This is a genomic window from Empedobacter sp. UBA6305 (assembly GCF_002440405.1).
Lineage (GTDB): Bacteria > Bacteroidota > Bacteroidia > Flavobacteriales > Weeksellaceae > Empedobacter > Empedobacter falsenii_B.
This window is the reverse complement of record NZ_DJTP01000028.1, coordinates 1-57,671: the sequence shown is the minus strand read 5'-3', so window position 1 is coordinate 57,671 and position 57,671 is coordinate 1. Positions and strand designations below refer to the sequence as shown.

Below are 57,671 nucleotides of genomic sequence, written 5' to 3'. Positions count from 1 at the left end.
GAATTTGAGAAAGTTCGAAACGAAATTATTGCCGAAACGCAAGGAAGTCGAAATCCATTTATTGATAATCCGTATTTAGCAACGTTGATTTGGGGAGGAGATAAAGCCGAAAATACTTGGGCTGAATTATCTGCGAACGATTATAATTATCAACAAACGCTTGTAGAAGTTTTTCCTAATCCAACAACAGACAAAGTAAAGATTAATGCTAAGAATTTTGATTATGTCAATTTATATGATTTTAACGGTCGTTTACTTGGAATTGAATTAGGTTCGGAAGTTAATTTGAAAAATTATCCAGCTGGAATGTATATTTTATCTATTCATCTGAAAGATGGAAACATCATCACGAAAAAAGTGATTAAGAAATAATTTTAAACAAAAAATTCCAACTCTAAGAGTTGGAATTTTTTGTTTATTCATTTTAACAACCTTCATTATACATTACATCGAAAGAAACTACTTTATCATTCACTAAATAGAATTGTAGAATCGATCCATTATCATAATCTTCAACATTAAAATAACGAAAAGCTTTTGTTCTTTTATCCGTTTTATCATCATAACCATCGAAAATAGAAATATTCAGATTTTTATATTTATTAATTAACTCATCCAAAGATGAGCCAATTTTAATACCAGATAATGTTTTAAGACTAGAATCCGAAGACTTTACACTATATACAGTTAAAGTAGAAGAACCTGCTGTCTCCTCACCATTTGTTGTCAATCCAACTTTATATGTTACTCCTTTAGAGACAATTGTTACATCACCATCAGGATAACCATATTCATTCAATTTTATTTTGAATTTTTGTCCTGTTAATTTCTCTAATTCAGACAATTTCATTCCAAGTTTTACGTCATTAATACGAGTTGTAGAAACTTGCGCTTGCAAAGCTATTCCAGCTACAAAAGCAGCTATAAAAAATATTTTTTTCATTTTTATGTATTTAGGTTTTAATCATTATTTTAAAGTGTACATTCTTCTGGGTTATAAGAACTCAATCTTATTGTTGTTACAATTTCATTTTTCAAAGAAAAAGTCAATATAACACCATTTTCTCTATCATCAATTCTAAATTCTCTGTTATTATTATTCGATTTATCCAACAAAACATTATATTTTGACGAATAAGCTTTCCAAAAATCCTCCAACGTACTGCAAATACCAATTCCAGATAAGGTTTTGATGTTTTTACTTGTTGTCGAAATAGAACTTAAATAGGTATCATTTTCTGTTTTGCTCAAATAACCACTTCTTATTTCAATTGCGAAATAAATTCCATTTAAAGTGATATTCGTTTCTCCTTCATCAACAATTGCAGCAGGTTTTTTACATAATAATTTTAATACTTCGGACGGACGCATTCCAATTTTCAACTCATTCATTCTTGTTGTAGAAATCTAACCAAATCCTACTATTGAAAGTAAGAAAAATCCTACTAAAGCTATTTTAGTTTTCATAAATATTGTTATTTAAAAAACCCGATTCATTTGACAAAACCAATTTTATGACTTTATTATTTTTCAAATAAAAATCTAATGTACATCCATTATCAAGATCATTTATTGCAAAAGCTCTGACCGATTTTGTCTCATCATCTTCAAAAATATCTTGCACAGAAATATCATATTTTTTGTACGCTTTCCATAAATCATCCAACGAACTTCCAATTTTTATTCCTGATAAAGTCGAAAGTTGAGCGCTAACAGACGAAACTGTATACACTTAAAACTGTTTTGTTTTCAAATTTTTATAATACGAAATATGATATTTAATTCCATTCAACTCAATGTTCTGTTCATGCATTTCAGGATTATTTACATCATAAAGCGCTAATTGATTTGGCGTTAAAGCTGCAACTTGTTTTTGTGTCATTTCATCCGAAATATCTCCAAATTTGGAAGTCGTTACTTTTTGAGCAAATATTATCGAAGTAAATAGCAAAAAGCATCCTAAAATTGATAAAATTCGACTAAGCATAAGCATTAATTTGAGCAATATGTTTTACAATTTTTCCATTATCCAACACCCAAAGTGCATCATAAACTCCAGCTCCATCGCTATATGTTCCGAATAAATAATATTGATTTAACTCTTTATTGTAAGTAAGTTTTGTAGCAGATAAATTTGCGTTATATAAATTGGTAAAATATTCTTTTGGAATGATAATCTCTTTTCCTTTGAATGATATTTTAAACGATTTGAATTCTGTTTGAGGAATCATTCCATCCGAACCAAGAAAATCTTTTTCATCAATCGCATAAACAAAATCACCTTCCTTGAAAATTTTATGCTTTTTTGAATTAAATGTTTGCGTTTCGAGCTGAATAATATAATCTGCAACCGAAAATTCTATTTTAGAATCATTGACTGAAGTTGGTGAAATCGAATCAAAATTTTCTAACTTTTTGATTCGATCATGGTAAACATAACCAGCTTTTTCAAGTTGATATTCAACCAAATACCATTTCGAATTATCATCATCAGAATCAATTGGATAAATAGAATTTGAATTGACTTTTGCAACAATTTTAGACGAAGTATTTTTTTCATCTCTCACGTTTGCAAAACCATCTTTATCTTGTACAATCCCAAATTGAGCTTGCGCAAAATAGCTTAAAAAAGTAGTAAGAATGAATAAACTTTTTTTCATTTTTATGATTCGATTTTCTTGAAGTAAAGCTAACAAAATCTAAACCAAAAATTTTCACGAATTATAGTGATTTTACAAAATCGATATTTCTTTTCAAACCATCAAATTTTGTACGTTTTACGGGCGATTTCTTAAAAATTTCACGAAAAACATCTTCCGTAATTTCTTCCCAATCTTTTTTTGAGAATTGATTAATTTTCTCATGACCAACAAAACGAGTTTCTTTCGTTGGCAACGAAAAACGATTCCACGGACAAACTTCTTGGCAAACATCACAACCAAAAATCCAATCGTCAAATTTCCCTTTCATTTCGGTCGGAATTTGATCTTTCAATTCAATTGTAAAATACGAAATACATTGACTTCCATTCACTGTTTTATTGGGTAAAATCGCCTCAGTTGGGCAAGCATCAATGCAACGTGTGCAATTTCCACAGTGATCTGTTTCAATTGGAGAATCATAAGCTAAATCTAAATCGACAATCAATTCGGATAAAAAGAAAAAAGAACCTTTTTGCTTTGATAAAGTCAATGAATTCTTTCCTACCCATCCAATTCCTGCTTTCCGTGCCCATGCATGCTCTAAAATAGGAGCAGAATCTGCAAAAGCACGTCCATTCACTTCTCCTATTTCATCTTGAATAAAATCCAATAACTCGCGTACTTTTTCTTTGACCACAAAATGATAATCCTCTCCTTGAGCATACATTGCAACTTTATACGAATTTGGATTCCGATTTAAGTTTTGATAATAATTGTATGCCAATGAAATTACTGACTTCGCACCTTCTACCAACAGGCGCGGGTCCAATCGCATATCGAAATGATTTTCCATATAATGCATTTCTCCTTGATAATTATTATGCAACCAAGATTCTAGGTGTGGAGCCTCGGCTTCCAAAAAATTTGCTTTCGCAATACCACAAGAAATAAATCCCAACGCTTCAGCTTTGTCTTTGATGCGTTGGGACCATTTTATTTTAATATGTTCTTCTGTTGGAAGATGCATTTTACTTTAAAAATTAACGATTTTCAGGTAAAACATTTTTTAATTCACTTTTTAAATTTTCAAATTCTGTAAAATTCACTTTTTTCAAAACAATTTGTGTAGAAGCAGGATATTTAGAACGATATTTTTTTGGTCGAATAGGTCTTTGAGTAAAATTACCACCACAATTTGGGCAAACATTTTCTAAAATATTATCCGCACAATCTTTACAAAAAGTACATTCGAATGTACAAATCATAGCTTCTGTTGAATCTGGAAATAAATTCTTTCCACAATTTTCGCAATTGGGCCTTAATTCTAACATAAAATATTTTTCTAATGATCAAACAAATCTGTTTGTGGTGAATTTTCTCCACGGTATTTTACCCCGATATGTTTATATGCTTTTTCTGTCGCTATTCTTCCTCGTGCAGTTCGCATTAAATAACCTTCTTGAATAAGGTAGGGTTCATAAACTTCCTCTAACGTTCCACCATTCTCCCCTACAGCAGTTGCCAAAGTTGTAATTCCAACAGGCCCTCCTTTAAATTTTTCGATGATGGTTGATAAAATTCGATTATCCATTTCATCTAAACCATTGTCATCAACTTTTAGTGCTTTCAACGAAAATTCAGCAATTGATAAGTCAATTTTTCCATTTCCTTTGATTTGGGCAAAATCACGTGTTCTTCTCAATAAAGCATTCGCTATACGAGGTGTACCACGGCTTCGACCTGCAATTTCGATTGAAGCTCTTTCATCGATTGGAGTTGCTAAAATACGAGAAGATCGCTCAACAATCGTACTTAATAATTCAACATTATAATATTCGAAACGGAAATTAATTCCAAAACGAGCACGAAGCGGCGCAGTTAATAAACCAGAACGCGTTGTTGCACCAATTAATGTAAAAGGATTCAAACCAATTTGAACCGAACGTGCATTTGGTCCAGATTCGATCATAATATCAATCTTAAAATCTTCCATTGCCGAATACAAATATTCTTCGATAACGGGAGACATACGATGGATTTCATCAATAAAAAGCACATCATTTTCTTCCAAATTCGTCAATAAACCAGCTAAATCACTCGGTTTATCGAGAACTGGTCCAGATGTAATTTTGATTCCTACACCTAATTCATTCGCAATAATATTTGCCAATGTCGTTTTTCCCAAACCTGGAGGTCCGTGCAACAAAACGTGATCTAATGCTTCGCCACGAAGTTTAGACGCTTTTACGAAAACTTCTAAATTCTCTAGAATATGCGCTTGTCCAGCAAAATCATCAAAACTTTGCGGACGAACAGTATTTTCGTGATTTAGATCGTCGTCTGGATAAAATTCTTTATCAGGATTTAATAAATCTGACATAAAATGATGATATAAATTATAATGATGATATTACGAAGGACAAATTAAATTATCCTCCGTACTTTTACACCTACAAAGAACGCAATATTTTTTTAGATAAAAAGAATTATGAGCAAAGGAATATTATTAGTGAATTTAGGTTCGCCCGATTCTACCAATGTTGAAGACGTAAGAACTTATTTACGCGAATTTTTAATGGATAAGAAAGTTTTAGATTCTCCTTGGATTATTCGTAAAACTGTTGTTGAATTATTTATTTTACCAAAAAGACCCGAAAAATCTGCTGAAGCTTACCGAAAAATTTGGACAAAAGAAGGTTCTCCTTTAATTGTTTACTCTAAAATTTTGAGAGATATGGTACAAAAACAAATGGATATTCCAGTTGTTTTGGCAATGCGTTACAAAAACCCTTCGATAGAAGCTGGTTTACAAGAGCTTTATGACAAAGGTGTTCGCGACATTTTGGTTGTTCCTTTATACCCTCAATACACAATGTCTTCTACAGAAACTGTTGCGGATAAAGTGCTTGAAATTCAGAAAAAAAGTTACAAAGACACTAAGATTAATTTCTTGAAAGCTTTTTACAATCATCCAGATTATATCAAGGTTTTAGGAGATTCTATCAAAGAAAAATTACCTGAGAATTTTGATAAATTATTGTTTTCTTATCACGGAATTCCAGAACGTCACGATAATAAAGCACTTCGTGCTGCAAAAGCGAGCAAATTACCTATTGAAACTTATCGTAATCAATGTTTTGAAACAACACGTTTGGTAACCGAATACTTGCAATTACCAGAAGATAAATATACCACTTCTTTTCAGTCTCGTTTAGGTCGTGACCCTTGGATTAAACCTTATACAGACCACATGTTAGAAGAATTTCCTGCACAAGGCGTTAAGAATTTAGCGGTTTGCACCCCTGCCTTTGTTTCGGATTGTTTGGAGACTTTGGAAGAAATTTCGATGGAAGGACAAGAAGAATTCTTAAAAGCTGGTGGTAAGCAATTTACATACATCCCTTGTTTGAATGATCGTCAAGATTGGGTGGATACATTAGTGAAATGGTTGAAAGGTTGGCAAAATAATTAAGAAAGGTTTTTAGCCTTACAAAATAAATTAGATATCTTTGTTTAGAATTTTTCAATTTTAAACAAAGATATTTTTTTTAAAATGAGACTAATTTTCTCAATTATATTTTTAGTCCTATCACTTTTTAGTTCGGCTCAATTTTTAGATACTAGTGGAAATCTAATTATTGATGGTCGAAAATATCTGAAATCCAAAGTGGATACTACAGGACGAAAATCGGGTTGGGAAATTTATGGTGCAAATACTTTAACCGTTAATCAAAATACCTTTTCCAATTGGATGGCAGGTGGTGAAAATTCGGTTTCACTAAATGCTAAAGCTGATTACGAATTTAATTTCCGAAAAAAGAAACACTTTTGGGACAATCGTTTTATTTTTGAATATGGTTTTTTAGACAATAAAACCAATGGAACGCGTAAAACTGCTGACAATCTAAATATCACAACTTCTTATGGATATTTGATAAAAGAAAAATGGTACCTAACCTCATCACTTAATATTCGTTCACAGTTTTCTGCAGGTTACAATTACGGAACAACTCCAAAAACAAAACTATCAAACTTATTTGCGCCTGCATATGTAACAATTGGGGTCGGTGCGAATTATACGCCAAATTCTAATTTTTCTCTCAGTTTTCAACCTTTAACATCAAGAACAACAATTGTTGCAGACAAAGATTTGCAAAATAAAGGAACTTATGGTTTACGAAATGATGGAGATACGTTTCTTTTTGAAGTTGGAGCATATTTAGGTGGTCGATACAAAATGAAACTTTTTGATAACGTCACTTACGATAATAATATTGGAATTTTCTCCAATTATTCCAACAAATTTTATAACCTCGATATTGTGTATGCAGGATTGTTAGATATGAAAATTAATAATTTTATGTCCACGCAATTAACCATTAATTTGATTTACGATGAAGATCAAGTTGCTCAAACACAGTTTAAACAAGCTCTTGGGATTGGCTTAACATATAAAATAGACAGTACTAAGAAAAAAGATAAGAAGAAACGTAGAAAGAAGGAAATTCTCCCATATTTCGATACATCTGGCATTTCCCCAGTCAATTTACCTAGAATAAAACTGGATAAACAAAACTATGATCAAGTTTTTGATAAAAATACAATTGACGAAAAATCAACGTATATTAAATCAGAATCCATATTTTTGGAATAAAATAACTATTAAATCAACCAATCTAATGAAAAAAATTTTATTTACATTAGCAATTTTAGGAAGTGCTACAACTTTTGCGCAAACAGTAAAAGATGGTAAAGTAGCTACTGATAGCAAGCGTTATTTAAAAGATCAAAAATTTGATGGTCGTCAACCTGGCTGGTTTGTTTCAGGAAATAATTCACTTTTATTTTCTCAAAGTGCATTCAGTAATTGGGTTGCGGGAGGTGTAAATTCGTTTGCGCTAAATGGAAGTTTAGATTATGAATTTAACTTGACAAAAGAAAAACATATTTGGGATAATCGTGTTGTTTTGGGATACGGAATCCAGACTAACAAAGGCGAAAGTTCTCGCAAAACAAATGATGTTATCGACTTAACTTCTTCTTATGGTTACAGCATCGGAAATCATTGGTATTTAGCTGCCTCTATCAATTTTCGCACACAATTTACAGATGGTTTTGATTATTCAACAGATCCAAAAACGAAGATCTCAGGCTTGATGGCTCCAGGTTATCTAAGCTTAGGTTTGGGTGCGGATTACAAACCAAACGAAAATTTCCAAGTTAATATTCATCCATTTACACCAAGAATGACATTTGTTTTGGACAAAGATTTACAGAAAAAAGGAAACTTTGGACTTAAAAATGATGGCGATACAACTTTATTCGAGTTTGGTGCATATTTAGGTGCGCGATACAAACTACAAATTATGGAAGGAATTTCTTATGATAACCGTGTTGGAATTTACGCTGATTATCTGAAAAATTTCGGAAATATGGACGTTGCTTATCAAGGAATTTTGGATATGAAAGTGAACAAGTTTGTCTCGGCACAAGTAAGTTTAAATTTACTGTATGATGAAGATCAAATCAAGAAAACACAGATAAAACAAACACTTGGAATCGGATTTAATTACAAATTTGATAACACGCCACCAAAAGTAGAAGAAGCGCCAGCAACTGCTTTTATGCAAGAAGCGCCAATTTTCGAAGAAAAAGAAGAAACTGAAGAAGTGGCAACTAACATTCTGAAAAAGGAACCAATTCTTAATGAAACAAAATTAGTCTCTCAATAATATTTTCAACCTGCTTTTAATAAGAGGTTTTTTTATTTTTCTTATTTTTACAGCTCAATAGAAGAATAAAATGACAAAAAATATTTTTGGCGCACTATTACCACAAATTTTAATGATTGTTTGGGCAGCTTTCGAACTTTACCTTGGGTTCAATAACGAACAAAATAACCGCATCATTCTTAGCGCAATTGTGATATTAATCTTCGTTATTTTTACAATTATTACATTAGTCAAAGTAATTAAATACCCAAATGATCCTACTTATTTGAAGAAAAAGTAATTGATATGAATGTAATTCTTAAAACTGAACGATTAACTTTGAGACCAATCAAAATTGATGATACAGAAGCAATTCATCAATTACATTCTATCGAAGAAGTTGATTAATATAACAACGTTAGGAATTCCAGAAAATATAGACGTTAACGTTCTTCATCTAAAAGATTTAGTAAAATCTAATCAAGGAACAACCACAAGCTTATATTTTTGTTATCGAAAATGACAATCAATTTGCTGGATTAATTTCTCTAAATTTAGGTTGAGCTAAATACAAAAATGCAGAAATTTGGTTTAAATTACATCCAGATTTTTGGAACAAAGGAATTGCAACAGAAGCTTTAAAAGAAATTATTTCTTTTGGTTTCAATACTCTAAATCTTCACAGAATCGAAGCTGGATGAGCAGTTGATAACATTGGTTCTTACAAAGTTCATGAAAAAGTTGGCATGATACGAGAAGCACATACAAGACAATTACTTCCTATAAAATCTGGTTGGGCAGATAATTATGGTTACGCTATTTTATCGACTAATAAAATTTAATATTGCATCATGATTTTTCGTGAATTAACAATTTCTGTTTTAGCTAAACGATACTTGCATCCATTTGATAGTCTCGAGTTAGTAAAATGGGCTATTGAAATTCTTAAAATAGGTTACGAAACCGAAAATTTATATATTCTTGCTGGTTTAGATGATGAAAATACAATTGTAAGAGAAGATTATTTCTTTAAAAGTTTAAATGATTTGAATTTTATAATTGATAATAAAGAATCTATTTTAAAGGAATATGCATTTTATATTTCTAAAAAATTTATTAATAATAATTTAGATCAGGACACTGCTATAAATAAAATGTACCATATTTATTCTGAATTAGATTCTGAATTAGATTCTGAATTAGATTTAGAGATTTTCTATCAAATTACCATCGATTTAGAAATACTTGAAGATATCGGATCTTCACCTTACGCAAATATAAATTTGGACAATAAGGATGAATTTATTTTTAAGAAATTTCAAGAATATTATTCAAAATACAAACCTATTTACGAGTCAAATTAATTAATTCCAAACTCATTTTGGAATCACATCTCCCAAAAATAAAAACTTTGAAGTTAGGTAAACGAGTTTCAAAATTCGAACACAATCTCCCTTAAATTTCGTAAACTTGTGTTATAAAACAACAAAAATGAAATTAATCGGTCCTTTCAGACAAATTATAACACTTGCCAATTTACCTTTAAAAGGTGCTATTCACGAAAACCAAGTCGAAGTTCTCGAAGATGGAGGAATTATTATTGTTGATGAAACAATTGTAGAAATTGGAAATTTCGAAACACTTTCTCTACAATATCCAACCATCGAAATTCAACAAATTGAAACGGAGCAAATTCTTCTTCCTGGATTTGTGGATTCACATACACACGTTTGTTTTGGAGGAAATCGCGCCAAAGATTTTGCCATGCGTTTGGACGGAAAAACTTATTTAGAAATTGCCAAAAGTGGTGGCGGAATTTGGTCTACTGTAACAGAAACGCGTAAGAAAACAGTTGACGAACTGAAAGATATTACGCTAAAGCATGTTGCGCAATTAGCTAAACAAGGAATCACAACTGCTGAGGTTAAATCGGGTTATGCACTTTCTGTTGAAGGCGAAATTAAAATGTTGGAAGCGATAAATATGGCGAATCAAGAAAGTGAAATTGATTTAGTTCCAACTTTTTTGGGTGCACATATGAAACCAAAAGATTTCGAAGGTTCAAATCAAGAATATTTAGAACTTTTGGTCGAAAAAGTTTTTCCAAAATTAAAAGTTGATGATTTAGCAAATCGTATCGATATTTTTGTGGAACAATCTGCTTTCTCTGTTGAGGAAGGCGATTATTTCTTAAACGAAGCAAAAAATCAAGGTTTTGATATTACGATTCACGCTGATCAATTTACAGCTGGAGGAAGTTATTTAGCTACAAAATTCGATGCTTTGAGTGCAGATCATTTAGAATTTTCAGGAGAAGAAGAAGTGAAAAACCTTGCGAATTCTAATGTTGTTGCAACTGTTTTACCTGGCGCTTCTATCGGTTTGGGAATGCAATATGCACCTGCTCGAAAATTGTTAGATGCTGGTTGTTGCGTTTCGATTGCTTCGGATTGGAATCCTGGCTCAGCTCCAATGGGAAATCTTCTGACACAAGCTTCTGTTTTAGCTACTTTTGAAAAATTATCAATGGCAGAAGTTTTAGCTGCAATTACTTTTCGTGCTGCAAAGGCTTTAAATTTAGTTGATCGTGGAACAATAGAAAAAGGTAAAAAAGCCGATTTTATCAGCTTCTCTACCTTCGATTATCGTAATATTATCTATTATCAAGGACAATTACAACCAACAAATGTGTGGAAAAATGGTGCGTTGATTAATCAATAGTGTAAATATTATCAGGAGTGATGGTGTTTGTCGGCGTGTAAATTAACCAATCGGTAATCATTTCTTGCGGATAAAGACCTTCATCTCCTTCATTCAAACCTTCTACAGCATAAGGACGATTCAAGCAAACGCCAAAAATTTCGTTGTTTTCATTGATTCCGTACACATCAAACCAAATATGTTCCTTATTCATTTCATGATCGACATCAAATCCTAATTTGATTAAAAATCGATAATAATTCTCTTCATCTGCTTCTGGATTAAAATACGTGTTAAATGCTTTTTTATACGATTCAAAACGTTGATAAGCCAAGGCTGACATTCGTTCCGTTTCCTGATCGCTAATAAAGAAAATCGGATTATCTGCAATTGTCGCCGCATAAACTTCTGGCGTCAATGTATGTCCTTCTTGCACCGCTAACAAAACGCCACAAGGTTCGTAATTTTCGTTTTCTGGTTGACGCTCATTGTAACCTCCCGGAATTTTTGCAGGATAATCTTTCACCATATCTTCCCAACGTTTCCAACAAAATGTAATATCCAAACCATCATAACCAATATTAAATTCTTCATTTTCTGGCGAACGAAAATCTGGTTTGATAAACGCATTTACAATCATATCCAAAGCCGAATTCATCTGCTCTACTCCATCTTTGATGTTCAACATCTCCAACTCCACAGAACCGCAACGATGCAAACCATGCGTATGCATCCAATACACGCGATCGCCATTTTCATCCTCATCATAAACGCCATGAATCACATATAAATACGAAGGCGCAGGCGGAATTTCTGACTCTGCTGTCACTTTAGCCCATTTACCAGAAAGCAAACGATAAGGCATAAAATCGACAACAATAGATGGATTTTCGACAATGGCTTGCATAATTTTAAGCTGCAAATGAAAACTATCCAACGCATCATTTCCAAAATACATTACAGATTCCAAATAAAAATCTTGTTGCGTTGCAATTTCCATTTCTTCATCAGAAATCATATTTCCAAAACCAAATTCAGAATAATCGTTACTTTTCGCATCCACAACATACAAATTCACATCAAATTCTTCCTCCAAATAAGACACTACAAGTTGATATTCTTGCTTTACCGCTCCATTTTCGTCTTTATCAATTTCGATAAGATCAAAATTAATTAATTGAAAATAATCCGTTGATTTTAGACTATTTTCGATTGATTCTCTCGAGAATACAAAATCTTTCGATGAAGGAAAAATTCCCATTGTAGAAGGCAAACTCAATCCATCTTCTGCAATTCCTTTGTACAATTCTTGATTTGTCATAGTATAATTTTAGTTTGATTTTTGTTAAAGATAAATGTTTTAAGTTCATCAAAATTTTAGCAAAATGTTAAACTTTAAAATGATTAAAGATGATAATTCAGTTCGCATTACGTTAATTTATTGTAATTTTGTTCGCATAATTTTACAATTATGATAGCATCTATGACAGGTTACGGTAAAGCCGTATTGGAATTACCTGAGAAAAAAGTAACGATAGAAATCCGTTCTTTAAACAGTAAAACACTGGATTTAAACACGAGGATTCCTTCTTTTTATCGTGAAAAAGAATTAGAAATCAGAAACCTTATTTCAGAAAAAGTTCAACGTGGAAAAGTTGATTTTTCTATGTTAGTAGAGCTAAATCCTGCTGCAAGAAATCAAAATATAAATGCTGAATTAATCAAAAGTTATATGGCAGAATTCAAATCAATCACGCCAAATGTGACTGATGGTGAATTGTTACCTGTAGTAATGCGCCTTCCAGACGTTATTTCGTACACGCAAGACGATTTGGGTGAAGACGAATGGAATCAAATTCGTTCAACAATTATTGACGCAATTGACGCTTTAAATCAATTTAGATTAGACGAAGGAAAAGTTTTAGAGAAATATTTGACTTTAAACTTGAATAATATTCTTGAGCTTTTAACACAAGTTGTGCCTTTTGAAAAAGAACGAATTGAGACAATCAAAGAACGTTTCAATAAACGTTTAGAAGAAGTAAAAGTTGATATTGATCAAAATCGTTTTGAGCAAGAATTAATTTTCTATTTGGAAAAATTGGACATTACGGAAGAAAAAGTTCGTCTAAAAAATCATTGCGAATATTTCTTGAAAGAATTAGCTGGAACTGAATCTAATGGAAAAAAACTTGGATTTATTTCGCAAGAAATTGGTCGTGAAATCAATACATTAGGTTCAAAATCAAATCATTCTGAAATGCAAAAAATTGTTGTTCAGATGAAAGATGAATTAGAAAAAATTAAAGAACAATCGTTAAACATTTTATAATGAAAAAAGGAAAATTAATCGTCTTTTCAGCTCCATCAGGCGCAGGAAAAACAACTTTGGTTCGTTACGCTTTAGAACAATTGGAGAATATCAAATTTTCTATTTCTTGTACAACTAGAGATAAACGCGAAGGTGAAACTCACGGAGAAGACTATTATTTCTTAACACCAGAAGAATTTAAAGCAAAAATTGCAAACGACGAATTCGTAGAACACGAAGAAGTCTACCGCGATAATTTTTATGGAACTTTAAAATCAGAAGTTGATCGCATTACATCAGAAGGTAATTCTGTTATTTTTGATATTGATGTTATTGGTGCATTGAATATCAAAAAATTGTACGGAGATCAATGTTTAACAGTATTTGTAAATCCTCCATCTTTGGAAATATTGAAAGAACGTTTAATTTCTCGCAACACAGAAAGCGAAGATAAATTGAAACAACGTATTGATAAAGCAGGAATTGAAATGGAAAAAGCTAAAGAGTTTGATATCATTTTATTGAACGACGATTTAGAAACTGCAAAAGCAAAAACCTTAGAAATTATTACAGATTTTATTAAATAATAATTTTTAATCATCATGATATAAATGCCTCGAATAAATAAAATCGAGGCATTTTTGTTATCTTTAGCTTTCGAAAAAATCACTACATAAAATGGAAATAGAAAATAGTTTAGAAATCAACAACGCCAATATTCATTATGTTCACCACGAAATAAATCCAGAAAATCCAACACTTATTTTTTTACACGATTCCTTAGGTTGCACCCAACTTTGGAGAGATTTCCCAAAAGAAGTTGCCGAAAAAACAAATTGTAATTTATTCATCTACGATAGAAAAGGTTATGGAAAATCGTCGCCTTTTACCATTGATCGTCGCGAATTGACTTACATGCATGATGAAGCAGATTTTCTAAATGATTTGGTTCAATATTTCAACTTCAAAGACATTATTTTATTTGGACATAGCGATGGCGGATCGATTGCGTTACTTTATGCTTCGAAATATCATCAAAATTTAAAAGGAATTGTTGTAGTTGGTTCGCACATTATTGTAGAAGAAATTTCTTTACAAGGAATCAGAGATGCAAAAATTGCATATGCAGAAACTAATTTGAAAGAACGTTTGACAAAATATCATGGCGATAAAACGCAGAAAGTTTTTGAGATGTGGACAGAAACTTGGTTACGCCCAGATTTTATTGATTTTGATATTCGAAAAGAATTGCAAAACATCGAATGTCCAACTTTGGTTATTCAAGGAATTGATGATGAATATGGTTCGATTGAGCAAGTAAATGGAATTATCAACAATGTAAAAGGAGGAAAAGAAAGTTATCTTGTTCCTGATGCAAAACATACACCTTACAAAGAGAATAGGACGCCGACTTTGGCAAAAACAGTTGAGTTTATTGATTCGTTATAACGAATCAATAAACCTAAATATTACCATTTTACTCAATTTTTTCTCCTACGTTTAATCCATTTATAAACTTCAAACCACAATACAGATAACATTGCTACAAGCATCGCCATTCCTAATTCTTTTAGATTCAACGAAGAAACTTTAAAAAATAAAGAAATTGGCTTTATATACAGTATTGCAAAAAGTATAAGCAATGTAAGAATTGTAACGCCAACCATTAAATTATTTTTATTTTTAAAACTTGACCACAAGCTATAATAAAACGATCTATTCGTTAAACTTAACCAAACATTTGAGAAAATCAACGTTGTAAAAACCATTGCTCGGGTTTTCTCTTCATTTCCGCCTAACTGATAAGTGTATTGATAAACAAAAAGCAATCCTAATGTGATGATAATTCCTTGAATAATACTTGTTGAAAGTTCTTTCCAATTCAGAAAAGTTTCCGTCATAGGACGAGGTTTTTCGTTCATAGAATTTTTCTCTAAAGGCTCGTTTTCATACACAATAGAACAGGTTGGTCCCATTACCAATTCTAAGAAAATAACATGAACCGGTGTGAAAATTTGCGGAAAAGCCCAACCTAAAAACAACGGCAATGAAACAATTAATATAATTGGAATATGAATCGAGATAATGTATTGAACAGCTTTTTTAAGATTCGTATAAATGCGTCTTCCAGCAGCTATTCCGATAACTAATTTTCCTAAATCATCATTTGTTAAAATTAATTGCGCAGCTTGTTTGGCTATTTCAGTTCCTTTTTCGCCCATTGCAACACCAATGTGTGCGGCTTTCAATGCTGGTCCATCGTTTACTCCGTCGCCCAACATTGCAACTACTTCTCCATCCTCTTTCAAAGCTTTCACGACGGCTAATTTTGCTTCGGGAAACATTCGTGCAAATAAGACTTTTTCGTCGGCTGCTTTTAATAATTCTTTTTCAGAAAGTTGTGTAATTTCACTTCCTGTAATACTATCTTCAGCATGAATAATTCCTGCCTGATTCGCAATACTCATCGTAGTTTCGGCATTATCGCCTGTAATTACTTTTACTTTTATTCCGGCATTATATATTTTCTCGAAAACCTCATTTATTCCCTTTTTAGGCGGATCATAAAAGACAACAAAACCTAACAATTCAAAAGGTAAATCTTGTTGTTGTTTTGGAAAATCGTTTGAATTAAAAGTAGATTTTGCAACACCCAAAAGTCGGAAACCTTTTGTTCCAAAATCGCGAATGACGTTTCGTAAATGATCTTTTTGTTGATCAGAAAGATTCGAAACTTGTAAAATAGCTTCTGGAGCACCTTTTGCCGCAATTATTCGTTGATTATCTTTATTTTTAAAACAATGCGTCATCATCGGAGGTTTTCCAGATAAAGGATATTCGAAAAACATTTGATATTGATTGCGCTCATCAACCTGTGTTTGTTCGTAAACTCGGTGTAACGTTTTTTCCATTGGATCGAATGGAACAGGTTCACTACTCCACATCGCATATTGTATAATCTCAGAAATTTCAACATCATTGAATTGATTTTCATCAAAAACCGTACACATTTTTGCATCATAAATTGCATTCAATTTCATCGAATTTTCGGTAATTGTGCCTGTTTTATCACTACAAATAACAGTTGTGCTTCCTAAAGTTTCGACAACACTACTCTTTTTTACAATAATTCCTTCGCGTAATAATTTCCATGAACCCAATGCCATAAATGTAGTAAATGCAACTGGTATTTCTTCGGGTAAAATAGACATTGCCAAAGTCAAACCGTTTAATAAACTACTTACAATGTCTTTTGTTTGAAAATAATTGAATCCGCAAACCATTGCAAAAACAATAATTCCAATGATTGCCATTCCTTTCACAAATTTTTCTATCTGCAATTGCAAAGGCGATTTTTCTTCTTTTATAGATAAAATTGACATTCCTATTTTTCCCAACTTCGTTTCTGCTCCAATGGCTGTCACTTCAAAAATAGCCAAACCAGAAACTGTCAAAGTTCCACTGTAAATTTCTGAATGATCTATATCTTTAAAAACTGACATACTTTCGCCTGTTAAAGCAGATTCATTCACCGAAAAATCATTGCTATGAACAATATTTCCATCAGCATTAATCATCTTTCCTTCTTCCGTCACACACAAATCACCAATTGTAATTTCGTGTGTTGGAATCTCAACTAATTGTCCATTACGAATAACTGAACTCAAAGGTTCGTTCAACTTTTCTAACTCTTGCAGAGCTTTTTGATTACGAGAATCTTGGTAAAATGAAATTCCTGTCACAGCAACAATAGCCACAAACATAAATGCAGCTTCACCCAAATCACCAACCAACACATAAATAATTGATACAGCAATCAAAATTAGCGTCATTGGTTCTTTTATAATATCAAATAATAAACTATACCAAGCAGAATTCTGTTCACCCTTTATTGCATTATCTCCGTATTGTTGTTGAGCTTTTTTGACTTCAGAATCAGATAATCCTTTTAAATTTTCAGGAATTTTTATAGACATTATTTCAATCGATTAGTGTTTACTAAAGTTACAGCTAAATCCAATTAAAAAATAGTTTAATACTTGATTATATCCTATTTAGATTTGATTTCAATTAAAACAAAAAAATCATTTCTTTCGAAATGATTTTTGCTCTATTATTAAGGAATTAATTTTCGAATGCATCGCAGTTTATGCGAATATTTTTGAGAATCGGTATTGAAAATTCCATTGGTATCAATAGGATCAATACGAACTTTACCATGTGCATGTAAAACTTTTCCGTTACCACACATAATTCCTACATGTATTATACGACCTTCTGCATTATCAAAAAATGCTAAATCACCAGGTTCTGCTTCTTCTACAAAACTTAACACTTCGCCCATTTCTGCTTGTTGATAAGCATCTCGTGGTATTTTATATCCCCCAATTTTGTACACTTGTTGTGTTAATCCTGAACAATCTATTCCAAAAGATGATTTACCACCCCACAAATAAGGTACATTTAAGTAAGCTTTTGCTATTTCAACCAACTGATCTTTTGATTTTTTACCAGAAGTATATACGCCAAAATATTCAAAACATTTTGGACCAATTTTGATTTTACTTTCATTCAAAGTACGAACCTCAGCTCCAATTGTCAATGTCATTGGCAAGCCATTTTCCATCGCATGATTATACGGATTAATTGCAAATTTCTCGATCGAATCTTTATTATATTCTTCTTCCGAAATTTCTACAATTTGTTTTGGATCAAGCCAACCTTCATAACCATCAAAAGCTAACTGAACTTTCGTCCATTTTTCTAATTCTTCTAAAATAATCAACTTTTCTCCAAATAAAACCTGACTCACCATTTCTGATGAATCTCTTGCTTCAGAGCGCAATGGCGCAACACTTACTTGACAAATGGCGTACTTCATTATTTTTTTCGAATTAACGTAATTCCATCACGAATCGGTAAAATGATCGATTCTACACGTTCATCTTTCGTTACCATATCATTAAATTCTTTCAAGATTTTTGTCGAAGGATCTTTTTTATCTTCCTCCTCCATCATCACTTTTCCGTACCACAACACATTGTCAACTAACATTGCTCCTCCGGGACGAAGAAGTTCCAAAACCTTCTCGAAATAATAAGGGTAACTCTCTTTATCGGCATCAATAAAAGCTAAATCTACAGAATCTTTTTCAATTGTGTTCAATTCTTCGCGCGCATCATTGATTCTGAAATCAATTTTTGAGGCAAATTCTGATTCATCAAAATACTTTCTGCAAAGATATTCTAACTCATCATTTTTATCCATCGTTATGATTTTTCCATCAGCAATCAAACCTTCTGCCAAACACAATGTTGCGTAACCTGTAAAAGTTCCTAACTCTAAAATAGTTTTTGGGGCTAAAATCTTTGACAAAATACTTAACAAACGACCTTGATATTCTCCCGAAATCATGTGTGGCTGCGTTGTACATTGATAAGTTTCAACACGTAAACGGCTCAAGATTTCAGGTTCTTGATCCACATGATGATCTAAATACGATTCTAAAACTGGTGAAATTTTTATCATACCTTTAAAAAGTCAACAAAATTACAAAAAATGCATTGAATATCGGCTATATAAAGGAAATTTAGAAGAGAAAATTTATCCAAAATAATCAAACCAAAAAAGCATTAATTTTTGGGTAATGCTTTTTGTTTTGAAAATTATTTTGATAAGCTTAGACTAAATCTTAACCTCAGCCTTACTTTAAACTTTTCCTTTCTGAATAACAGTTACAACATCTGGATCTAATAATGTTGATGTATCGCCAAAATCAGTTTCGTTGCTTGCTATTTTTCTTAAAATACGACGCATAATTTTTCCGCTTCGCGTTTTTGGTAAACCTGAAACAAACTGTATTTTATCTGGCTTTGCAATTGCTCCAATTAATTTAGAAACTCCATTTTTTATTTCTGCTTCAAGTTCTGGTGAACCTTGTACTCCATCTTGCAAAATCACATAAGCATACAATGCATTTCCTTTGATATCATGAGGATAACCAACAACCGCGCTTTCTGCTACAACTTCGTGTTCATTTATCGCATTTTCTATTGGTGCAGTTCCTAAATTGTGTCCAGAAACAATCACTACATCATCTACACGTCCTGTAATTCGATAATTTTCCATTACATCACGATACGCTCCATCTCCTGTAAAATAATATCCCGGAAATGTTGAAAAATAGGTTTCTACATAGCGTTTATGATTACCATAAATAGTACGAGCCATAGATGGCCAAGGAAATTTAATTGCTAAACGTCCTTCTGCTTTTTCATTTACTGCTTCTACTTCTTTTCCATGTTCATCCATTAAAACTGGCTGAATTCCTGGAAGCGGTAATGTTGCAAACGTTGGACGAAGTGGCGTAATTCCTGCTAATGGCGAAATCAAAATAGATCCCGTTTCTGTTTGCCACCATGTATCTACAATTGGACAATTTCCTTTTCCAATATAATCATTAAACCAGTGCCAAGCTTCCTCGTTAATTGGTTCACCAACTGATCCTAAAACTTTAAGACTTGATAAATCATATTTCTCGACATAGTCTAACGATTCACGAGCTAACGAACGAATTGCTGTTGGAGCTGTATAGAAATGTGTCACTTTTAATTTTTCGACAATTTCCCAAAAACGTCCAAAATCAGGAAAACTTGGAATTCCTTCGAACATTACTGAAGTTGCTCCACAAGCCAAAGGTCCATAAATAATGTAACTATGTCCTGTAATCCAACCGATATCTGCTGTACACCAATAAATATCGTTGTGCTCCATTTGAAAAATATTATCGAACGAATAAGCCGTTTCCACCATATATCCACCACATGTATGCACCATTCCTTTTGGTTTTCCTGTAGAACCAGAAGTATACAAAATAAACAAAGAATCTTCGGCATCCATAATTTCCGCAGGACAATTATCGTCTACCTTATGCATTTCATCAATCCAAAATTTATCACGTCCACCAACCATAGAAGTAGGCTCGATAGCACGTCGATAAACAATACACGACTGAATAGAAGCACAATCTTTTAAGGCTTCATCACAAATTGCTTTTAAGTTAATTGATTTCGTTCCACGAAAAACTTCGTTTGCTGTCACCAAAACCTTACATTGCGCATCGTTGATACGAGAGGCAATTGCAGCAGAAGAAAATCCTGCAAAAACAATAGAATGTACCGCGCCAATACGAGCACAAGCTAACATCGCGATGGCTAATTCTGGAATCATTGGCATATAAATACACACACGATCTCCTTTTTGTACGCCATTATTTTTTAAGACATTCGCAAATTGGCAAACTTTTGAATGCAATTGACGATATGTAATAATTCTAGATTCCTCTAAAGGATTATTTGGTTCCCAAATTAAAGCTGTTTTGTTTCCATTTTTTTCCAAATGACGATCCAAAACATTTTCGGTAATATTTAGTTGTCCACCTTGAAACCATTTAAAATCTGCTTGTTCAAAATTATATTCAAGTGTTTTGTCCCATTTCTTTTGCCAAACGAAGTTTCCAGCAATTTTATCCCAAAATTTTTCAGGCTCCTCGACACTTTTTTTATACGCTTTCTTATATTCAAAAAACGAATTGATTCTAAAATTGTTAATCATTTTAATTTTAATTGTGGTTTTGAATACTAAATATAAAAAAAGCGAATCAATTTATCAAATTAACTCGCTTATATTTTACAAATGAATAAAAACTATTCTATTTTCCTTTATACGGACTTGCATTGTAATATGCTAAAGCAGTTGGTAAGGCTTCCTTTATTTTAGCCATACGCGTCGCATCCGAAGGGTGAGTACTCAAGAATTCTGAAACTCCTGCATTTCCACTTTTCGCCGCCATACGTTCCCAAAAAGGAATTGCTTGAGAAGGATCATAACCCGCCATCGCCATTAAATACAATCCTGTAACATCAGCATCTAATTCCATTTTACGAGAATAGTTTAGTAAACCAACTTGTGCACCTACAGGATATAATTGTTCAAAAACTTTTGCATATTCTGCATTTCCAATGGATCCACCAACTATTTGTCCTAAACCTTGTGCGGCCATTTGCTGAGAAGCTTGCTCCGCACTATGACCAGCCAAAGCGTGACCAATTTCGTGACCTAAAACAACAGCCAATCCCGTTGCATCTTTGGTAACAGGTAAAATTCCTGAATAAACAGCAACTTTACCTCCAGGCATACACCATGCATTTACTTCGTTTGCATTTAACAACGTAAATTGCCATTGGTAACCTTGTAATTGAGAAGATATTCCCTTTTCTTGATAATATTTTTCAGCGGCATATTTTAAACGTTCCCCTACTGTTTGCACCATTTTAGCATCGGCAGTACCTGTAATTACTTTCCCTTGTTTAAGAACCTGAGAATATTGGTTGTAAGCTGTCGGAAATAAATCTGCATTAGAAACTAATGACAACGATTTACGTCCGGTAACAGGGTTTGTAGCACAAGAAGCTAATACTAAAGCTCCTGCTACGGTTAAAATTATTTTCTTCATATTTTTAAGTTTATTTACCAAGTTTCTTTTTGATTTCGTTCAATTTCATCAATGCTTCAACAGGTGTTAACGTATTGATATCTGTGTTCAGAATTTCTTCTCTTATAGAATCTAAAATTGGATCATCTAACTGAAAGAAACTTAATTGCATATTGTCTTGCGTTATTTTCTCCGTTTTGTTCGAGATTCCTTCATCTGTTTTCGTCGCTTCCAAAACTTTCAACACATCATTTGCTCTGTCCACCACTCGTTTTGGCATCCCAGCCATTTTAGCAACATGTATACCAAAACTGTGCTCACTTCCTCCTGGAACTAATTTTCTCAAAAATAATATTGTATCTTTTGTTTCTTTGATACTAACATTAAAGTTTTTGATACGTTCCATCGATTTTGACATTTCATTCAATTCATGATAATGCGTTGCAAACAATGTTTTTGGTTTCAAGGCACTTTGATGTAAAAATTCTGCAATTGCCCATGCAATCGAAATTCCATCGTAAGTCGAAGTTCCTCGACCAATTTCATCCAATAAAATCAAACTTCGTTCCGAAATGTTATTTAAGATACTTGCTGTCTCATTCATTTCGACCATAAATGTCGATTCACCTGATGAAATATTATCTGAAGCACCAACTCGAGTAAAAACTTTATCAATGATTCCTAAATCTGCAGCTTGAGCTGGAACAAAACTTCCCATTTGCGCCATCAAAACAATCAAAGCAGTTTGACGTAAAAGCGCCGATTTACCAGACATATTTGGTCCAGTAATCATAATAATTTGCTGATGATCCGAATTTAACTCAACATTATTCGACACATATTGTTCACCAATTGGTAATTGTTGCTCAATCACAGCATGACGACCTTCTTTTATATTTAGTTCAAAACCATCATTAAGAGAAGGTTTTGTGTAATTATTTTTCTCTGCTATTTCTGCAAAAGTTGACAAAACATCCAAAAATGCAATTGCTTTTGCCGTTTGTTGAATCGGTAAAAGTTTAGTGATAATTTCTTGTAACAATTCAATAAATAATTGATTTTCTATAGCAAGAATTTTTTCTTCTGCACCAAGAATTTGTGTTTCGTACTCTTTTAATTCTTCGGTAATATAACGCTCTGCATTCACCAAAGTTTGCTTACGAATCCATTCTTCTGGCACTTTATCTTTGTGCGTATTTCGAACTTCAATATAATAACCAAACACATTATTGAATGCAATTTTCAAGGACGAAATTCCAGTTCGTTCTGTTTCGCGTTGACACATTTGATCCAAATAATCTTTTCCAGAAAACTGAATTTTTCGTAATCGATCCAATTCTTCTGAAACACCTTCTCTAATTACATTTCCTTTTACAATTTGATGCGGAGGCTCGTTAGAAAGTGTATCAAAAATCTTTTGTGTTAAATGATCAATTGGTTCGATTCGAGAAAATAAATCTGCAACTTCTTTGATATTCGATTGTTCAGCAACTTCTTTTATTTCTTCCGAAATTTTCAAACTTTGTGCTAATTGTTGCAATTGACGAGGTGTAATTTTACCTGTCGAAACTTTTCCAGCCAAACGTTCTAAATCGGTTAATTGACCTAATTTTTCTCGCAAATCGTAACGTAAATCTCCAAATTTGTAGAAGTATTCGACAATATTTTGACGACGTTGAATTGATTTCAAATCTTTCAACACCATTACCATCCAACGATTCAACAAACGTGCTCCCATCGGAGTTTTGGTATCGTCTAAAACATTTAATAACGTAACACCTTTTGGATGTGGAGAATAAACCAATTCGAGATTGCGAATCGTAAATGGATCCATCCACACAAAACTATCTTGATTAAGACGCTGAATAGATGTTAGATGCTGAATTTCGAAGTGATGTGTGTCATCCAAATAAGCTAAAATTGCACCCGCAGAAATGATTCCATCTTTTAAATCCTCAATTCCAAAACCTTTTAGATTCTTAGTTTTAAAAAGATTGGTTAATTTATCAACTGCAAAATCATATTGAAAAGCCCAATCATCCAACAAAAATTTACTTTTGACATCAGAAAAATTATATTTAACACGTTTTTGGTAAATCACTTCACTTGGTCGAAACGATTGAATAATTTTCGCTACTTGATCTTCTTGTCCTTCCGAAACCAAAAATTCTCCTGTCGAAACATCTAACAACGCAATTCCAAAAGCTTTATCACCTTGATGAACAGCCATCAAAAAGTTATTCGATTTTGACGATAAAACCTCATCTTGCAACGCAACACCAGGCGTTACCAATTCTGTAACACCACGTTTTACGATACCTTTTACCATCTTTGGATCTTCGAGCTGATCACAAATTGCAACGCGTAAACCGGCTTTCACCAATTTCGGTAAATAAGTATTCAAACTATGATGAGGAAACCCTGCCAAAGCACTATTATCAGAACCATTGGCGCGTTTTGTTAAAACTATATCTAAAATGCGAGAAGCTCGCACAGCATCTTCTCCAAATGTTTCGTAAAAATCTCCCACACGGAACAACAACATTGCATCAGGATATTTCGCCTTGATGGTGTTATATTGTTTCATTAGAGGAGTTTCCTTATTCTTTACTACTTTTGTCAAATTATTATAAATTTTGAACAGCTAAGTTAGTTAAAAACGAAGTGATGAGAAAACTAAAATTAGACGAATTAGGTCGCGTTTCTGCGGAAGAATATAAAGCTATTGAAAAACACCCGATTGTTGTGGTGTTGGATAATGTGAGAAGTATGCACAATGTTGGTGCAGTTTTTAGAACTTCGGATGCATTTTTAATTGATAAAATTTATTTGTGTGGAATTACAGCAACTCCACCTCATAAAGAAATTCATAAAACGGCCATTGGTGCAGAAAATTCTGTTGATTGGGAATATGTGAAAGATTCGAATGAATTGGTTGCTAAATTAAAAGAAGATGGTTATCAAATTGTAACGATTGAACAAACGGAAGGTTCTGTTTTGTTAAATGAATTTGAAGTTGACCAATCTCAGAAATATGCAATTGTGATGGGAAATGAGGTTGATGGTGTGCAACAATCAATCATTGATCAATGTGATACGTGTATCGAAATTCCACAATCAGGAACAAAACATTCGCTTAATGTTTCGGTTTGTACAGGAATTATTTTATGGAAATGGTATGAAAGTTTTATGAAATAGCGTTAAGCAAAAATATAAACTCCAACTTTTCATCAAGTTGGAGTTTTTTGTTATTAAAAATTCACCGAAACATTAATCCATTCTGGATCAAAATCTGCGTTATATTTTTTATAGAAATTAATTGCAGGTTCATTCCAATCCAGAACTTGCCAAACCATTCCGTGGTAATTATTCGCTTTTCCATAAACAATTAATTCATCCAATAATAATTTACCAATTCCAGAACCGCGCATTTTTTCGGTTACAATCAAATCCTCCAAATATAATCTGCGTCCTTTCCAAGTCGAATAACGATCGTAATGCAACGCAATTCCTTCCACATTTCCGTCCACTTCTGCAACCAAAGAACCCCAAACTGGTTTATCTCCAAACCCGCATTCTTCCATTTCTTCTAAGGTTACCGTTACTTCGTCTGGTGCTTTTTCGTATAAAGCTAATTCGTGAATTAACTCTAAAATTCGAGGACAATCTTCTTTTCTTGCTTCTCGTATTGTTACATTTTTCATTATTGTGTGATGTTATTTAGTTATTCGTTATTCGAGACTAGAAATTAGTTATCTAGTTTACGAAACGTAGAATTCATTATTTTTTGTCATTCTGAATATAGCTTCAGCGAAATGAAGAATCTATAGATTCCTCCATTCGTCGGAATAACAAATTCGCTAATTTTTGATGAGATACTGAAACGAGTTCAGCATGACAATTTCTCTAAATTCGAGCTTCGTATTTCTAACTTCGTACTTAAATCGTCATTCCAATTTCGATTCCTTTGATACGACGATATAATTCTGTTGCGTAATTATCAGTCATTCCCGAAACATAATCCAAAATTCCCATTACCTTTTGATACTTTGTTCCTTTCTCATATAAAAACTGAGCAGGAACTAAACGCAAGGCTTTTTTCTCAAACGTTTTGCGTTCTTTTTCATCTTTTAAAATTGGAGGAATAAATTGCGAAAGCAATTCTGACATTACATTATAACCTGCATTTTCAATTTCGAGAACAGAACGATGATTATAAATATTTTCAATCGAGAAACGTTGAATTTCGTCTAAAACTCGTTTCGTTACTTGTTCCGTTTCATTTTTAATCACATCTAATAACGCCGTTTTAAATTCTCCTTTTACAATTTGATCAAAATTATTTTGGTAAACCTCAACTGATTTTTGAGTCAATAAATTAATTGATTTTGCACGTAAATACGCAATTCGATCATTTTTATCTGAAATAGATTTTAGTGTATTTTTTGTTTTATCAATTTGAGATGGATCTAAAGATTCAACTAAATTCAAAAATAATTTTCGGCATTTATCATGATCAATAATTCCTAAACGTTGCGAATCTTCGACATCGATAATCGAATAACAAATATCGTCAGCCGCCTCTACCAACCACACAAACGGATGTCGCTTGTAAATAATTGGTGAATCTTGTTCCAAAATCATATTCGTTTTTTCAGCAATTGTTCGGAAAGCTTCCTTTTGCGCCTGAAAAAATCCAAATTTCTTACGATGCAATTGATTTTTATCTTTTGCAACCGATTCACATGGATATTTTGCAATCGCAGCCAATGTTGAATACGTCAAACGTAAACCACCTTCCGATTTTCCGTTTTGTTGTTGTGTTAAAATTCGAATTGCATTTGCGTTTCCTTCAAAATTGATTAAATCAGCCCATTCGGCTTCAGTAAAATATTGTTTCAAATCTGTTTCATGGCGATCAAAATAAGAAGCAATTGCATCTTCGCCCGAATGTCCAAAAGCTGGATTTCCGATATCGTGACACAAACATGCCGCTGAAATAACATCGTGAATACTATATTTATAAAATTCTTGTGATTCTTTTGTTAATTTATAATTTTCGGAAATAAACTTTCCTACCAAATTTCCCATCGAGCGTCCAACAGACGAAACCTCTAACGAATGCGTCAATCGATTGTGGACAAATACACTTCCTGGCAAAGGAAAAACTTGCGTTTTGTTCTGCAAACGACGAAAGGCAGACGAAAAAATAATACGATCATAATCACGCTGATATTCTGATCTCGCATCCGACGTATCGTTTGTATTGCTGCGTTGATTGGTGTAAATATGATTGAGAAGTTCCATAAACTGATTTAGAAAACGAATTTAACGAATAATGTTCAGTCATAAAAAAATCCGAACGGTTTCGTTCGGATTTTTGGGTTTATTCGTGAAATTTTAAAAGATTTTTCATTCTTTCTGTAATATATTCATCTTGAAGAAAATTTGCTTCATTAAAGTTTAAATCAAACTTATATTGAACAGCTAACTCTTTTAGAATTTCAATTTCAGCTTTTATCTCTCCTTCAAACCAGTTGTCCCAAGCAAACAAAATTATTTTTTCATTTTTAGCTAATTTGTAAAAGTCGAAATCAATTGATTTATCAAAAATTTCATCATCATATTCACAAATAATTTTCCATTTATCTTTTACTAATTCATTAATAATTAAATAAAAAATATCAGTTTCAATATTTGTGACAATTTTAAAATTCATTAATCAAAATAGTATTTCTACCAACTACCAGATGCTCCTCCGCCTCCGAAGCTTCCGCCTCCGAAACCACCAAAGCCGCCTCCGCCACCAGATGATCCACCCCAAGAACTACCTCCTGAGCCGAAACCTCCGCCACCGAAAACAGAACTTCCTGTGTTCATAATGATAATATCATCTAACAAACTTCTTCGTCTGCCACCATTTCCTCCATTATTTCCTCCTTTACCTTTCGAAATAATAATAAAGATAAAAATGAAAAATCCTATGGCAAAAATCAATGCAAGCCAATCCATTTCTGGTTCTTGCGATTTTGGTTTGTCTTGCTTATATTTTCCTGCAAAAGCTTGAAAAATAGAATTGACTCCAGCATTTATTCCACCAGCATAATCACCTTGTTTGAAATACGGAATAATAACATTGTCAATAATCGATTTGTTGACACTTGGCGGTAAATAAATTTGAGCTCCATAACCTGTTCTAATCGTAATCTTACGATCTTGTTCACTTAAAACAATTACAACTCCATTATCTTTTCCTTGTGTACCAACTTTCCATTTTTCACCAATATCATTTGCAAACATTTCTAACGGATAACCATCTAGAGACTTCACTGTTAATACCAAAATTTGAGTAGATGTTGAATCATCATAGGCTACTAATTTTCGTTCTAATTCATCCAATTGCATTGCATCAAAAACATGTGCATAATCTTGCACAAGCTTTTTAGGCGGATGTTCCATCTTCACCAATTCATCCGGTGTCTGCCCAAAAACGGTTAAAATTGAAAGAAAAAAAGTTAGAAAAAAGTATTTAACTGTAGCTAATTTCATCTGGTAATTCGTTTGTATCATCCTCTTGATAAGGAAAATATTTTTTAAGTGCTTTGCCTGTTTTTTTTATTCCTTCACAAAGCCCTTTTACATAATGTTCTTTTTTGAAATGCTTGATGACCTCTTCTTTTATATCATCCCAAAAATCATCTGGTGTCACTTGATCAATTCCTTTATCACCAATAATTGTAAAGTTATGATCGGTTGGTGAAACATGAAACAACACACCATTTCTATCTTTGGTTTTGTGCATTTCCAATTGCTCGAAAACTTCTAAAGCTTTGTCAAAATGATTGGGAGAAGATTCGAATTCAATATGAACTCGAATTTCCCCACTTGTATTTTTCTCCGCTTTTTGGATGGCTTCGATTATTTTTTTTTCATCATTAGAGGAAAGAAATTTATGTTTCTTATTTCCCATAATGATTAGAATTCTACTTTAGGAGCATTCTCAGATCCTGCAGCAGCTTTGAAATAACCTTTTTTCGTAGCACCTGTAAAACCAGCGATTAAGCTGTTAGGGAAAGTTACAATCATGTTGTTAAATTTCTCTGCAGCATCGTTGTATTTTTTTCTTTCAAATAAAACTTCTTGTTCGATAGAAGATAATTCTGCTTGTAAAGAAGTAAAGTTTTGATTGAATTTAATATCTGGATATTTTTCAACAGAAACCAATAAGCGGCTTAATGTAGATCCTAATTGATCTTGAGCTTGTTGAAATTTCGCAATATTTGCATCTGTTAATTGACTTGGATCATCAATTTTAATTTGATTAGAAGTCGCTTTTGCACGTGCATCAATCACAGCTGTTAACGTTTCTTTTTCCATATTCGCAGCACCTTTTACCGTGTTCACTAAATTTGGAACTAAATCTGAACGTTTTTGATATGTATTTTCTACATTCGACCATTGTTTTTGCACACCTTGGTCTGTTGTTTTGATCGTATTCGAAACTCCAATTCCCCAGAAAACGATTCCTGCAAGAAGTAAAAGAATCACTCCGCCAATAAGACATCCTTTGTTTTTCATAGTATTTTTAATTTATTATTACGTAAAAATAGTGTTTTTTAAACAATATTTTATCAAAAATAAAACCGAGCTTATTTCTAAACTCGGCTTTAATATTTTTTGGATTTTAAGCGTTTAATTTAATAATGTTTTCGCCCAACTTTCTTCAATCGGTAATAACCAATTTTGCTTAAAATCATTCAAAGAAGAAATTCCATTATTGAAAACTTTTACATTTTTGATTTCTCCTTCTTTTACTTTTTGTTTGAATGTTGGTAATTTTTCGATAAAAACTTCCTGTTCATTTTCATACGAAACTAACATTCTGTTCAATAAATCGAACGAATAATCTGCATCAATTTCGCGTACGATTTTCGTTAATTTATCGATAGAACAACCACTTGCTGTCGCTTGATTTTCGTCTACACCAACTACAATAAATTGATCATAAGGTAAATCAAAATCAGCTAAAAGTTCAGCGCCATGCGCATTCCAATCCGCTATAAAAGTATTTAGTTTAGCTGTAATAGCTTGCTTTTCTTCTGTTGAGAATTTACGATTGGCTTGAAAAATCCAAATTCTTGAATCGTCTGCTAAATTCATTTTCTCTTTGTTTAAAATTTGTGTTTCAAAGATACGGAAATTTTAGATGTTAGATGTTAGATGTTAGATGTTAGATGTTAGATGTTAGATGTTAGATGTTAGATGTTAGAAAGCTAAAATTTTTACATAAAAAAGCCATCTCAAAGAGATGGCTTTTTTATATTATTTTTATAAATTCGATTATAAATCTTTCGCTTCCATAATCAATTCAGCTAAGTCTTTTACCATAACCGTTGATTCTTTTTCGAAGTGTTTTACACCGTCTGTCATCATTGTATTACAAAATGGACAACCTGTTGCGATAATGTGCGGCTCTTTCTCTAAAGCCTCTTCTGTACGTTCTACATTGATGTCTTTGTTTCCTTTTTCTGGTTCTTTGAACATCTGCGCTCCACCAGCACCACAACATAATCCACGTGTTTTGCAACGTTTCATTTCGACTAATTCGGCATCTAATTTTTCGATTAATTCGCGAGGCGCTTCGTACACATCGTTACCGCGACCTAAATAACAAGGATCGTGGAAAGTGATTCGTCTTCCTTTGAACGTTTCAGAACCTTCTAATTTCAATTTACCTTCGTTGATTAACTGCTGTAAATATTGAGAATGATGCAAAACTTCATACTCTCCACCTAAACTTGGATATTCATTTTTCAACGTATTGAAACAATGTGGACAAGTTGTAACGATCTTTTTCACTTCGTAAGCATTCAGAACTTCAATATTCATCATAGCTTGCATTTGGAAAACAAATTCGTTACCAGCACGCTTTGCAGGATCACCTGTACACGATTCTTCTGTTCCTAAAACGGCGAATTCTACGCCAATATTATTTAAAATTTTAACGAATGCTCGTGTTATTTTTTTAGCTCTGTCATCAAAACTTCCGGCGCAACCAACCCAAAACAAAACTTCTGGTTGTTTGCCTTCGGCCATATATTGAGCCATTGTTTTAACTGTAATATTTGACATATTTTTTTGTAGTCTTTGTGTTATTTGAATGGATTTAGTTTAATGTTTTCCATCATCAAAAACTTGAATCGAAACATTTTTTTCAACCAAATCTGTAAATTTACCATTGTATCGTGTCGCTTTTACTAAATGGTTGTCAACCCAATGATAATTTCCTCCACGAGGTTTTCCCATTAAAAGTCCATGGTATTTGAAACCATGTTTTTTCAACCAAATTTCTGTGTACTCACGATGTTCTTCTGTACGTGATGTAAAAAATGTGATAATATGTCCTTCGTCGTACCATTTGTTTAATGTTTCTAAAGCATCTGGATATAATTCTGCTGTTAGCATACGTTCTGGTTCTTCGTTTGGAATATCATCGCAAATTGTTCCATCAATGTCAATTAAATAATTTTTAACATTTTCTGGTAAAATAGGACTTACTCTTTCTCCGTTTTCAATTTTTTCCTCTAAGAAATTTTCCATGTGTGCTGTGTTTGTGTGTTATGTACAAAAATTAATAGTTCTTTGAGAATGAGTAATTGTATTTTACAATTTTAATCGTTTGCCCAATTCAATCTATCCGCATTGTTAAATTGCCAAGGAGCTCCATTGTTTTCGACATTTGTCATCATCATGTTCAACTCGTTTGGTGCAGCAGATTGTTCCATTACCAAATAACGACGTAAATCAACAATAATTGATAACGGATCGATATTTACTGGACAAGCCTGTGTACATGCATTACAAGATGTACATGCCCATAATTCTTCTGGTGAAATGTAATCGTTGACAAGCATTTTACCATCATCCACAAAACTTCCGTTTGCATCGATGTTTTTACTTACTTCTTCTAAACGATCACGAGTATCCATCATAATTTTTCGAGGAGATAATTTTTTCCCTGTCAAATTTGCTGGACATTCAGATGTACAACGCCCACACTCCGTACATGTGTAGGCATTCAATAATTGTACTCTGTTTAAATCAAAAATATCTTTTGCTCCAAATGTTTCTGGCTCTCCCTGTGGTTCGGCAGGTGCTGCGTAAGGATCTGCATTTGGATCCATCATCATTTTTACCTCATCTGTTACAGATTGTAAATTATTGAATTCTCCTTTTGGTTCTAACTTAGAAAACCATGTATTTGGAAAAGCCAAAATGATGTGTAAATGTTTTGAATAATACAAATAATTTAAGAAAAAGAAAATTCCGATGATATGAAACCACCAAGCTGCTCTTTCTATAATTGTAATAAATGTGATGTCGTTGAATTGACTAATAATTGGTGCTGTTAACCAAGAAGAAATTGGAAAAGATCCTGTTTCGATATAATGAGGTGCACCCATTTTTTGTAACACTTGATCTGCACCATTCATTGTAAATAAAGCCAACATAAATGCAACCTCCATAATTAGGATATAATTAGCATCGTCTTTTGCCCAGCCTTTCATTTCTGGTTTCCAAAAACGTCCAACTTTTACAAAGTTTCTTCTACAGAAGAAAATGATACACGAAACCATCACCAAAAAGGCTAAAATCTCGAAAAACCCTATCATTCCGTTATAGAAACCTCCTAAGAAACTTAGAATACGGTGTGTTCCGAATACACCATCGATGATAATTTCTAATACTTCGATATTGATTAAAACAAATCCTACATAAACAAAAACATGTAGAATACCAGCAAGAGGACGAACAGTCATTTTACCTTGTCCTAAAGCCACACGAGCCATCGTTTTCCACCTTTCCGCAGGATGATCGAAACGATCTATTTCTTTCCCTAATTTGATGTTACGTATAAGTTTCTTTACGTTTTGCGCAAAGAACCAAATACTTCCTATCATAATTAGAAGAAAGATTACATTTGGAATGTACTTCATCATTTTTTATTAGTCTTTTTGTGAGTTTTGAGTATTTAAATTTTAGTTTTGATTTTATGGCTGAACTGGTTGCTTTTTACCAAAAACAGAGATGTTCACATAACGACTTGGGTTTTTCTTTAAGTCTGTTACCAATTCATTCATATTTTTGATTGTTGCTTCAAGTTCGTTAGCAAGCGTTTCATCTTTTGCTAATTTTCCTAAAGAACCTTTTCCATTATTCATATCTTCTAACAATGTATTTAAGTTTTTAGACGCATTTTCAAAATTCTTAATCACTTGATCTAATTCTAACGCGTTTAATTTATCCGCAGTTTTTCCAAATTTGTCAACCGTAGCTTTTGCAGAAGCCATTGTAGCACTTGCATTGTTAAGCGTTGTGTTCAATGTCTTTTCGTTTGTTTTGATCAAATTATTTGCACTATTTGATGTTGCAGTCAACGATTGCGCTGTTTTGTCGAACGAATCAATTGTATGATTCAAGTTTCTCAACATTGCTTTAATATCTTGTTGAGTTGACGGATCCAAAACATTGTTTACACTTCCTAATGTTTGATTAAAACTTAATAAAACACTATCTAACTTTGCTTGTGTTGGCGTTAATTGTTTCGTCAAACCATCTAACATTCCGCCTGCAATACGACCTTGTAAATAATCACCATCTTTTGCTACATCTGGTCCATAGTCTAATAAAAGTCTAACTTCTGGTCCAGACATAATTCCTGGTTCGTAAATTTCTACAATTGTTTTTTTCGAAAATTGAATATCTTTTTCGACAGAAATCACGACTTCAAAATAGATAGGTTTTGCAGTATCTATAATTTTAATTTCTTTCACCTGACCAACTCTCAAACCGTTTACAGAAACAGGTTTAGAAGGAGCTAATCCGCTTACATTTTCGTATTTTACAGTAAACAAACGTCCTGATGAAAAAATATTTTGACCTTTTAAGAAATTGAATAGCATGAAAAAACCTACTAAGGTTAAGATGGTAACAACTCCTATTTTTAATTCTTTAGATAACTTCACTTGTTATGATTTTATGCAAAAATAAAATTTAATTTGTAAAGAAACATTTTATATTACGTTTACATTGGTTCTTCACCATTAAATGTAACGATAAAGGCGTTTCTAAAACCTTTGTCTTGTACTTGTTTCAATGTTTTTTGAGCAGATTCCATTGTTTTATCAGAGCCATAATAATATTTCTGAAGTCCACCTTCTTTTACTCGCAACACATTTGTCAATCCATTAAATTTTTCGTCTTTGTCTTTATATTTTTTATTTGATGTCATAAACTGAACACGATAATTTTTACCACCTTCTAATTTTTTATTCGTTTCAAATTCTACAATTTTTGCACCAGAAAATCCTTTACGTTTTACCGTTTGCAACAAATCATCTGCACGAGATTGTAAATCTGTTTCTCCGTAATAATACACGTAATTATCACCTTCCTGAATTACATCTAAATCTGTTAAACCTCTTAATTGCGGCGAAGTTGAAGAAAATTTCATTTTAGACTCCATTACCCTTACCTTCAATTTTTTTCCTTCTACAGGTTTTTCAACTTTTTTAACTGGTTTAGGTTTTTCGTCCTCGTCCTCTACTCCACTTCTACGATCATATTCTTTTTTGAATTGTTTAAAAGCTTCATAAATTGTAGTCGTCGTTTTATCTTTTCCTTCGTCTGATGCTAAAAATGTTCCTTCATCATAATTCGAAATAAATCCTAACTCTACCAAAACAGAAGGAGAAGCATTTCCTCTCAACACGTGAAAATTTGCTTGTTTAACACCTCTACTTTTTCTGAAATCACGATTTACGAAACCTTTTTCTACCAAATCTGCAAAACGAATAGATTGTTCTTTATAAGCTGCATTCATAATCTCAAAAGCGATAACCGCTTCCGGATCATTTGGATTAAATTTTTCGTAACGTTCTTGATCTTTCTCTAAAAACACAACCGAGTTTTCACGTTTAGAAACTTCATCTGTTTCGTTAGATCGTTTCAATCCCATTACAAATGTTTCTGTTCCTGTTGCGCTTTTGTTATCAGCCGAATTACAGTGAATCGAGACAAATAAATTCGCATGATTATCATTTGAAATTCGTGTACGTTCCCATAATTCTAAAAAAATATCTGTATCACGTGTTAAAACAACTTTAACATCTTTGTGATTTTTCTTAATTAACTCCGCTAATCTTTTCGAAACATCTAACGTGATATTCTTTTCATAATCAGCGACTCCCCTTGCTCCAGCATCATGTCCACCATGACCAGCATCAATAACAATTACAAAATTTTGCTTTTTTTGTGCAAATGAAAATGTAGAAAATACCATCATCATCGCAAAAAATAAATACTTTTGTATGTTAATCATTTTTAAACTCATACTATAGGTTTGTTTTTTTGATTAATTTTGACGCAATTTATAAAAAATAAGTTTTTCAATTTGTTTACAAAGGCAATTAAATCGATTTTATTTTTTAGTCCAGTTATGGTTTGCACCGTTTCTTTTGGACAAGTTAAGCAAAATAATAACGATAAAGATCACTCTAAGATAGTTTCTGATTCTGTAAAATTAGATACTATTATCCCTGTAAAAGAGAAATTAGAGTTTGTGGTAGAGCACAATTCCGAGGACGAAATACATAATCGTAAAAAACGTATGACTTACCTTTTGCGTAAGGCACATGTAGTTTACGGCGATATGACTATTGATGCAGATTATATCGAACTAAATTGGGATACAGGTGATGTATATGCCGAAGGTAAGCGCGATTCTATTGGGAATATTATTGAAAAAACTAAGTTTACACAAGGTCAACAAGAAATTTTGCAAGATGCTTTCAAAGTAAATTTCAAAACGAAAGTTGGAATTGCATATAACATTCGCATGACGCAAGAAGATGGAATCATCATTGCTGATAAAGCGAAGCGTGTCAATGATTCGGTAATGTTGTTAAAACGTGCCGATTTTACAACGGATACTTATTTTAAAGAAGGAAAAGATACTCGACCAGATTATTTTCTTCGCGCCAAAGAAGGAAAAATGATTGATAAAAATGGTAAGAAAACATTAATTACCGGACCTATCAATATGTGGATTTATGACGTACCAACGCCCTTAGCATTGCCATTTGGTTACATCCCAGCGATGGGTGCAAAACGTGCCGCAGGTATTTTGATGCCTCGCCCAGGTGAGCGTACAAATCTTGGTTTCTTTATCGAAGATTTAGGGTTTTATGTTCCATTTGGAGATAATTTTGATTTAAAACTTTCGGGAGATATCTATACAAAAGGTAGTTGGGCTACTAGAGCCGAGTCTACCTATAAAAAACGTTACAAATACAATGGGCGACTTGCAGCGAATGTAGAAAATCGCTTAACTGGTATCAAAGGTCTTACAGAAGGCTCTAATGCCTTTTCTAAACAAAGTATGTTTGGTGTTATGTGGTCACATAGCCAAGATCCGAAAGCAAATCCATATTGGTTATTCAATGCCAATGTTAACTTTTCGAGTTCGAAATATTACCGTGAATCTGTACGAAATCAATACATTAATACTGGACAAGTTTTTACAAACAACGTTAACTCGTCTATTAACTTAACAAAAAACTTTGAGAATGCTCCACTAACAGCTCAGTTGAGTATGTCGCACTCTCAAAATTACAATACTGGAGATATTAACATTGCATTTCCTCGTTTCAACTTGACTATGTCTCGTATTTTCCCGTTTGCAAAGAAAAATATGCCAAAAGAAGGTTTAATTCAGAATCTTGGTTTAACGTATAGTATGCAAGCTGGAAATGAAGTTAACACCAACGACAAAGACATCTTTACAGACAAAATGTGGAAAGATCAAATGCGAATGGGTGCGAATCACAAAATTGGTTTGCAGACAGGTATTACACTTGCTAATTATTTCCCATTAACACTTTCTTCTGACTATAATGAAGTTTGGGGTGATAATCGTTTGATTAAAAATTACAATTCTGTTAACGGAAAAATAGAGGACACAACATTGAAAGGATTCAATTCATATCGAACATTTAATTTCAATGCTTCTGTTTCAACTAATATTTATGGATTATATCTTAATCCAAATAAAGATGCTAAGATTTTAGGAATTCAGCACGTGATTACACCATCTATTGGTTATAGTTATACGCCGGATTTCCAAAGTCAATCTTGGGGATATTACAAAGCTTATCAAAACCAAAATCAAGAAGAAGTTTGGTACAATCAATATCAAAACATGTTGTATGGTGTATCAATTCCTGGTTTGACAAATTCATTAAACTTTGGAATTTCGAACAACTTAGAGATGAAAGTAAAAGATGCAAATGACCCGAAAGGTTTCAAAAAAGTAAAGATATTTGAATATTTACGTTTGAGTTCATCTTATAACTTCTCTGCAGATGAATTTAAACTTTCTCCAATCAGTATTAACGGAATGACATCTTTGTTTGATAGAAAAGTAAACGTACAATTTTCGTCAACTGTTAATCCATATAAAATTCAACGTTACATGAATGCTGAAGGAAGTGAAGTTGCTCAATACATTGATGAACTTGGCTTAGGAAATCTTCGTATTTCGAATATGACATTAGGAACTGGTTATACATTTGACAATAGTACATTTGGCGGAAAACGTTTCGATGCCAAGAACTATAAAAAACGTGGAACAGTTCGTGATGAAAATTTCTATTATGACAGCGATAATTATGCGCAATTTGCTATTCCTTGGAGTTTAACAGCTAATTTAAGTTATAATTATAGCAAAGGAACAGAACGAAAAGGAAGTAGCACAGGTTCTATTGCAATGAATGGTAAAATTTCGCCAACACCATATTGGGCAATTTCTGCAAATGCAACTTACGATTTCATCAAAAGTGAAATAACTTATGTACGTTTTGGTTTTGAAAGAGATTTACGAAGCTTTACCTTATCATTCAACTGGACACCAATGGGAACATATAAAAGTTATGATTTCTTTATCGGAATCAAAGCATCAATCTTACAAGATTTAAAATACAACGATAGATCAAGACTTAATTACTAAAAAAATATTAATATGAAAAAACAAATCGTTCATACAGAAAAAGCACCACAAGCAATTGGACCTTATTCACAAGGTGTAAAATACAACGGATTTATTTACACATCAGGACAAATTCCTTTCAATGTAGAAAAAAATGAATTGGTTACAACAGGTATTCAAGATGAAGTTCATCAAGTAATGAAAAATGTAATTGCAATTTTAGAAGCTGGCGGAACAACAATTGACCAAGTTGTAAAAACAACAATTTTTGTTAAGGATTTGAATGATTTCAACGCAGTTAACGAAGTTTATGCTTCTTATTTTAATGACGAAAATTATCCTGCACGCGAATGTGTAGAAGTTGCTCGTTTACCACGCGACGTAAATGTTGAAATTTCTGTAATCGCTATTGCAGACTAATAAAATATTATGCTAAAAGACAAAACTGTATTAAGAAACACAATTGCTGTAATAGTAGGATTAGCTGTTATCTACGCTATCATACAATTTGGTCTTATATACAACGCGGATAGATTGGGATGGGACAACAAAGTTTTTCCGGAATGGAGACACATCATCAAATACTTTTCGCACCAAGAAGGAAAAAAATTCGAAGTTCAATTTTTTGGATCAATGCTCGCAATTAGTGGAATTGCAGCTTTAGTTGGAGGTGTTATAACAGCACTTATCGTAAGAAGAGCTAAACAAGCTTACACGATGTTTGTAGGTTTTATTGTGTTAATCGTTGCATTAGGCGACGTTCTTATCACGCCTTATCACCCAACTTGGTACGAAATTGCGATCTGTCCAGTTTTATTCTTTTCATCATGGATTGGAGGTTTAATTGTAGATTTAATTTACAAAAGATTTTTAAAAAAATACAAACCATCCAGCCAATCATATTAAACTAACATTATGTCTGAAAAAGATAGAAAAATTAGAGTTGCCATCTCGATTGGTGATTATAACGGAATCGGAATTGAGGTTATCTTAAAAACCTTACAAGAAAAAGAAATAACAGAGTTTTTTACGCCTGTTATTTTCGGTTCAACCAAATTATTATCGTATCAAAAAGATCGTTTAAAATTTGACCGAATCAATTTTCAAGGTATTCAAGATGCGAATCAAATTGTAGACGGAAAAATCAATGTGGTTAATCTTTGGAAAGATCAAATTGATGTACATTATGGTAAAGTAACCAAAGAAGCTGGTGAACACGCTTATCAATCATTAAAAGCGGCTGCAAAATCTGTTTCAGATGGTTTTACTGATGTTTTGGTAACGGCTCCAATTAATAAAGATAATATTCAGTCCGAAGAATTTCATTTCCCAGGTCATACCGAATATTTAGGAGATGTTTGGGGAGGAAAACCTTTGATGTTCTTAGTTTCAGAAAAATTGAGAGTTGGTTTAGTAACGCAACATATTCCGATTAGCGAAGTTGCAAAACAAATTAATCCAAAATCTGTTTATGCAAAAATTCAACAAATTCATAAAAGTTTGATTGAAGATTACGCCATCGAAAAACCAAAAATTGCAGTTTTAGGTCTTAATCCTCATGCAGGTGACAATGGTCTGTTAGGATCAGAAGAAAAAGAAATTATTTCGCCAGTTATCGAGCGTTGCATTAACGAAAATCAATTAGTTTTTGGACCTTATTCGGCAGATAGTTTTTTCAATCCAAGTAATTTAGACGCTTTTGATGCGGTTTTGGCCATGTATCACGATCAAGGATTGGTGGCATTCAAAACAATTAGTTTTGATGAAGGCGTTAATTATACAGCTGGATTAAAATTTGTACGAACTTCGCCAGATCATGGTGTGGCTTACGACATCGCAGGAAAAGGAATTGCAAACGAAGAATCATTTAAGGAAGCTATTTTTTCAGCGATCGAATTATATAAAAATCGAAACGAATACCAAGAGCTAACAAAAAATGTATTGCAACATATTCCTCTAAAATTAGAAAAAGGCGATAATAAAGAATAAAAATTTAAAATAAGTTGCAAAGAGCTATTAATTTTAAATAAATTAGATTATCTTTGCACACCTTTTTGTGGTATGGACAAGTTAAAAAATTATAATATTGTATTTACAAGCTTGCCTTTTGGTAAGAGTGATTTTACATTCGAATTATCACAATCGTTCTTTGATTTATTTGAAATTGAGCAAGATTTTGACAATCCTAATTTAATTGCAACAATTATTTTAGATAAAAAATCAACAATGCTTGAGTTAGAAATCAGCTTAAAAGGAGACATTACAGTCCCTTGTGATTTGACTGGAGAATTGTTTCAACAAGAAATTTCAAATAATGCAGAATTAATTGTTAAATTTGGAAACGAGTTTGACGATACTGATTTTGAAATGTGGGTAATTCCAAGAGAGGAATACCAAATCAACGTTGCGCAAGTTCTTTATGAATTGGCAATGTTATCAGTACCAACAAAACGAATTCATCCCGATGTCTTGAATGGCAAAAGCGATTCTGAAATGATTGAATTGTTAGACCAATACAGCATTTACGAATTAGACGAAGATGAAGAATACGAGCATTACGATGAAGACAACAACAATGATGACGATGACGATAATAACGACATTGATCCTCGTTGGGCAAAATTGAAAGATTTGAAACCTTAATTGGTTTTTATTATTAAAATAAATTATAGAAATAAAGAAAAAAAAGTAGTTAGATATGGCACATCCTAAGAGAAGACAGTCGTCAACAAGAAGAGATAAACGTAGAACACACTACAAAATCGAAGCTCCACAATTAGCAATCGATAAAACAACAGGTGAAGCACATTTATATCACAGAGCTCACTGGTCTGACGGAAAATTATACTACAAAGGTAAAGTAGTATTAGAGAAAGTACAAGAAGTTACTGAATAATATAATCTTCGAAAGATTTTGAAGCTGTTTCTAAAAAGAAACAGCTTTTTTTATTTTTTTTTCAATACCTTTGAAATCGTTTTATAAAAAACAAACATAAAAGGTCAAATAAAAAACCGCATTATATGGACATTAAAGACATTCAAAATTTAATTAGATTCGTATCAAAAGCAGAAGTTGCTGAAGTAAGCATCAAACAAGATGACATCGAAATCAAAATCAAAACTTTAGCAAGCGTACCTGCACAAGTTGCATCTCAACAAATTTATGTACCACAAGCTCCTGTAGCTCCAATTGCCGCTCCTCAAGCGTCAGCAGCTGCACCAGCAAATAACTCTACAACATCAACAGAAGAAGAAAATAGTAATTTAATTACAGTTAAATCTCCTATGATTGGTACTTTCTACCGTGCTGCAGGACCAGGTAAAGAACCTTTTATTAATGTAGGTGATGCTATTGCTCCAGGTAAAGTTTTATGTATTGTTGAAGCAATGAAGCTATTCAACGAAATCGAATCAGAAGTTTCTGGAAAAATTGTAAAAATCTTAGTGGACGACGCTAGTCCAGTTGAGTACGATCAACCATTATTCTTAGTTGATCCAGCTTAATCAATTACATCTAAAAAATTATGTTTAAAAAGATATTAATCGCTAATAGAGGTGAAATTGCAATGCGTATTATACGTACTGCAAAAGAAATGGGAATCAAAACGGTTGCCGTTTACTCTAAAGCAGACGAGACTTCATTACACGTACGTTTCGCTGACGAAGCTGTGTGTATTGGTCCTGCTCCAAGTAAAGATTCGTACCTAAAAATGGCTAACATCATCGCGGCTGCAGAAATTACTGACGCGGATGCTATTCACCCAGGTTACGGGTTTTTATCTGAAAACTCAACTTTTTCTAAAATCTGTGCTTCTAACGGAATCAAATTCATCGGTGCTTCTGCAGAAAATATCGAGCGTATGGGAGATAAAGCCAATGCGAAAGCTACTATGAAAGAAGCTGGTGTTCCTGTAGTACCAGGTTCTGATGGTTTATTAGAAAGCTATGAGCAAGCCTTAGAAGTTGCGCGCGAAATTAAATACCCAGTTATGATGAAAGCTACTGCCGGTGGTGGTGGTAAAGGTATGCGTGCAATTTGGAAAGAAGAAGATTTATTACACGCATGGGAATCTGCTCGTACAGAAGCTGCTGCAGCTTTTGGTAACGACGGAATGTATATGGAAAAATTAATCGAAGAACCACGTCATATCGAGATTCAAGTTGCAAGTGACCAAAACGGTAAAGCTTGTCACTTATCAGAACGTGACTGTTCTATTCAACGTCGTAATCAAAAATTAGCAGAAGAAACCCCTTCTCCAATCATGACAGACGAATTACGTCAACGTATGGGAGATGCAGCAGTTAAAGCTTGTGAATATATAGGTTATGAAGGTGTTGGCACAATTGAATTCTTAGTTGACAAACACGGAGATTTCTACTTTATGGAAATGAATACTCGTATCCAAGTAGAGCATCCAATTACTGAGCAAGTAACAGGTTTCGATTTAATTCGTGAACAAATTATGTTAGCGGATGGTGAGCCAATCTCTGGTCAAAACTATTATCCAAAAGGACATTCTATCGAGTGTCGTATCAATGCAGAAGATCCTTATAACGACTTCCGCCCTTCTCCAGGGAAAATTACAAATATTAATATTCCTGGTGGTAACGGTGTTCGTGTTGATACACACGTTTATGCTGGATATACAATTCCACCAAATTACGATTCTATGATTGCAAAAATCATTGTTACTGCACAAACGCGTGAAGAAGCAATAGCAAAAATGAAACGTGCGTTAGGGGAATTTTATATCGAAGGTATCAAAACAACGATTCCTTTCCACTTACAGTTGATGGATAATCCAGATTTTATCGCGGGTAATTACACAACTAAATTTATGGAGGATTTTGTTTTTGACGAATCTTACGCAAATTACGGAGAATTATAAGAAATTAAATTTTCGAAATATTGAAAATCCAGAACGTATATTCTGGATTTTTTTATGTCATTGTGTCAGCAAAAATCAAATGGCTTAATTGTTGAAAATATCACCTCAGAAAAGTAGTAAATAATCAATTCAATCATTCCATCTAAAATCAAAATATCAAGTATTTGATAAGATTCCATCCGAATTGTTAATTTATAGTGAATGAATTGATTGTAATATTACTTTTTACTATTAAAAATCATTAATAATTTATACATTTGCACTCCAAATTTAAGGTAGATGAATATTACTAAAAATACAACAGACAAATTAAACGCAGTATTAACTGTAACTGTTGATAAGGCAGATTATCAAGAAAAAGTAGTTGATGTATTAAACCAATACAGAAAAACAGCTAACATCAAAGGTTTCCGTAAAGGACAAGTTCCTATGAGCTTTGTAAAAAAACAATACGAACAAGCTGTTGTTTTTGATACAGTTAACGAAATTTTACAAAAAAGTGTATCTGAATACATCAACACAGAAAAATTATCAATCTTAGGAAATCCAGTTCCAGTAATGAAAGATGTTGATTGGGATGCTGATCAATTATCATTTGATTTCGAATTAGGATTAGCTCCAGAATTTGATGTTGATTTATCTAAAGTAGAAGTTGACAGCTACAAAGTAAAAGTTGCTGACGACGAAATCCAAAAATATGTAGATAATTTCGCTGCTCGTTTTGGATCATTAAAATCTTTAACTGAAGCTGAAGCTGAAGCTGTATTGAAAGTAGAAGCTGCTGTAGAAGGACAAGAAGCTAAACCAACATTTATCCGTTTAGAAGAATTGAAAGATGCTTCTGCATTTATCGGTAAAAAAGCTGGTGATGTTGTAGAAGTAAATTCTAACGATATTTTTGACACTGCTGAAGAAGCTGCACAACAATTGAACACAGAAGTTTCTGAAGAAGGAACTAACGTTACGTATACAATCAAAGAAATTAACAAAGCTGAAAAAGCTGAAGTTAATCAAGAATTATTTGATAAAGTTTATGGAGAAGGAGCTGTAGATTCAGAAGAAGCTTTCCGTAACAAAATCAAAGAAGAGTCAGAAAACATGTACAACAAAGAATCTGACAAACAAATTATCAATGATGTTGTAGCTAAATTATTAGATACAGTTCAATTTGATTTACCAACAGAATTTTTAACAAAATGGTTAATCACTTCTAACGAAAATGTAACTTCTGAAGAGCAAGCGAAAGAAGAATTGGTAAAAATGGACAAAGGTTTACGTTACCAATTAATCGAAGCTAAAATTGCTGAAGTTAACAATGTAGAAGTAAATGCTGAGGAAGTAAAAGAAGCTGCTTTTGCTGCAATCAAAGATCAATTAAAAATGTACGGTCAAACTTCTATTCCAGAAGAAACATTACAACAAATTGCAATGTCTGCTTTACAGAATCAAGAAGAATACAACCGTTTATCATACCAAGTGTTTACAGACAAAATGTTAGACATCTTCAAAAACAATGTAAAATTGAACGAGAAAGAAGTAACATTTGACGAGTTTGTTGACATTATTACAGAAAAAAATAAAGAATTAGCAGAAGCTTAATCACTTCTAAAAAATTCTTTATACCTTTCATTTAAAATCTAAATTTAATAATGAAAAACGTAGGAGAAGAATTTAAAAAATATGCGCTGTTAGACAAAGGAATTAGCTCTTTACATATGGAGAGTTACATCCAAAATACAACGCCTTACATCGTTGAAGAAAGAAAATTGAACGTTGCACAAATGGACGTTTTCTCTCGTTTGATGATGGATAGAATCATCTTTTTAGGAACAGGAATCGATGATCAAATTGCAAATATTATTCAAGCACAATTATTGTTCTTAGAAAGTGTAGATGCAACAAAAGATATTCAGATTTATGTTAACTCACCAGGTGGTGGTGTTTATGCAGGATTAGGAATTTACGACACAATGCAGTTAGTAAAACCAGATGTTGCAACAATTTGTACAGGAATGGCAGCTTCTATGGGAGCAGTTTTATTATGTGCAGGTGCAGCAGGAAAACGTTCAGCACTTAAACATTCTCGCGTGATGATTCATCAACCTTTAGGAGGTGCTCAAGGACAAGCAACTGATATGGAAATTACATTGAAGGAAATCTTGAAATTAAAAAAAGAATTATACGACATTCTTGCAACTCATTCTGGTCAAACTTTCGAGCAAATCGAAAAAGATGGTGAACGTGATTACTGGATGACTTCACAAGAAGCAAAAGAATATGGAATGATTGACGAAGTTTTATTGCCTCGTAAATAATTTTAAATTCAATAAAAATACAAAAAAAGGATACTCAACTTATTGAGTATCCTTTTTCGTTTACAAATACTTAAAAATTTGTAAAACAATAAGAAAGAAACATAAAAAACAATAATCTAAAATAAGATAACTTCATCCTTTATTTTACCATAATTTATACTGATAGAAATTAACAAATAAATATTTTCTATCTAAAAGAAAATAAATACCTTTGCATCTTAATTAAGTATAGAAAATTGGAAGAAAATAAGTGCTCTTTTTGCGGAAAAAGCAGAAACGAAGTAAATATTTTAGTGTCTGGAATCGACGGTAATATTTGTGATAATTGCATAGAACAAGCTCATGGTATAGTTTTAGAAGAATCGAAATTTAACGAAAATAACGATTTGATAAAACCATTAACGCTAAAATCTCCGAAAGAAATTAAAGAGTTTTTAGATGATTACGTGATTGGTCAAGACCAGGCAAAAAAAATATTGTCGGTTGCCGTATACAACCATTACAAAAGAATATTACTAGACAAAGAAAATGATGTAGAGATTGATAAATCGAACGTAATTTTAGTTGGAGAAACAGGAAGTGGAAAAACATTATTAGCTAAAACAATTGCTAAGTTATTAAATGTTCCGTTTGCAATAGTTGATGCAACTGTACTTACAGAAGCTGGATATGTAGGAGAAGATGTAGAAAGTATTTTGACGCGTCTTTTACAATCTGCTGATTACAATGTAGAGCTTGCCGAAAAAGGAATCGTATTTATTGATGAAGTAGATAAAATTGCACGTAAAAGTGACAATCCATCTATTACACGTGACGTTTCTGGAGAAGGTGTACAACAAGCTTTGCTTAAAATTTTGGAAGGAACTATTGTTAACGTGCCACCAAAAGGAGGACGTAAGCATCCTGATCAAAAATTTATAGAAGTTAATACAAAAGATATTTTATTTGTGGCTGGTGGAGCTTTTTCTGGAATAGAAAAACACATTGCAGATCGTTTGAAGAAACACGTAATTGGTTTCAAGAATGAGGATCACAAAGAAATCGAAAATCTTTTGGATGAAGTAAATGCACAAGATTTGAAAAACTTTGGTATCATTCCAGAATTAATTGGACGTTTACCAATTATTACGTATCTTAAAGCATTAGATAAAGAAGCGATGAGAGCTATTTTGACAGAACCAAAAAACTCTCTAATGAAACAATATACAAAACTTTTTGCCCTAGACGGAAAAGAGCTTGTAGTGACGGACGAAACCCTAAATAGAATTGTAGACCGTGCCAATGAACTGGGTTTAGGAGCTCGAGGATTACGAGCAGTTACGGAAGAAATCTTTACTGATTTAATGTATAACATTAAAGATTTACCAGAAAAAGTTATAATATAATCTGTTGAATAGTAACTTATTAATAAATATTTTTATATTTGTAATAAAATTATTATTTAATTTAATAGAAACCTACCAAAAATAACATAATTTATGAAAAAGAATCTACTTGCTTTAGTCACACTTGCTTAGGTCTATAGTGATTCTACACAATATAAATATATAAAAAATAGCTGACGATAAAATTAATAATCGCTTAGAATTCTATTGGAATCAATCACCAAAAACACTAGATATAAATGATTTAAATAAGCTACTATTTATATTGAAATAATGGAGGTCATTTTGTTAAATTTGAGCAAAGTAATACAACCGCTAATATTTCAATTTTTAATTTAATTGGACGTCAAATATTTTATAAAACAATATTTCTACAAATACAGATTATAATTTAAATATTAATAATATTCCAACCTTATATTTGGTTAAGATTGTATATTAAGGTGGTGAAACTTTAACGAAGAAAACCATTAACAAATAAAACTAGCTATGAAAAAATTATTGAAAATTAACTTGTTTTTTTTATTTGTTTTCATTATTAATGTATCTGTTAACGCCCAACCTACAAATCCTTTATTCAGATTGGAAAAATTGTAATATGAACGGAGATAATACAGGAAATAGGGATGGTATTAGAAAAGTATCTATTCATGATTATGCACCTTTTTTAATTGTTACAGCTGTAACAATTGCAGGAATAGATTCATATGAACAAAGACTAATAATTAAAAAATAAATTCATACTTTTAAACCTCAATCAATAGATTGAGGTTTTTTTATATCAAACAAACTATGAAAAATAAATTTATACTGCCGCTTGTTGTTTTAGGAAGTTCTGTCTTTGGGCAGTTTAATGTTTCTGGGCAAATAGAAAATTATGCAAATAAACCTGTTTTGGTTAAAATTTTCGACAATGCCGAAATGAAATTAATCAACAATGCGATTACTGATAACAACGGAAATTTTTCTGTAAAAGTTCCAAAAGAATACAATGGTTTTGTACGTATTGATTTGCCAACAGGTGAAAATCTTTCGTTATTAACTGATAACAAAAATCTAAAATTCAAAACGGTTAGTGGGCAAGAAATATCTACTAAACTTGAAATTTTTGAGGGAAATACACAAAAGGAATACAATAAAGTTTTAGCACTTCAACCATTAAATGAAATTCAGAACCAGGTTTTTCCTTATTTAATGCAAATGTATAAACCAACTGATGAATTTTATACAGCAATGGTAAAAGAAGATAAGCGTATAAAAGAGTTGAAACGTAACGAAAATTTTTCGCCATTAATTACCTATATTAATGAGTTGAATGATTTGAAACAAAAAGCTCAAACAAATAAAGATGCTGAAACGCTAAATGAAATTGTGAATCATTTTGTAAAAGATGATATACGATTGGAGCAATCTGGAATGTTTAATGATTTAGTTTTTGCTTATATTAATGGAAAATTAGCTGCTGCAAACAATCAAGATGTAGAAGGGAATTTAATTGCTGCTACAGACGAAATTTTGGCTAAAACAGATATCAAAACGACAAGAGGTCAAAATGTATTGACAACTATCTTAAACTTTGTTCCTGAAAAAGAATATGCAAATTTTCATAAAAAATATGTAGATAAAGTAAAAAGTTTGACTTCTAATGTAACAGATCAATTGAAAAAGAAAGTGGAAAAAAGCGCTTCTATGCAAGTGGGAAGTAAAGTTCCTAATATCACTTTTCCTCAACCTGTTAATGGGAAAAAATCATTATATGATATCAAAGAAGATCAAAAATTAATTGTTTTCTGGGCTTCTTGGTGTCCTGCTTGTCAACAAGAAATCCCGCACATTAAAGAGTTTTACAAGAACTTCAAATCAAAAGGTGGAGAAATTGTTGCTATTTCTTTAGACTATGATCAAACAGCGTTTAACAATGCTACGAAAGAATTACCTTGGTACAATTATACTGATCTTTTGAGATGGGATTCGCCAATCGCGGCAGAATATGGAATAGAATCTACTCCTACTCTAATTTTGGTTGATAAAGACAATAAATTAATTAAGAAAGTTCATCATATTTCTGAGTTAGAAGTATCGAAATAATAACGAAAAAGCTACATTGAAAATCAATGTAGCTTTTTTATTCTATTGAATTATTATTCTAAATAAATCCTTGACTGTTCTTGTAATGAATGATTAGGAAAATTCCGATCAGAATAGTGAATCCCCATAAAGAACTTCCTCCGTAGCTGAAAAATGGTAACGGAATACCAACCGTTGGGAAAAGCCCAATCACCATTGCGATATTGATAAAAAAGTGGAAAAATAAAATAGAGGCGACTGCATATCCATAAAATCGTGCAAATCTATTTTTTTGGATTTCGGCTAAGAAAAATAATCGCCCTACGAAAACTGCATAAACAATCACCAAGGCTGTACTACCAATGAATCCCCACTCTTCTCCTACTGTTGTAAAAATGTAATCGGTTTGTTGTTCTGGTACAAACCTTCCTTTTTTAATAGTTCCTTGATTGTAACCTTTTCCATATAATTCGCCCGAACCAATCGCTGTTTTTGCATACAATAAATTATATCCCGAAGTATCACGATACTTTGCTTCTCCTTCGTACAAAACCATCACACGCTCTTTTTGGTGTTTGGGTAATTTCTCAAAAATGATCGGAGAAATAAAACTAACCGTGCTTGCAAATAATAACAACACAATAGACGCAATAATACTAAAATTCAGAACATTTGCAGCTAATCCAGATTGTGTTTTGAATGGTGAATCATTAATTTCTTTTTGTTCGGTTAATTTTAAAATTAAAACTGGAATAATTGATATAAAGAATCCTATCAATCCAAAGAAAGTTGTATTAAAAAATATTGGTTCTGAGAAAAATAAGGAACGCATTGGAAATAAATGTCCGAAAGATTCGCGTGTTTCTTCAGATAAATCTTCAACCAAATAACAAATTCCAATCAATAATAAAAAGAAAATTGATAAGCCGATTAAAACACCATGCATCGCATCAACTACATTCTGATTATAATTGAAAGCTAAAATTAATAAAGCTATTGTAAGAATTATAAATCCAAAAACTAATAAAACGTAAAAAGGAATTTGTACAATCGAAATCAAGAAAATGATTAATAATATGATTGGTGCTAAAATTATCCATGGATTAAGTCCTTCTCTGTACAAGGCAATACTTAATGAACAGAAAATAATTACTGAACCTAAATCGGGTTGTAAAAGAATTAAAACTACTGGTATTGCGATAATCAACAATATTTTTCCTATAAAACCTAAGTCTTTTAGATTTGCGTTTGAATGATTGATAAAATTAGCAATCAACAAAGCTGTACCAATCTTCGCAAATTCGGCTGGTTGCAAACTCAGAGGTCCAAAACGATACCACGCTTTTGCTCCATTAATTTCCTTTCCAACAATCAAAACTCCGACGAGCAAAACGAGGGAAATGATATAAAAAACAGGACTATAAATTTCGAAAAAATTACGGTTGTTTCCGCTCGCAATTATCAAAATCAATATCATCACCATTCCAAGTCCAAACCAAATTAGCTGTTTTACACCTAAATCTGGATTGACACTATACACATTCATAATCCCGAAAGTTACTATCAGAAACCCTAGGATCAGTACAATCCAATCAATTCCTTTTAGTAATCTGCTTTGGCTCATGTTTTAGTTTTGTTGAATCTTTTTTAAATTTTAAACTATCTATTTTATTTCCGATAGAATCCTTTTTTACAGGTTCTACGTATAATCCTTTTCTTTTTAGATAATCTATCCATTGACGACGATATTCGCCTTGTAGATTACCATTTTTCATACGTTGCACTAACGCAGGTCGTTTTATTGTATCCGTTACGTATAATTCTGCGATCAAACTCGCCATTGGTCCAGCATAAGTTGTACCCCAAGAACCATTTTCTACAATTGCAGCAATCGCAATTTTTGGTTTATCTGCTGGAGCAAACAATACAAATAATGAGTGATCTTGTCCATGAGAGTTCTGAGAAGTTCCAGTTTTACCAAATTGTACAAAAGAACTTGTATCAAAACTACGAGCTGTACCCATTGTAAATACATTACGCATTCCGCGTTGAATGATGTCAAAATGTTTTGGATCAACCAATGTATTTTTTTTCACCATATAAGTAGAATCCGTCAATGGTTTTCCATCAATACTATGTACAATATGCGGTGTATAGAAAAATCCTTTGTTGGCAATAATTGCTGTATAATTTGCCATTTGCAGCGGAGTTGTATTAATATCTCCTTGTCCCATACCATTGAAAATAATACGGTAAGGATTCCAAACACCTTCTCCAAAGCGATTGTCGTAAAACTCAGCTGTCGGAATAAGACCTTTGCTACCAACCGGTAAATCTGTTCCCATAAATTTTCCTAATCCGAAACTATTCAAAATGGAAGCCCATTCGTTAATTCCGACACTATAATCATTTGGATCTTTACGAACAATATCACGATAAGCTTCAGAAAAATAATTATTACATGATTTTCCAATTGCATGTTCTAAACCTTGCGGCGTATAATACATTCCACAGTGACAACCAATATGCATACGTCCATAACGGAAACCATGTTTACAAACATATGTTGTTTTTTCTGTCATCGTTCCCATTTGTAAACCAGCCAAAGCCGTTACCATTTTGAATGTAGAACCAGGAGGATAAGTTCCTTGTAAAGCTCTATCATAAGTTGGACGAGCAATAGAATCGTTGATTAATGCACTTCTCAACTTTGTATTCAAATAATCGTTTGGATTAATTGTAGGTGCGGATGCTAAAGCCAAAATTTCACCATTATTAGGATCAAGTGCGACAATTGCCCCACGTTTATTTTGAAGCATTTGTTCTGCCAATTCTTGCAAACGATAATCAATTGTCAAATGAACTGTTTTCCCACTTTTTACAGGTCGATCATAATCTCCGTTTTTATATGGACCAACAACATTCATTGTTCGGTCTACAATCCAGTTTTTTACACCTTTTATTCCTCGCAAATCTTTTTCATACGATTTCTCAACACCAGCAATACCAACCAAATCTCCAGGTTGATAATAGGTAGAATCTGTTTTGATATAAGATTGATTGGCTTCGTTTATATAGCCCAGTATATTTCCGGCAGAATTTACCATATATTTACGCTCGGGACGTTTGATAATGCTAAATGCAGGATACAAGTACAATTGTTCTTGCATACGAGCAAAATTCTCTCGCGAAATATTTTTTAAGAATGGATAAGGCGATAATTTTTTATAATCTTTTGCGGTAACAATTTTATCTAAAATAGAATCAAATTGTTGTGTAGAAATTCCAATCATTTTAGAGAATTTAGGTTTATCAAAACCATTCATATATTCTCCATAACTGTCAATTAATTTCCCTGGAATAACGTCTAATTCGTACGAATATGTGTTACTCACCAACAATTTTCCGTTTCGATCAAGAATATCACCACGATTAGGATAAATAATTTCTTGTTTGATCGAAGTATTAAATGCATTTAACGTATAACGATCTGTAAATAATTGCAAATACGCCAAACGTCCTATAAATAGAAACACTATAAACAGGATGAGTGCATAAACAACCATCAACTTTTTCATACTCCAACTTTATTTTTAAATAAAATTTTATAAATAAAGACAAACACAAAAGTTATTCCCGAATTGATTAATGCTTTTAGCATCAAAGATCCAATTCCTGATGGTTTAAAATTCTCAAGAAGTAATAAAATAATATGATGTGCAAGAATTAGAATAATCAAATAAAACAACCATTGCGCAAAACTGAACGAATTGAAAGAGAAAAATTCCATTTCGTAATCTTGTTTTCCTGCCAAAAGTTTGATGATTGGATTTCTAAGAAATGCGATAAGTGTTAATGCAAAAGCATGAATTCCTCCTGTGTATTCGAAAATATCTATCATTAATCCTAACATAAATGATAAGATTAGTAAGGCATATTTATTTTGATAAGGCGGATAAAATAATACAAATACAATATAGATATATGGTTGATAACTTCCTAAAAAGTTGATGTGATTGAACACAAAAACTTGTAACAAAGCTAAAACGATAATCTTGATAATATTGATTAAAAAATCTTTATTGAACATTCTGTGGACTTGTTATTGTATCTGATTTTTCTACTTGTTGAATTTCAACTTTATTAAGGTTTGTGACCACATAAGCTTGAGCTAAATTGGCGAAATCTTGTTTCAATCTTACTTGAACTTTCATTTCTCCCGTTTCATCAATTCCTTTACTTACAACTTTACCTATAATAATTCCTTCTGGGAAAACTGGTGATTTACCATCTGTTTCGATAATATCTCCTTTTTTCACTTCGATGTATTTCGGAATTTCATATAACTGAACATAACGAGGATCTTTTCCATCCCATTTCACTGTCCCAAAATATTGATTTCCTTTGATACGTGCATTGATATTGATATCCTTGTTTAACAACGAAATTGCACGAGAATAATTTTTCCCAGCAAAAGTTACAATACCAATTACACCATTATTTGTAATGATTCCGTCACCTTTTTCTATTCCATCATTTGTTCCTTTATCAATCATCAAAAGGTTTTGCGTTTTGATAATCGAGTTATTTACAATCTCTGCAGGTACAAAAGAATACGTTTGATGATAACCTAAGGTATCCGATTTGTAAAACTTTTTAGTTTTCGCATCTTTAATACCTAAATGCACCAATTGCTCACGCAAAAAGGCATTTTCGTCCATCAAATCTTTATTGGTACTCGGTAAATGAATAAAGTTTGTCACCTTTGCAATTTTATCATCCACATAACCTGTAAACGATGTGCTTGCAGAGGCAAGAATAGTTTCGTGATAAATATTTTTCTTAAAGACAAGAAACAACGCAATTAACTCTAAAAAGACAAAAATTAATAGCATTCCATTTCTTCTAATCGCATTCAGAATATATTGCATTGCTCTTTACTCTTCTATTTCATTAAGAAAGTGAATTTATCAATATTTTTAAGTGCAATACCAGTTCCACGAACAACAGCACGTAAAGGATCATCAGCCAAGAAAACTGGTAAACCTGTTTTTTTAGAAATACGTTGATCTAAACCTCTCAACATAGCTCCACCACCAGCCATATAGATACCAGTGTTGTAAATATCAGCAGCTAATTCTGGAGGAGTTTGAGATAACGTTTCCATTACACCATCTTCAATGCGTAAAATTGATTTGTCTAATGCACGTGCAATTTCGCGGTAATTTACAGTAATTTCTTTTGGTTTTCCTGTAATCAAATCACGTCCTTGTACTGGCATATCCTCTGGTGCATGCTCTAGTTCTTCTACAGCAGCTCCAACTTCAATTTTAACACGTTCAGCAGTTCTTTCTCCGATATATAAATTATGATGGGTTCTTAAGTAATATGCAATATCATTTGTAAAAACATCACCTGCAATTTTCACAGATTTGTCACAAACAATACCACCTAATGCAACAACGGCAATTTCTGTAGTACCACCACCTATATCAATAATCATGTTACCTTTAGGTTGAGTGATATCAATTCCAACACCTATCGCAGCAGCCATTGGTTCGTAAATAAGACGAACATCTTTTGCGTTAACGCGTGCACAAGAATCTTTTACAGCACGTTTCTCAACTTCTGTAATTCCAGAAGGAATACAAATCACCATTCGTAATGAAGGTGAAAATAACTTCCCTTGAATTCCAGGAATTTTCTTGATGAACTCTGTCAACATGAATTCTGAAGCTTCAAAATCTGCAATTACTCCGTCTTTTAAAGGACGAATTGTTTTTATATCATCATGCGTTTTACCTTGCATGTGTTTTGCTTGTTCTCCAACAGCAATAACTTTATTTGTTCTTCTATGTATAGCGACGATAGATGGACTATCTACTACAACTTTATTATTATGAATAATTAAAGTGTTAGCAGTCCCCAGGTCAATCGCAATTTCTTGCGTGAAAAAATCAAATAATCCCATCGTTGATTATGTCTCAGTATTATTAAAAATGAATGTACAAAAGTATAATAAATTTAGATGATTATAAAAGAGAATTTAATTTTTTAATCATCTAAATATTTTTACTAAAATAGTAAGATTTTAACAATAAAAAAGGGTTAAAAATATTTTAACCCTTTTTTATGATTTTTATTGAATTTGAATATCGTAAGGTAGCCTAACTTGAATACCTTTTTGTTCATTCATCATCTTTATTTCTTTATAAATTCGGATTCCGTCCGACCCTAATTCTTTTGCAATTGCTGCTTCGGTATTTTTTCCTTGAAGATTATCCATAAATTCTTCGAAAGAATCTTTTCGTTTTGGGTAATTCTCTGTCGAATATTTTTCGATTTTAGCCAATTTAGCTGCTTCTTTTATTGCTGTATCTAAACTTCCGAAATCATCTACCAAACCAATTTGTTTTGCACGAGTTCCAGACCAAACACGTCCTTCACCTATTTTATCAACTTGCTCGTATGTTAATTTTCTATTTGTAGCAACGTGATTTACGAATTTTCCATAAATCAATACAATTGATTTTTGCATCGTATTTTTTGCTGTTGGTGATAATGGTGTCGTCAAAGACTTTAACTGATCTGCATTTGCATTCGTTTTTACTTCATCAAAATCTAATCCGAAATTATTGAATAATTTTTGCGCATTTGGTATCATTCCAAAAACACCAATAGACCCAGTTATTGTATTTGGTTGCGCATAAATTTTGTCAGAAGCTTGCGCGATATAATATCCACCAGACGCCGCAACATCTCCAAAAGACACAACAATTGGCATTTTCGTTTTCAATTGCATCAATTCATATAAAATTTCTTCTGAAGCATTTGCGCTACCTCCAGGAGAATTTACACGTAAAACTAAAGCTTTGATTTTATCATTTTGACTGATTTTGCGAATCGCATCTACATAAGTTTTTGATTGAATACCATCAAAACCATCTCCTTCAGTAATTGTTCCTGAAGCATACAAAACTGCAATTTTATCTTTTTCAGATTTATTTGATAAGGTCTCAAAATAATCTTCCATTTTTATAGTATGTTTATCAAGAACTTCAAAATCAGTTTTTGATTTTTCTTCTTTCAAACCAAGTTTTGAGAATAACATTTTTTGATATTCATTTTCTTGAGCCAATACATCATAAATCTTGTTTTCTTTTCCTGTTTCTGGAATGAAAGCATACAAACTATCTGTTACTGTTGTAAATTGTTCAGGAGAAATTTTACGTGATTTTGTAATCGAAGTTGAAACATTACCCCAAACATCATTCAATAATTCCGATAATTGCAAACGATTCTCATCAGACATATTTGTTCTCATATAAGGCTCTACAGCACTCTTAAATTGTCCGTGACGAATCACCTGAAAATCTACACCATATTTATCTCCTACATTTTTGAAGAACATAATATTAGAACTCAAACCTTGTAATAAAGTTCCACCCAAAGGATTTTGATAAATTTTATCAGATACACTACTTATATAATATGACAACTGACTTCCTGAATTAGAATATGAATACACAAATTTTCCAGATTTTTTAAAATCTTCTAACGCATTACGAATATCAGTCGCTTGCGTAGCTCCACCAGAAAATTTATCCAATTTCAGACTAATTCCTTTTATTTTATCATCATTCTTCGCTTCTTCAATTGAATGAATAATATCTTGTAAAAAAACATTTGGACTTTCTGACATATCAAAAATAGAAACGGAACGATCCATATCACTTTCCATAATTGGATCTTCCAACGAAATTTCTAAAACAGAACCATCTTTCACACTTTTTGTTGGAGCAGATAATGCTGAAACAAATATCAACACGAAAAGTAGTATGACAAATACACTAATCGTTAATAGATTTCCTATGATTGTTGAGAATACTCTCCCGAAAAAGTTTTTCATTTTTAATTTATTATTACTTTTGCTCTATATGTCGCAAAATATAGTCATTTTGTTACTTGGTACAAACTTAGGTGACAAAAAAAATAATTTAGAAACAGCTAAAAACCTTATAAACAAAGAGGTAGGCGAAATAAAAAAAGAATCTAATATTCTTGAAAATAAGGCTGAAGGATTTACTACACCTAATTTATTCTTAAATCAAAAAATAGAAATTAATACAAGTTATTCTCCATTTAAGATTTTGAAAAAAATTAAAGATATTGAACAAAAAATGGGAAGAATCTATTTTAAACCCAAAGAAAATGAGAGTTACGTTGATCGTTTAATAGATATTGATATATTATTCTATAATAAAGTTTTAGTTAATTGCAATTATTTGAAAATTCCTCATCCTCAAAATTATTCTAGAGATTTTATTAAAAGTTTATATTTTTAGCCTGTTCTGCATTTTGATTATTAAATAATAAAGTTGTTCATTTGATTGAAAATTTGTAAATTGTTTTTACAATAAAAAATTCACAATGAATAACTTACTTGCAAATTATAAAAGAATATTGGAAATTCTATGAAAAATATCCTAAGATAAACTTTTAATTTATCAATGTAGAAGACCTAAACATTTGATTTAAAACTCATAAGTCTTTTCTTAACTACTGAATTTATGGGTATTGATAGTGAAAATAATTCATTTCGGAATATTCCTAAAGCGTAAGTTGTAAAATTGAGCGAAGTATTTACAATCGAAGAAAATGTAGATTATCATATCAAATTAATAGTATTCGCCTCAAATTAGCGAAAGAATTTAATGAATTTGAAAATTGTTTTAATCATTGATAGTATGCCGTTTCAGTTTTGTAAAATAGCAAGTATAAATAGCTCAAAATTTACAAGGAACACTAGTATAATGCACAAAACAGAGGTTTTTGTGCTTCTCAGTAAATGTCTTTTTATGGTTATAAACTTCATGCTGTTTGTTCTTTAAGTGGTGTTTTCCTGAGTTTTAACATTAGTCCAGCATCTGTTCATGTATTCATTTTTGAAACATATTGATTTATTTAATGAAGTTAATATCGATTAGAAACACTGAAAAGATCGAATCAAAAAGATTACAAACCTCAGTTTTATACATTCAAAAAGAATTGAAACTTTATTTTCTCTACTATACGAACAATTTATGATTAGACGCAATTATGCAAAGACTTT

The 57,671-nt window shown here is 32.3% G+C and carries 59 protein-coding genes and 1 pseudogene (1 of these 60 running past the window's edge); 27 read left to right on the top strand and 33 right to left on the bottom strand.

The window, feature by feature from the left end:
- On the top strand, window positions 1–372 hold the end of the coding sequence (locus tag B3M86_RS07455) for an endonuclease (RefSeq protein ID WP_291076616.1). It extends 675 nt beyond the left edge of the window; 372 of the gene's 1,047 nt are visible here — the last part of the coding sequence; its start codon lies off the left edge, out of view; the stop codon is at window positions 370–372.
- Window positions 373–424: 52 nt separating this feature from the next.
- Here the strand turns inward: B3M86_RS07455 and B3M86_RS07450 are convergent, their stop codons facing one another.
- The 8 genes from B3M86_RS07450 to ruvB all read right to left on the bottom strand — a co-directional run bounded on the left by B3M86_RS07450 (window position 425) and on the right by ruvB (window position 5,022).
- The gene (locus tag B3M86_RS07450) at window positions 425–943 is read right to left on the bottom strand and encodes a hypothetical protein (RefSeq protein ID WP_052217554.1); all 519 of its coding nucleotides are present in this window, start codon (window positions 941–943) and stop codon (window positions 425–427) included.
- Window positions 944–972: 29 nt separating this feature from the next.
- A complete protein-coding gene (locus B3M86_RS07445; protein WP_291076617.1) occupies window positions 973–1,392 on the bottom strand; it encodes a hypothetical protein in 420 nt (139 codons plus the stop codon).
- A 64-nt stretch (window positions 1,393–1,456) separates the two neighbouring features.
- A complete protein-coding gene (locus B3M86_RS07440) occupies window positions 1,457–1,732 on the bottom strand; it encodes a hypothetical protein (protein ID WP_291076619.1) in 276 nt (91 codons plus the stop codon).
- Window positions 1,733–1,987, bottom strand: coding sequence for a hypothetical protein (locus B3M86_RS07435; protein WP_291076621.1), 255 nt, complete (start codon window positions 1,985–1,987; stop codon window positions 1,733–1,735). It lies immediately after the preceding gene.
- The gene (locus B3M86_RS07430) at window positions 1,980–2,660 is read right to left on the bottom strand and encodes an SH3 domain-containing protein (protein ID WP_291076623.1); all 681 of its coding nucleotides are present in this window, start codon (window positions 2,658–2,660) and stop codon (window positions 1,980–1,982) included. The genes B3M86_RS07435 and B3M86_RS07430 overlap by 8 nt, the downstream gene beginning before the upstream one ends.
- A gap of 61 nt (window positions 2,661–2,721) precedes the next feature.
- Window positions 2,722–3,669 (bottom strand): tRNA epoxyqueuosine(34) reductase QueG, encoded by a 948-nt coding sequence (queG, locus tag B3M86_RS07425; protein WP_291076625.1) that lies wholly within the window; start codon window positions 3,667–3,669, stop codon window positions 2,722–2,724.
- 13 nt (window positions 3,670–3,682) lie between these two features.
- Complete coding sequence (locus B3M86_RS07420; RefSeq protein WP_150432055.1) at window positions 3,683–3,973, bottom strand: DUF1272 domain-containing protein; 291 nt, start codon at window positions 3,971–3,973, stop codon at window positions 3,683–3,685.
- A gap of 11 nt (window positions 3,974–3,984) precedes the next feature.
- Window positions 3,985–5,022, bottom strand: a complete 1,038-nt coding sequence (gene ruvB / locus B3M86_RS07415; protein WP_291076629.1) for a Holliday junction branch migration DNA helicase RuvB — start codon at window positions 5,020–5,022, stop codon at window positions 3,985–3,987.
- Between the two features lie 108 nt (window positions 5,023–5,130).
- Between ruvB and hemH the strand changes: the two genes are divergently transcribed.
- The 7 genes from hemH (at window position 5,131) to hutI (ending at window position 11,074) form a co-directional block, all read left to right on the top strand.
- Window positions 5,131–6,114 (top strand): ferrochelatase, encoded by a 984-nt coding sequence (gene hemH, locus B3M86_RS07410; RefSeq protein ID WP_219033610.1) that lies wholly within the window; start codon window positions 5,131–5,133, stop codon window positions 6,112–6,114.
- Between the two features lie 81 nt (window positions 6,115–6,195).
- A complete protein-coding gene (locus B3M86_RS07405) occupies window positions 6,196–7,296 on the top strand; it encodes a DUF3078 domain-containing protein (protein WP_291076632.1) in 1,101 nt (366 codons plus the stop codon).
- A gap of 25 nt (window positions 7,297–7,321) precedes the next feature.
- Window positions 7,322–8,374 carry a DUF3078 domain-containing protein gene (locus B3M86_RS07400; RefSeq protein WP_291076634.1) on the top strand — a complete coding sequence of 351 codons (1,053 nt, stop codon included), beginning with the start codon at window positions 7,322–7,324 and terminating at the stop codon, window positions 8,372–8,374.
- A gap of 70 nt (window positions 8,375–8,444) precedes the next feature.
- Window positions 8,445–8,654: a hypothetical protein gene (locus B3M86_RS07395; protein WP_286478764.1), complete on the top strand. Its 210-nt coding sequence runs from the start codon at window positions 8,445–8,447 to the stop codon at window positions 8,652–8,654.
- 283 nt (window positions 8,655–8,937) lie between these two features.
- The gene (locus tag B3M86_RS13875; RefSeq protein ID WP_349679591.1) at window positions 8,938–9,054 is read left to right on the top strand and encodes a GNAT family N-acetyltransferase; all 117 of its coding nucleotides are present in this window, start codon (window positions 8,938–8,940) and stop codon (window positions 9,052–9,054) included.
- 150 nt (window positions 9,055–9,204) lie between these two features.
- Window positions 9,205–9,717, top strand: a complete 513-nt coding sequence (locus B3M86_RS07385) for a hypothetical protein (protein WP_291076636.1) — start codon at window positions 9,205–9,207, stop codon at window positions 9,715–9,717.
- Window positions 9,718–9,844: 127 nt separating this feature from the next.
- Window positions 9,845–11,074: an imidazolonepropionase gene (gene hutI, locus B3M86_RS07380; RefSeq protein WP_291076638.1), complete on the top strand. Its 1,230-nt coding sequence runs from the start codon at window positions 9,845–9,847 to the stop codon at window positions 11,072–11,074.
- Here the strand turns inward: hutI and B3M86_RS07375 are convergent.
- A complete protein-coding gene (locus B3M86_RS07375) occupies window positions 11,064–12,374 on the bottom strand; it encodes a DUF4026 domain-containing protein (protein WP_291076640.1) in 1,311 nt (436 codons plus the stop codon). The two genes, hutI and B3M86_RS07375, sit on opposite strands and share 11 nt — an antisense overlap.
- Before the next feature lie 150 nt (window positions 12,375–12,524).
- On the opposite strand from B3M86_RS07375, the gene B3M86_RS07370 reads away from it, so the two are divergent.
- The 3 genes from B3M86_RS07370 to B3M86_RS07360 all read left to right on the top strand — a co-directional run bounded on the left by B3M86_RS07370 (window position 12,525) and on the right by B3M86_RS07360 (window position 14,813).
- A complete protein-coding gene (locus B3M86_RS07370) occupies window positions 12,525–13,385 on the top strand; it encodes a YicC/YloC family endoribonuclease (protein ID WP_291076642.1) in 861 nt (286 codons plus the stop codon).
- Window positions 13,385–13,951 (top strand): guanylate kinase, encoded by a 567-nt coding sequence (gene gmk, locus B3M86_RS07365; protein ID WP_221854349.1) that lies wholly within the window; start codon window positions 13,385–13,387, stop codon window positions 13,949–13,951. The genes B3M86_RS07370 and gmk overlap by 1 nt, the downstream gene beginning before the upstream one ends.
- A 91-nt stretch (window positions 13,952–14,042) precedes the next feature.
- On the top strand, window positions 14,043–14,813 hold the full coding sequence (locus tag B3M86_RS07360; RefSeq protein ID WP_280037593.1) for an alpha/beta fold hydrolase: 771 nt from the start codon (window positions 14,043–14,045) through the stop codon (window positions 14,811–14,813).
- A gap of 32 nt (window positions 14,814–14,845) precedes the next feature.
- Here the strand turns inward: B3M86_RS07360 and B3M86_RS07355 are convergent, their stop codons facing one another.
- The 6 genes from B3M86_RS07355 to mutS form a co-directional block, all read right to left on the bottom strand.
- Window positions 14,846–17,341 carry a cation-translocating P-type ATPase gene (locus tag B3M86_RS07355; RefSeq protein ID WP_291076645.1) on the bottom strand — a complete coding sequence of 832 codons (2,496 nt, stop codon included), beginning with the start codon at window positions 17,339–17,341 and terminating at the stop codon, window positions 14,846–14,848.
- A gap of 140 nt (window positions 17,342–17,481) precedes the next feature.
- Complete coding sequence (locus B3M86_RS07350; RefSeq protein WP_291051125.1) at window positions 17,482–18,246, bottom strand: C40 family peptidase; 765 nt, start codon at window positions 18,244–18,246, stop codon at window positions 17,482–17,484.
- Window positions 18,246–18,893: an O-methyltransferase gene (locus tag B3M86_RS07345; RefSeq protein WP_291076647.1), complete on the bottom strand. Its 648-nt coding sequence runs from the start codon at window positions 18,891–18,893 to the stop codon at window positions 18,246–18,248. Before B3M86_RS07345 ends, B3M86_RS07350 begins: the two co-directional genes overlap by 1 nt.
- Before the next feature lie 180 nt (window positions 18,894–19,073).
- Entirely contained in the window at window positions 19,074–20,978 is a 1,905-nt protein-coding gene (gene acs, locus B3M86_RS07340; protein WP_291076649.1) for an acetate--CoA ligase, read from the bottom strand.
- A gap of 97 nt (window positions 20,979–21,075) precedes the next feature.
- Window positions 21,076–21,879 (bottom strand): M48 family metallopeptidase, encoded by an 804-nt coding sequence (locus B3M86_RS07335; RefSeq protein ID WP_221854344.1) that lies wholly within the window; start codon window positions 21,877–21,879, stop codon window positions 21,076–21,078.
- Between the two features lie 10 nt (window positions 21,880–21,889).
- Window positions 21,890–24,445: a DNA mismatch repair protein MutS gene (gene mutS / locus B3M86_RS07330; RefSeq protein ID WP_291076651.1), complete on the bottom strand. Its 2,556-nt coding sequence runs from the start codon at window positions 24,443–24,445 to the stop codon at window positions 21,890–21,892.
- Between the two features lie 80 nt (window positions 24,446–24,525).
- Between mutS and B3M86_RS07325 the strand changes: the two genes are divergently transcribed.
- The gene (locus B3M86_RS07325; protein WP_125348748.1) at window positions 24,526–25,056 is read left to right on the top strand and encodes an RNA methyltransferase; all 531 of its coding nucleotides are present in this window, start codon (window positions 24,526–24,528) and stop codon (window positions 25,054–25,056) included.
- A gap of 53 nt (window positions 25,057–25,109) precedes the next feature.
- Here the strand turns inward: B3M86_RS07325 and B3M86_RS07320 are convergent, their stop codons facing one another.
- From B3M86_RS07320 to B3M86_RS07265, 12 genes are all read right to left on the bottom strand, one after another.
- Window positions 25,110–25,562: a GNAT family N-acetyltransferase gene (locus B3M86_RS07320; protein ID WP_115001464.1), complete on the bottom strand. Its 453-nt coding sequence runs from the start codon at window positions 25,560–25,562 to the stop codon at window positions 25,110–25,112.
- Window positions 25,563–25,797: 235 nt separating this feature from the next.
- The gene (locus tag B3M86_RS07315) at window positions 25,798–27,165 is read right to left on the bottom strand and encodes a deoxyguanosinetriphosphate triphosphohydrolase (protein ID WP_286494676.1); all 1,368 of its coding nucleotides are present in this window, start codon (window positions 27,163–27,165) and stop codon (window positions 25,798–25,800) included.
- Between the two features lie 79 nt (window positions 27,166–27,244).
- Window positions 27,245–27,577 carry a hypothetical protein gene (locus tag B3M86_RS07310; RefSeq protein ID WP_221854340.1) on the bottom strand — a complete coding sequence of 111 codons (333 nt, stop codon included), beginning with the start codon at window positions 27,575–27,577 and terminating at the stop codon, window positions 27,245–27,247.
- A 17-nt stretch (window positions 27,578–27,594) separates the two neighbouring features.
- A complete protein-coding gene (locus B3M86_RS07305) occupies window positions 27,595–28,407 on the bottom strand; it encodes a TPM domain-containing protein (RefSeq protein WP_280036030.1) in 813 nt (270 codons plus the stop codon).
- On the bottom strand, window positions 28,388–28,828 hold the full coding sequence (locus tag B3M86_RS07300) for a TPM domain-containing protein (protein WP_291066886.1): 441 nt from the start codon (window positions 28,826–28,828) through the stop codon (window positions 28,388–28,390). The genes B3M86_RS07305 and B3M86_RS07300 overlap by 20 nt, the downstream gene beginning before the upstream one ends.
- A gap of 5 nt (window positions 28,829–28,833) precedes the next feature.
- Window positions 28,834–29,436, bottom strand: coding sequence for a LemA family protein (locus B3M86_RS07295; RefSeq protein ID WP_180904995.1), 603 nt, complete (start codon window positions 29,434–29,436; stop codon window positions 28,834–28,836).
- 114 nt (window positions 29,437–29,550) lie between these two features.
- The gene (locus B3M86_RS07290; protein ID WP_125348739.1) at window positions 29,551–30,018 is read right to left on the bottom strand and encodes an ABC transporter ATPase; all 468 of its coding nucleotides are present in this window, start codon (window positions 30,016–30,018) and stop codon (window positions 29,551–29,553) included.
- Window positions 30,019–30,198: 180 nt separating this feature from the next.
- The gene (locus B3M86_RS07285; RefSeq protein WP_038332021.1) at window positions 30,199–30,990 is read right to left on the bottom strand and encodes a (Fe-S)-binding protein; all 792 of its coding nucleotides are present in this window, start codon (window positions 30,988–30,990) and stop codon (window positions 30,199–30,201) included.
- A 39-nt stretch (window positions 30,991–31,029) separates the two neighbouring features.
- Complete coding sequence (locus B3M86_RS07280; RefSeq protein WP_125348737.1) at window positions 31,030–31,458, bottom strand: LNS2 domain-containing protein; 429 nt, start codon at window positions 31,456–31,458, stop codon at window positions 31,030–31,032.
- A 71-nt stretch (window positions 31,459–31,529) separates the two neighbouring features.
- Window positions 31,530–32,855, bottom strand: a complete 1,326-nt coding sequence (locus B3M86_RS07275) for a (Fe-S)-binding protein (RefSeq protein WP_185144083.1) — start codon at window positions 32,853–32,855, stop codon at window positions 31,530–31,532.
- Between the two features lie 54 nt (window positions 32,856–32,909).
- Window positions 32,910–33,884, bottom strand: a complete 975-nt coding sequence (locus B3M86_RS07270; protein ID WP_291048766.1) for an MlaD family protein — start codon at window positions 33,882–33,884, stop codon at window positions 32,910–32,912.
- A gap of 59 nt (window positions 33,885–33,943) precedes the next feature.
- Window positions 33,944–35,251 carry an N-acetylmuramoyl-L-alanine amidase family protein gene (locus tag B3M86_RS07265; protein ID WP_291079001.1) on the bottom strand — a complete coding sequence of 436 codons (1,308 nt, stop codon included), beginning with the start codon at window positions 35,249–35,251 and terminating at the stop codon, window positions 33,944–33,946.
- 105 nt (window positions 35,252–35,356) lie between these two features.
- Here B3M86_RS07265 and B3M86_RS07260 point away from each other — a divergent pair, with 105 nt between their 5' ends.
- The 13 genes from B3M86_RS07260 (at window position 35,357) to B3M86_RS07200 (ending at window position 48,580) form a co-directional block, all read left to right on the top strand.
- A complete protein-coding gene (locus B3M86_RS07260) occupies window positions 35,357–37,924 on the top strand; it encodes a putative LPS assembly protein LptD (RefSeq protein WP_291078999.1) in 2,568 nt (855 codons plus the stop codon).
- A 12-nt stretch (window positions 37,925–37,936) separates the two neighbouring features.
- Window positions 37,937–38,323: a RidA family protein gene (locus tag B3M86_RS07255; protein ID WP_125348731.1), complete on the top strand. Its 387-nt coding sequence runs from the start codon at window positions 37,937–37,939 to the stop codon at window positions 38,321–38,323.
- A gap of 9 nt (window positions 38,324–38,332) precedes the next feature.
- Complete coding sequence (locus tag B3M86_RS07250) at window positions 38,333–38,809, top strand: hypothetical protein (RefSeq protein ID WP_125348729.1); 477 nt, start codon at window positions 38,333–38,335, stop codon at window positions 38,807–38,809.
- Between the two features lie 9 nt (window positions 38,810–38,818).
- Complete coding sequence (gene pdxA, locus B3M86_RS07245; RefSeq protein ID WP_291048771.1) at window positions 38,819–39,892, top strand: 4-hydroxythreonine-4-phosphate dehydrogenase PdxA; 1,074 nt, start codon at window positions 38,819–38,821, stop codon at window positions 39,890–39,892.
- Window positions 39,893–39,964: 72 nt separating this feature from the next.
- Window positions 39,965–40,546, top strand: a complete 582-nt coding sequence (locus B3M86_RS07240; RefSeq protein ID WP_125348725.1) for a YceD family protein — start codon at window positions 39,965–39,967, stop codon at window positions 40,544–40,546.
- A 55-nt stretch (window positions 40,547–40,601) separates the two neighbouring features.
- Window positions 40,602–40,799, top strand: a complete 198-nt coding sequence (gene rpmF, locus B3M86_RS07235) for a 50S ribosomal protein L32 (protein WP_019975824.1) — start codon at window positions 40,602–40,604, stop codon at window positions 40,797–40,799.
- Window positions 40,800–40,924: 125 nt separating this feature from the next.
- Entirely contained in the window at window positions 40,925–41,407 is a 483-nt protein-coding gene (accB, locus tag B3M86_RS07230; RefSeq protein WP_125348723.1) for an acetyl-CoA carboxylase biotin carboxyl carrier protein, read from the top strand.
- Between the two features lie 20 nt (window positions 41,408–41,427).
- Complete coding sequence (accC, locus tag B3M86_RS07225) at window positions 41,428–42,792, top strand: acetyl-CoA carboxylase biotin carboxylase subunit (protein ID WP_291076653.1); 1,365 nt, start codon at window positions 41,428–41,430, stop codon at window positions 42,790–42,792.
- A gap of 279 nt (window positions 42,793–43,071) precedes the next feature.
- Window positions 43,072–44,391 carry a trigger factor gene (locus B3M86_RS07220; RefSeq protein ID WP_180905001.1) on the top strand — a complete coding sequence of 440 codons (1,320 nt, stop codon included), beginning with the start codon at window positions 43,072–43,074 and terminating at the stop codon, window positions 44,389–44,391.
- 50 nt (window positions 44,392–44,441) lie between these two features.
- Complete coding sequence (clpP, locus tag B3M86_RS07215; protein ID WP_038331995.1) at window positions 44,442–45,107, top strand: ATP-dependent Clp endopeptidase proteolytic subunit ClpP; 666 nt, start codon at window positions 44,442–44,444, stop codon at window positions 45,105–45,107.
- 236 nt (window positions 45,108–45,343) lie between these two features.
- The gene (gene clpX / locus B3M86_RS07210) at window positions 45,344–46,492 is read left to right on the top strand and encodes an ATP-dependent Clp protease ATP-binding subunit ClpX (RefSeq protein ID WP_280062867.1); all 1,149 of its coding nucleotides are present in this window, start codon (window positions 45,344–45,346) and stop codon (window positions 46,490–46,492) included.
- A gap of 598 nt (window positions 46,493–47,090) precedes the next feature.
- Window positions 47,091–47,228, top strand: coding sequence for a hypothetical protein (locus tag B3M86_RS07205; RefSeq protein WP_286494681.1), 138 nt, complete (start codon window positions 47,091–47,093; stop codon window positions 47,226–47,228).
- A gap of 56 nt (window positions 47,229–47,284) precedes the next feature.
- Window positions 47,285–48,580 (top strand): TlpA family protein disulfide reductase, encoded by a 1,296-nt coding sequence (locus B3M86_RS07200; RefSeq protein ID WP_291059229.1) that lies wholly within the window; start codon window positions 47,285–47,287, stop codon window positions 48,578–48,580.
- Window positions 48,581–48,638: 58 nt separating this feature from the next.
- Here B3M86_RS07200 and rodA read toward each other — a convergent pair whose 3' ends face one another.
- The 6 genes from rodA to sppA all read right to left on the bottom strand — a co-directional run bounded on the left by rodA (window position 48,639) and on the right by sppA (window position 56,387).
- Window positions 48,639–50,183: a rod shape-determining protein RodA gene (rodA, locus tag B3M86_RS07195; RefSeq protein ID WP_291048789.1), complete on the bottom strand. Its 1,545-nt coding sequence runs from the start codon at window positions 50,181–50,183 to the stop codon at window positions 48,639–48,641.
- Window positions 50,152–52,137 (bottom strand): peptidoglycan D,D-transpeptidase FtsI family protein, encoded by a 1,986-nt coding sequence (locus tag B3M86_RS07190; RefSeq protein WP_291048792.1) that lies wholly within the window; start codon window positions 52,135–52,137, stop codon window positions 50,152–50,154. Before B3M86_RS07190 ends, rodA begins: the two co-directional genes overlap by 32 nt.
- Window positions 52,134–52,649, bottom strand: coding sequence for a rod shape-determining protein MreD (gene mreD / locus B3M86_RS07185; RefSeq protein ID WP_291048795.1), 516 nt, complete (start codon window positions 52,647–52,649; stop codon window positions 52,134–52,136). Before mreD ends, B3M86_RS07190 begins: the two co-directional genes overlap by 4 nt.
- The gene (gene mreC, locus B3M86_RS07180; protein WP_291048797.1) at window positions 52,639–53,490 is read right to left on the bottom strand and encodes a rod shape-determining protein MreC; all 852 of its coding nucleotides are present in this window, start codon (window positions 53,488–53,490) and stop codon (window positions 52,639–52,641) included. The genes mreD and mreC overlap by 11 nt, the downstream gene beginning before the upstream one ends.
- A gap of 14 nt (window positions 53,491–53,504) precedes the next feature.
- Window positions 53,505–54,530, bottom strand: a complete 1,026-nt coding sequence (locus B3M86_RS07175; RefSeq protein WP_019975837.1) for a rod shape-determining protein — start codon at window positions 54,528–54,530, stop codon at window positions 53,505–53,507.
- A gap of 168 nt (window positions 54,531–54,698) precedes the next feature.
- Entirely contained in the window at window positions 54,699–56,387 is a 1,689-nt protein-coding gene (gene sppA / locus B3M86_RS07170; RefSeq protein WP_291078997.1) for a signal peptide peptidase SppA, read from the bottom strand.
- A 10-nt stretch (window positions 56,388–56,397) separates the two neighbouring features.
- Here sppA and folK point away from each other — a divergent pair, with 10 nt between their 5' ends.
- On the top strand, window positions 56,398–56,904 hold the full coding sequence (gene folK, locus B3M86_RS07165) for a 2-amino-4-hydroxy-6-hydroxymethyldihydropteridine diphosphokinase (protein WP_291071828.1): 507 nt from the start codon (window positions 56,398–56,400) through the stop codon (window positions 56,902–56,904).
- Between the two features lie 136 nt (window positions 56,905–57,040).
- Window positions 57,041–57,671: pseudogene (locus tag B3M86_RS13945) on the top strand (transposase); the annotation flags it as partial.

Bases quoted from the DNA above. Each gene is read 5' to 3' on its own strand.
- B3M86_RS07450 (WP_052217554.1), bottom strand. From the start codon at position 943: ATGAAAAAAATATTTTTTATAGCTGCTTTTGTAGCTGGAATAGCTTTG.
- B3M86_RS07445 (WP_291076617.1), bottom strand. From the start codon at position 1,392: ATGAATGAGTTGAAAATTGGAATGCGTCCGTCCGAAGTATTAAAATTA.
- B3M86_RS07435 (WP_291076621.1), bottom strand. From the start codon at position 1,987: ATGCTTAGTCGAATTTTATCAATTTTAGGATGCTTTTTGCTATTTACT.
- B3M86_RS07430 (WP_291076623.1), bottom strand. From the start codon at position 2,660: ATGAAAAAAAGTTTATTCATTCTTACTACTTTTTTAAGCTATTTTGCG.
- queG (WP_291076625.1), bottom strand. From the start codon at position 3,669: ATGCATCTTCCAACAGAAGAACATATTAAAATAAAATGGTCCCAACGC.
- B3M86_RS07420 (WP_150432055.1), bottom strand. From the start codon at position 3,973: ATGTTAGAATTAAGGCCCAATTGCGAAAATTGTGGAAAGAATTTATTT.
- ruvB (WP_291076629.1), bottom strand. From the start codon at position 5,022: ATGTCAGATTTATTAAATCCTGATAAAGAATTTTATCCAGACGACGAT.
- hemH (WP_219033610.1), top strand. From the start codon at position 5,131: ATGAGCAAAGGAATATTATTAGTGAATTTAGGTTCGCCCGATTCTACC.
- B3M86_RS07405 (WP_291076632.1), top strand. From the start codon at position 6,196: ATGAGACTAATTTTCTCAATTATATTTTTAGTCCTATCACTTTTTAGT.
- B3M86_RS07400 (WP_291076634.1), top strand. From the start codon at position 7,322: ATGAAAAAAATTTTATTTACATTAGCAATTTTAGGAAGTGCTACAACT.
- B3M86_RS07395 (WP_286478764.1), top strand. From the start codon at position 8,445: ATGACAAAAAATATTTTTGGCGCACTATTACCACAAATTTTAATGATT.
- B3M86_RS07385 (WP_291076636.1), top strand. From the start codon at position 9,205: ATGATTTTTCGTGAATTAACAATTTCTGTTTTAGCTAAACGATACTTG.
- hutI (WP_291076638.1), top strand. From the start codon at position 9,845: ATGAAATTAATCGGTCCTTTCAGACAAATTATAACACTTGCCAATTTA.
- B3M86_RS07375 (WP_291076640.1), bottom strand. From the start codon at position 12,374: ATGACAAATCAAGAATTGTACAAAGGAATTGCAGAAGATGGATTGAGT.
- B3M86_RS07370 (WP_291076642.1), top strand. From the start codon at position 12,525: ATGATAGCATCTATGACAGGTTACGGTAAAGCCGTATTGGAATTACCT.
- gmk (WP_221854349.1), top strand. From the start codon at position 13,385: ATGAAAAAAGGAAAATTAATCGTCTTTTCAGCTCCATCAGGCGCAGGA.
- B3M86_RS07360 (WP_280037593.1), top strand. From the start codon at position 14,043: ATGGAAATAGAAAATAGTTTAGAAATCAACAACGCCAATATTCATTAT.
- B3M86_RS07355 (WP_291076645.1), bottom strand. From the start codon at position 17,341: ATGTCTATAAAAATTCCTGAAAATTTAAAAGGATTATCTGATTCTGAA.
- B3M86_RS07350 (WP_291051125.1), bottom strand. From the start codon at position 18,246: ATGAAGTACGCCATTTGTCAAGTAAGTGTTGCGCCATTGCGCTCTGAA.
- B3M86_RS07345 (WP_291076647.1), bottom strand. From the start codon at position 18,893: ATGATAAAAATTTCACCAGTTTTAGAATCGTATTTAGATCATCATGTG.
- acs (WP_291076649.1), bottom strand. From the start codon at position 20,978: ATGATTAACAATTTTAGAATCAATTCGTTTTTTGAATATAAGAAAGCG.
- B3M86_RS07335 (WP_221854344.1), bottom strand. From the start codon at position 21,879: ATGAAGAAAATAATTTTAACCGTAGCAGGAGCTTTAGTATTAGCTTCT.
- mutS (WP_291076651.1), bottom strand. From the start codon at position 24,445: ATGAAACAATATAACACCATCAAGGCGAAATATCCTGATGCAATGTTG.
- B3M86_RS07325 (WP_125348748.1), top strand. From the start codon at position 24,526: ATGAGAAAACTAAAATTAGACGAATTAGGTCGCGTTTCTGCGGAAGAA.
- B3M86_RS07320 (WP_115001464.1), bottom strand. From the start codon at position 25,562: ATGAAAAATGTAACAATACGAGAAGCAAGAAAAGAAGATTGTCCTCGA.
- B3M86_RS07315 (WP_286494676.1), bottom strand. From the start codon at position 27,165: ATGGAACTTCTCAATCATATTTACACCAATCAACGCAGCAATACAAAC.
- B3M86_RS07310 (WP_221854340.1), bottom strand. From the start codon at position 27,577: ATGAATTTTAAAATTGTCACAAATATTGAAACTGATATTTTTTATTTA.
- B3M86_RS07305 (WP_280036030.1), bottom strand. From the start codon at position 28,407: ATGAAATTAGCTACAGTTAAATACTTTTTTCTAACTTTTTTTCTTTCA.
- B3M86_RS07300 (WP_291066886.1), bottom strand. From the start codon at position 28,828: ATGGGAAATAAGAAACATAAATTTCTTTCCTCTAATGATGAAAAAAAA.
- B3M86_RS07295 (WP_180904995.1), bottom strand. From the start codon at position 29,436: ATGAAAAACAAAGGATGTCTTATTGGCGGAGTGATTCTTTTACTTCTT.
- B3M86_RS07290 (WP_125348739.1), bottom strand. From the start codon at position 30,018: ATGAATTTAGCAGACGATTCAAGAATTTGGATTTTTCAAGCCAATCGT.
- B3M86_RS07285 (WP_038332021.1), bottom strand. From the start codon at position 30,990: ATGTCAAATATTACAGTTAAAACAATGGCTCAATATATGGCCGAAGGC.
- B3M86_RS07280 (WP_125348737.1), bottom strand. From the start codon at position 31,458: ATGGAAAATTTCTTAGAGGAAAAAATTGAAAACGGAGAAAGAGTAAGT.
- B3M86_RS07275 (WP_185144083.1), bottom strand. From the start codon at position 32,855: ATGAAGTACATTCCAAATGTAATCTTTCTTCTAATTATGATAGGAAGT.
- B3M86_RS07265 (WP_291079001.1), bottom strand. From the start codon at position 35,251: ATGAGTTTAAAAATGATTAACATACAAAAGTATTTATTTTTTGCGATG.
- B3M86_RS07260 (WP_291078999.1), top strand. From the start codon at position 35,357: ATGGTTTGCACCGTTTCTTTTGGACAAGTTAAGCAAAATAATAACGAT.
- B3M86_RS07255 (WP_125348731.1), top strand. From the start codon at position 37,937: ATGAAAAAACAAATCGTTCATACAGAAAAAGCACCACAAGCAATTGGA.
- B3M86_RS07250 (WP_125348729.1), top strand. From the start codon at position 38,333: ATGCTAAAAGACAAAACTGTATTAAGAAACACAATTGCTGTAATAGTA.
- pdxA (WP_291048771.1), top strand. From the start codon at position 38,819: ATGTCTGAAAAAGATAGAAAAATTAGAGTTGCCATCTCGATTGGTGAT.
- B3M86_RS07240 (WP_125348725.1), top strand. From the start codon at position 39,965: ATGGACAAGTTAAAAAATTATAATATTGTATTTACAAGCTTGCCTTTT.
- rpmF (WP_019975824.1), top strand. From the start codon at position 40,602: ATGGCACATCCTAAGAGAAGACAGTCGTCAACAAGAAGAGATAAACGT.
- accB (WP_125348723.1), top strand. From the start codon at position 40,925: ATGGACATTAAAGACATTCAAAATTTAATTAGATTCGTATCAAAAGCA.
- accC (WP_291076653.1), top strand. From the start codon at position 41,428: ATGTTTAAAAAGATATTAATCGCTAATAGAGGTGAAATTGCAATGCGT.
- B3M86_RS07220 (WP_180905001.1), top strand. From the start codon at position 43,072: ATGAATATTACTAAAAATACAACAGACAAATTAAACGCAGTATTAACT.
- clpP (WP_038331995.1), top strand. From the start codon at position 44,442: ATGAAAAACGTAGGAGAAGAATTTAAAAAATATGCGCTGTTAGACAAA.
- B3M86_RS07205 (WP_286494681.1), top strand. From the start codon at position 47,091: ATGAACGGAGATAATACAGGAAATAGGGATGGTATTAGAAAAGTATCT.
- B3M86_RS07200 (WP_291059229.1), top strand. From the start codon at position 47,285: ATGAAAAATAAATTTATACTGCCGCTTGTTGTTTTAGGAAGTTCTGTC.
- rodA (WP_291048789.1), bottom strand. From the start codon at position 50,183: ATGAGCCAAAGCAGATTACTAAAAGGAATTGATTGGATTGTACTGATC.
- B3M86_RS07190 (WP_291048792.1), bottom strand. From the start codon at position 52,137: ATGAAAAAGTTGATGGTTGTTTATGCACTCATCCTGTTTATAGTGTTT.
- mreD (WP_291048795.1), bottom strand. From the start codon at position 52,649: ATGTTCAATAAAGATTTTTTAATCAATATTATCAAGATTATCGTTTTA.
- mreC (WP_291048797.1), bottom strand. From the start codon at position 53,490: ATGCAATATATTCTGAATGCGATTAGAAGAAATGGAATGCTATTAATT.
- B3M86_RS07175 (WP_019975837.1), bottom strand. From the start codon at position 54,530: ATGGGATTATTTGATTTTTTCACGCAAGAAATTGCGATTGACCTGGGG.
- folK (WP_291071828.1), top strand. From the start codon at position 56,398: ATGACAAATACACTAATCGTTAATAGATTTCCTATGATTGTTGAGAAT.